Raw genomic sequence first — 57,671 nt, forward strand, 5'->3', positions numbered from 1 at the left:
AAAGTGCTTTACAACCCGAAGGCCTTCTTCACACACGCGGCATGGCTGCATCAGGGTTTCCCCCATTGTGCAATATTCCCCACTGCTGCCTCCCGTAGGAGTCTGGACCGTGTCTCAGTTCCAGTGTGGCTGATCATCCTCTCAGACCAGCTAGGGATCGTCGCCTAGGTGAGCCTTTACCCCACCTACTAGCTAATCCCACCTGGGCCAATCTTGGCGCGAGAGGTCCGAAGATCCCCCTCTTTGGTCCGTAGACGTTATGCGGTATTAGCTATCGTTTCCAATAGTTATCCCCCACACCAAGGCATGTTCCCAGGCATTACTCACCCGTCCGCCGCTCGTCATCTTCAAAAGCAAGCTTTTGAAATGTTACCGCTCGACTTGCATGTGTTAGGCCTGCCGCCAGCGTTCAATCTGAGCCATGATCAAACTCTTCAATTAAAAGTGTTTGCTGCTATAAATAGCGGCTCAATGAAATACTGTTGTCCATTACCAAAGTAATGAACGAATTGACTGTGCCAAAATAACTTACGCTATTTTGTATTGGTCACTCAGTTTCATTGATAATTCTTTTGTTGACTATCATTTCACGAGTGCCCACACAGATTGCATGGTCAAATTGTTAAAGAACAATACTGACTTACGTCACCGGCTAGCGCCGCTGTCCGTGTCAGTGAGGTCGCATTATAGAGAGTTCGATCACATTGGCAAGTGCGATTTCTAAATAAATTCACTTTTCCAGCTCGACTGCGCAATTATCAAACAAAGCCTACTTTTTACGATGTTAATAGCAGCAGCTCCACGCTATTCTCATAAATAAACTCCTTCTTTTATGGTGCTTTTATATGAATTCAATACTACGCCCTTATAAAGGACGATTTCCTACTATATCCCCTGATAGCTATTTAGACCCCTCCGCAGTACTCATCGGAAACATCACCATCGCTGAACATACCAGTATCTGGCCATTGGTCGCTGCGAGAGGTGATGTGAATCATATTGCGATTGGTGCCCGCAGCAATATCCAAGACGGCTCAGTCCTCCATGTCAGCCGTGCTACTCCGGAAAACCCTCACGGCTACCCACTAATTATTGGAGAAGATGTTACCGTCGGTCACAAGGCTATGCTGCATGGCTGTCAGATAGGGAATCGGGTATTGATTGGGATGGGAACGATTATCTTAGATGGTGCAGTTATTAAAGATGATGTCATCATTGGGGCTGGTAGCTTGGTCCCTCCGGGGAAAATAGTAGAAAGTGGTTATCTCTATATGGGTAGTCCAATAAAAAAAGCTCGCCCATTAACAGAAAAAGAACGCGCTTTTCTCATCACATCAGCAGCGAACTATGTCCGCCTCAAAAATGACTACCTAGAAACAAATTAAGACCTAACCAATAACAATATCGCCATCTTGATTAAACGCCTCATCTTCAATCAATGCTTCTGCCAATTCTTCTAAATCAAAACGAAATTGGAAAAAAACACTAAGAATCGTCGCTTCATCTGTCAGGGCTTGATCACATTGCTGCTCAAGCCAGGATACGCTAACCCAACAAGTGATCAGTGCACCCGCTTGTTGCGCCGGAAAGTTAACAGCCTGACGCTGCCGATCCCAACTTTGTAAATCAGCAAAAATAATGTCTTGATTCATCGTTCTCTTCTTTTATTGTTGCAATGCTCGACGCAATTCGCGTTGAACCTGCTTGGCTCCTGGGCGAATACCGCGCCATAACATAAAACTTTCCGCCGCCTGTCCCACTAGCATACCAAGGCCATCCAATACAATCCGTACACCATGCTGCTGTGCCCACTGATTAAAGGTCGTTAACCCAGAACCATAGACCATGTCATAACACACGGTCTTTGCGCTGAGCAGGGACTCAGGGATCCCTGGCAGCTGCTGACTCAAACTGGCAGATGTGGAATTAATAATGATATCAAAAGAAGCATTACCCAACTCTTCTAATGAGACAGCTTCCACTGGACCATGCTCGGAAAATATCTCAGCGAGTTGCTGAGCTTTCACCAAAGTGCGATTTGTTACAACCAATGCGCTAGGTTGCTGATCGAGAAGGGGCAAAATCACACCTCTTGCGGCACCACCGGCACCAACCAGCAAGATCCGCTTACCCGCTAAGCTAATATTATGCTGCAACAAATCCTGTACCAGCCCTTCGCCATCGGTATTATCACCGAGGATCAATCCATCATCGAGCTTCTTCAAGGTATTGACCGCCCCAGCTAACCGGGCCCGGTCCGTGACGCTATCTGCATACTCAAATGCATCTTCTTTAAAAGGTACAGTGACATTACAGCCTCGGCCACCAGCTGAAAAAAAAGCATCTGCAGCAGAAGCAAAACCGCCCAGTTCAACCCATTGCGCTTCATAACTCATCGCTTGTGATGTTTGTCTGGCGAACAAGGTGTGAATGAAAGGCGATTTACTTTGCGTGATGGGGTTACCGAAAACCACATACTTATCCATGCTCATGATCCCTATTTAAGATATTTGAACGCTCGTGATATTTCCCACTCTACCAGTCTCGTGGTGTCAGGTAGTGCTCATACAATTCCGCCTCTGCCGATCCCGGATCTGGCATGTAGGCATATTCCCAGCGGGCAAGAGGAGGCATCGACATCAATATTGATTCTGTTCTCCCACCACTTTGCAAACCGAATAAAGTCCCGCGGTCATACACCAGATTAAACTCCACATAGCGGCCACGGCGATAAAGCTGAAACTGACGTTCACGATCAGCATATGGGGTTAGAGCGCGCTTCTCAACAATCGGTAAATAGGCCTCTAAATAACCGTTACCCACCGCCTGCATATAAGCAAAGCTTTTCTCAAATCCCCATTGATTGAGATCGTCAAAAAATACCCCCCCCACACCTCGGGTTTCATTTCGATGAGGAAGGTAAAAGTATTTGTCGCACCAGGCCTTATGCTGGGCATAAACATCGTCACCAAATGGCTGGCAGATAGCTTTTGCCGTGTCATGCCAATACTGGCAATCTTCTTCAAATGGATAAAATGGCGTCAAATCAAAACCACCACCAAACCACCATACTGGCGATTCGCCTTCTTTCTCCGCAATGAAGAAACGTACATTAGCGTGCGATGTTGGCACATAGGGATTATGAGGATGGATCACCAAAGATACCCCCATCGCCTCAAAGCTACGGCCCGCTAACTCAGGGCGATGAGCGGTTGCCGAAGTCGGCATTTTCGTCCCATGTACATGGGAGAAATTCACCCCAGCCTGTTCAAACACCAAACCATCTCGCATGACCCGGCTACGACCACCGCCACCGAGTTCACGCTGCCATTCATCCTGCTCAAACAGGGCTTGGCTATCTTGTTGCTCAATCGCCTGACAAATCCGATCTTGCAAATCCAATAAGAAGGCTTTGACTGCTGCTTTATCTACGTTCTGCATCATCACGTTTATCCCAGTCGGAAAATATTGCCGGTGAGCGCGTCCCGGATCTCAGACGGGTTATCCCGCCCCCCTGTTTCACCCTGTAAAATCGCGGCCAATTGTCCACCAAGCTGCCGTTCCACATCGGCCACCGTCCGTCCTGGCTCTTGACCCGTCAAATTTGCACTGGTCGAGGTCAACGGTTTGCCGAATGCCAGACACAAAGCCTGCACCTGCGGATGATCAGTCACACGTACCGCAATCGTATCAAACTGACCAGTCAGAAAACGGGGAACCCCCGGTTTAGTTGGCATCACCCATGTAACAGGGCCCGGCCAAGAGGCAAAAATACGCGCTCTCTGCTCCTCACTCAATGCGCTATCATCCACATAACGAGTAAGCTGTGCATAATTTGCCGCTATCAATATCAAGCCTTTTTCCATTGGTCGATGCTTAAGTGCCAGCAGCTTATGAACGGCCATCTCGCTATCAGGATCACAGCCTACGCCAAATACAGCCTCAGTAGGATAAGCAATCACCTCCTCCTTCTGCAGCGCAGCAACCACTTGATTCAGGTTCTCCACGTATTCCTCATTCTTATCACTTGGCTTTCGCCTGATTTAACCTTCTGTTTACCTATCTTACCGACTCCTTACTGACAACTCCACGCCCGTTATCAATTGTTTCAATTTCACCTACGCAAACGTTTTCCTTCACGGATTTTCTCCGTATAATGCGGACAACACGTATCAAAACCTTCACTTTTTAGCTACCCCAAAGGAGATCGGGATGAAAGTTGGGATCATCATGGGCTCAAAGTCAGATTGGCCAACCATGCAGCATGCTGCTGAGATGTTAGATCATTTCAACATTGCTTATGAAACCAAGGTGGTTTCCGCTCACCGCACTCCGCACCTACTCACTGAATATGCTGAAGGGGCTCATGCTCGTGGTATTAAAGTGATCATAGCCGGAGCTGGCGGCGCTGCCCACCTACCCGGTATGACCGCGGCATTTACCAGCCTGCCAGTACTTGGAGTGCCCGTGCAGTCTCGGGCACTCAAAGGGATGGATTCATTACTCTCGATTGTCCAGATGCCCAAAGGGGTGGCTGTTGGCACCTTGGCAATCGGTGAAGCCGGTGCTGCGAATGCCGGACTGCTGGCAGCTCAAATCATCGGCACTCAAGATGCCACAGTCATGGCAGCCATTGATGCTTTTCGCCAAGCACAAACGGACACCGTCCTGAATAACCCCAACCCGGCTGAGGATGCATAATGAAGGTATTGGTGTTGGGGGCTGGACAGCTGGCCCGAATGATGTCACTGGCTGGCGCGCCACTGAATATTGACGTCTTTGCTTATGATGTCGGTACTGGACACGTGGTACATCCTTTATCCCAGCAGATCATGCTCAAAGGACTGAATACTGCCATCACCTATGCCGATGTGATCACGGCTGAATTTGAACACATCCCCCATGATATTCTCGATATCTGTGAAGCTAGCGGTAAATTCTTACCGCACACGGAAGCAATCAAGGCCGGAGGGGATCGTCGGTTGGAAAAAGCCTTGCTCGACCGAGCAGGAGTTCGCAACGCAAAATATCATCTGATCAACAACCGTGAGGATCTTGATCTCGCCATTGCTAACATTGGGCTGCCGATGGTACTAAAAAGTGCCCTTGGCGGCTATGATGGCAAAGGGCAATGGCGCCTTAAGCAACACGATGAAATTGATGCTATCTGGACCGATATCACCCATTTCATGACTAATACCGATAGCCAAGCCATTATCGCTGAAGAATTTGTCCCATTCGACCGCGAAGTCTCTCTGATTGGAGCCCGAGCAAAAGATGGCAGTATCGCGGTCTATCCGCTGACAGAAAATATTCACACGAACGGGGTACTCAGTCTTTCGATCGCACTTTCCGAACAGACCCCCCTGCAAGCTCAGGCTGAAGCGATGTTTCAAGCCATCGCAGAGTCACTCAATTATGTCGGTATCCTCGCGATTGAGTTCTTTGATATCAATGGCACGCTTCTGGTCAATGAAATTGCCCCCCGAGTCCATAACTCAGGCCACTGGACACAGCAAGGCGCTGAAACATGTCAGTTCGAGAATCACCTACGCGCCGTTACCGGATTACCTCTCGGCAGTACTACCTTACTTCGCTCAACCGCGATGATTAACATTTTAGGTGAAAACACCTTGCCAGCTGCCATCATGGCAGAACCGCAATGTCATGTGCATTGGTATGGTAAAGAAAAGCGCCCCGGAAGAAAAATGGGGCATATCAACCTCTGTGCCGATGATCAGACAAACCTGCAAACGTCACTCCGCGCTTTAGCCACACATCTGGATCCAACCGCTTTTCCAGCACTACACAATTAATCCCCTCGCCAATCAGATAACAAAAAGCCAGCAACGATGCTGGCTTCCTTGTTATCTTCATCACAATCTAGTCTTGGTAGGCATGACAACGACGATCGGCACACTGCAGCCGGATACCACTGGCTAATTTTTTTTCCACCAATAAGGTAAAACCACATTGTTGGCACTCACCCACAACTGGCTTGGCATTTACCGCAAAGCGGCAGGACGGGTAGTGGTCACACGCATAGAACATCTTGCCATAACGAGACTTACGCTCAATCAGCCGACCTTTGTGACACTCAGGGCAGACAATCTCGGTCGACTCGGCCTTCTTCTCTGGGGATTCAATATAATGGCACGTCGGGTAACCACTACAACCGATAAACATGCCGTAACGCCCTTGGCGGAGCAATAATTCATCGCCACATTCAGGGCAAGGAATCGCCAGATGCTTAACAATATGACCATCATTCTGCGCAAGAGGCTTGATATAGTCACACGCAGGATAACTTGTGCACCCCAGAAACGGACCATGTTTACCGTTACGGATCACCAATTCTGAACCACATGTAGGGCATTGGTTATCATGATAAAAAGCGTGTTCATGGGCGGTGAACAGCGAATCGTTAATTTTACCAGGCATACTATTCAATTATCTCTTTTGCCGATCCGCTACTTAATGGATATACCCGTCGTCCAAGCCATAAAGCAGCTCTTCCATCTGACTATAGGCACTTTCGTTGCCCGGTGCATTAAACAGTACCATTAAGATGATCCACTGCAGATCATCAAGGCAAAAATCCGATGTTTCCAGTTCCATTACCCGGTCAATCACCATTTCTCGGGTATCGGCCCCCAGCACATGGATCTGCTCTAGATACGTCAGAAACCCTCGGCATGAGGTATCCAGAAACACCATTTCCTGAGGCGTATAAATACGCATAGACGTAATCGCACTGGTATTCATATAAGGCGTGGTTTCAGTTTCCTGTAACGCGGCCAGATTCTCTAACCATGCCAGTGCCTTATAGATATCTTCCTTATGGAATCCAGCACGCAGCAATTCCTCGGAAAGTTCATCCTGATCCACCATAAGATCCACATCGCTGTGAATATAGGTTTCAAACAGGTACATAAGGATATCCATCATAATTAGCCCCTCCTCGTTCTGACATAGCCACCTGGCACAGCAGTGACAACCCCTTGCAATTCCAACTCAAGTAACTGCATCATAACCTCATGAACGGGTTGGCCACTACGTTCAGCAACCACATCAACGGGTGTTGCTTCACTGCCTACGTTAGCCAACAGTGCTGGAAATGGCAATTTTTCATTTTCAGGTTGAGGGAGCAACGCGTCTGAATGGTTATTTTTCACGCAGTCCGTCAATGCCCCTACCTCCTCAAAGATATCGACCGGTGTTTCAACCAGTTTGGCACCATTTTTTATCAGTGCATGGCAGCCCTTACTGCCGGGATAATGGATGGGTCCAGGGAGGGCAAATACTTCACGTCCTTGCTCCAAGGCATAGCGAGCAGTAACCAACGAGCCACTCTTTTGTGTTGCCTCTACCACCAATACCCCCACAGACAGGCCGCTTATAATCCGATTCCGTCGCGGAAAATTCTGCGGCCTAGGTGCCTCATCCGGCCAAAACTCCGAGACCAATGCACCTTGCTCACTAATCGCCACGGCCAAATCGCGGTGCTTGGCAGGATAAATACGATCTAAACCAGAACCCAACACCGCTATTGTTGCTCCACCATTTTTCAACGCACCGTAATGCGCTTGGCCATCAACCCCCAAGGCTAATCCACTGGTCACCACATAATCAGCCGCGACCAATGCTGCGGCAAACTCATAAGCGGCTTCTCGCCCATCAATACTGGCTGCTCGACTGCCAATGATGGCTAATTGTGGCTCCTGTAGCCAGCGAGGCTCACCTCGAACAAAAAGTAAAGGAGGAGGGGAGGCGATTTCCCGTAACAGCGCCGGATAATCGGGTGAATCTAAGGTCAGTATGGTCTGCCCGGCCAGCTCCGCCCAAGCCAAGCTATGCGCAATTTTAGCGAGGGGAGGGTGGCAATAATGATGCACTTGTGCGGCAGTTAACCCCACACGAGACAGCGCCTGAGGACTCATTGATGCTAACTCAGCGGGTGTCGTTCGCTGCAATAACCGAGTAATACGATGCCCACCAAGGGTGGGCACCGACGCTAACGTCAACCAATCTTGCAGATTAGTCATTGGTAGGAGGGAGAGCTTTCGCACCAGGAGCAACCGGCTCCGAGGCTTTCGTCACAACAGCGAGACTAAAATGTTCATACGGGCGTATGATCATGACTTCACCAACGGCAATGTCACTGAGCGTGGATGGCTTCAGGTCCGTTACTGTCTTATAGGCATAATCACCTTTCGAGCCAATCACCTCGACACCTTGGCGATAGACTTGAAAAATATTCCCCGCCGCTACGCCATCCAAATGCCCTCTGTTAACCACCACCGTTTCATTGGTCGCGATATAATTGATCCCGCTAAAATGACCAAGCACCGTCGCCAACACCCCCTCCGGCGGGGATGACGGTGCAAAACTGAGATCGATCTGATCTCTTGGCAGTGGGGCGGGTAACAACACATCATTCTGCCGAATTTCATACAACAACGTTGAAATCGCCAATGCACTATGTTCACCTTTTACCCCTTTAATTGTACCTTTAGCGATTTCTCTCAACGCCCTGACCTGCATTGACTTGCCACCCTCTAGTTCACGCTCAAACTCGCCATCAGGCCGATATATCCACCATTCCTCGCCTTGTGCCAACGCACTATCAACCCATACGGTATCGCCGTTAGACATATACCCTTTACCACTACTTTCACCCATTACTCTTGGTAATCGATCAAGGTGCTCGGCGGTTAACAATTTATCCTGCGCCAGATATGGCAACATCAAGGATGATTGCAGTGTTGTGATCGGTGCACGAACCACTCTAACTTGTGGGGAAAGCTTCACCATTTTCTTTAAACTCAAACGAGGCTGGCCATCCACCCAAATAAGATGAAGCTGATCGCCAGGATAAATCAAATGTGGATTTTCAATGTAATCATTGGCTTGCCAAAGTTGTGGCCATAACCATGGGCTTGATAAAAAATGGGCTGAGATATCCCAGAGGGTATCGCCTTTTTTAACGGTATAAACCGACGGCGCCCCATCAATGAGTTTTAGCGGCGGGGTAACGGCCCAGACACCTGAGCTGATACAGGCCAATACCAGCAAAACGACTCGCAGCCACATGATCGATCCTTCCTTTTTTACTCCGTGTTCGTCCCATCCACCATGGGGGACTATCCCACATAGATAGGCTGTCATTGAGCACAAGCGCTGTCTAGCGCTACACCGAATGAATAGTCGACTTTTAGGCATGCTTCACTATCCTTCGCATTCTGTTACATCGATCTCTACCAAGGGATCAATGGTTACTCTGCCATCATCGCCAGTGTAAATAACGGGGTACTGTTCTTTAGCCAGTAAAATGACTAGAATTAGAGCAACTAAACGACCCCTGTTCTCCGTACTGTCTTTTTAAACGAGTATCTATGCCTGTATTGCAAGTATTAACATTCCCTGACGATAGGCTGCGCACCGTTGCCAAGCCTGTTACCGCTGTCACGCCTGAGATCCAGAAAATTGTCGATGACATGATCGAAACCATGTATGACGAAGAAGGCATTGGTCTTGCCGCCACTCAGGTTGATGTACACCAGCGTATCGTCGTGATTGATATCTCAGAAGAACGTAATGAGCCGATGGTACTGATCAACCCTGAAATTACGGATAAACGCGGGGAAGATGGTATCGAAGAGGGCTGCCTGTCTGTTCCAGGGGCGCGCGCATTAGTCTCCCGAGCAGCGGAAGTTTCAGTAAAAGCCCTTGACCGAAATGGTCATCCATTCGCGTTTGACGCTGATGATCTTCTGGCGATTTGTGTTCAGCACGAACTCGACCACCTTGAAGGCAAACTGTTTGTTGATTACCTGTCGCCACTTAAGCGTAAGCGCATTCAAGATAAGCTAACAAAAATCAAACGCTTCAACGAGAAGCAACAGGCATAAACATTTGCCATGAACTAATAAGAAGGAAGCCTACCTTGAGTCAGTCATTACGTATTGTCTTTGCAGGTACTCCGGATTTCGCCGCCCGCCATCTGGCGGCGTTATTGTCTTCGGAGCATGAAGTAATTGCGGTTTATACCCAGCCAGATCGCCCCGCAGGTCGTGGTAAAAAATTGACCGCAAGCCCTGTCAAAACCATGGCACTTGAGCACAATATTCCGGTTTATCAGCCTGAGAATTTCAGGTCGGATGAAGCCAAACAAGCGCTAGCTGATCTGAATGCCGACCTCATGGTGGTTGTCGCCTACGGTCTGCTGTTACCACAAGCGATACTTGATACCCCGAAACTGGGTTGCATCAATGTCCACGGCTCTATCCTGCCTCGCTGGCGTGGCGCGGCCCCGATACAACGTGCTATTTGGGCGGGCGATAAAGAAACGGGTGTCACCATCATGCAGATGGATATCGGCCTGGATACCGGTGACATGCTAAAAATTGCGGCACTGCCAATTGAAGCGACTGATACCAGCACATCAATGTATGACAAACTGGCAGAACTTGGCCCTGTTGCGCTAGTTGATTGCTTGGCAGATATTGCGACAGGCAAAGCCGTTCCCGAGAAACAAGATGATGCACTCGCGAACTACGCGAAAAAGCTCAGTAAAGAAGAAGCGCAAATCGACTGGACAATGTCAGCCGAAGCGATTGAGCGCTGCATCCGCGCTTTCAACCCATGGCCAATGAGCTACTTCACCGTTGCCGAGCAAAATGTCAAAGTCTGGAAATCCAGCATTGATAGCGATAATCAAGGCAAAGCACCCGGTACGATTCTGGCTGCAGATAAGCAGGGGATCCTCGTGGCCACCGGTGAGGGGGCATTACGTCTGATAGAACTTCAACCACCCGGCAAGAAAGCGATGCAAGTACAAGATTTGCTGAACTCACGCCGCGAATGGTTTGAACCCGGCACCATTTTGTAAGAGCAAAAGCCAGTGCTTGCACTGGCTTTTCTTTTCTACACCCGTTAAGCGCAACACCACCGTGTAATACTGTGCAGTATTAACGTTACGAAAGAATTTCAGGAAAACCCGAATGAATGTAAGAGCTGCCGCAGCCAAAGTGATCTATCAGGTTGTTGATCAGGGCCAATCCCTATCCAATGTTCTGCCTGCTGCACAACAAGAAATCAAAGAACGAGACCATGCTCTGCTGCAAGAGATCTGCTATGGCGTATTACGCTGGTTACCTCGTCTCGAAGCGATCACCAATCAATTAATGGATAAACCGCTGAAAGGTAAACAGCGCGTATTTCATCATCTGATCTTAGTCGGTTTATACCAGCTAGGTTATATGCGTATCCCAGCCCATGCTGCCGTTGCCGAAACGGTGAATGCCACCAAGAATCTAAAAAAACCACAACTGCGTGGTTTGATCAATGCCGTACTGCGTAACTACCAACGCCAGCAAGAGGCCTTGGATCAACAAGTCAACAGTCATGATTCAGGTCACTATTGCCACCCTAGCTGGCTGCTCAAACTGCTCAAAGCCAGTTACCCAGAGCAATTGGAATCAGTCATCAGCGCAAACAATACAAAAGCGCCAATGTGGCTACGCGTCAACCGTCAGCACCATAATCGGGATGCCTACCGGGAGCTTCTCACTGCGGCAGGCATAGAAACCGATCTTCACCCAGAAGCGCTAGATGCCCTTAAGCTACGTAGCCCATGCGACGTCAGCAAGCTACCCGGTTTTGCTGACGGTTGGGTCTCGGTTCAGGATGCCGCCGCTCAGTTGTCGGTTGAATACCTTCAGCCACAAGCTGGCGAATTGATCCTTGACTGCTGTGCCGCCCCTGGCGGGAAAACGGCGCATATCATGGAGCGTCAACCAAGCACCCAAGTAGTAGCGATTGACTGTGATGAACACCGTCTCAAGCGCGTTCACGATAATCTCCAGCGCCTGAACCTCAAGGCACAAGTCTTATGTGCTGATGCACGCTATCCAGAACAGTGGTGGCAGGGCAAACAATTTGACCGTATCTTGCTTGATGCACCGTGTTCAGCAACAGGCGTGATCCGTCGCCATCCTGATATCAAATGGCTTCGCCGTGCCGATGACATCACCGCACTGGCTCAGCTTCAGGCTGAGATTGTCGATGCCATGTGGCAGCAGCTAAAACCTGGCGGTACCTTGGTCTACGCGACCTGCTCTATTACCCCTCAGGAAAACAGCGAACAAGTTAAAGCCTTCTTAGCTCGCACCACCAATGCAGAGCTGATAGGCAGTGAACCAGAAAATCCAGGCCGTCAGATCCTGCCTGGTGAACATGATATGGATGGCTTCTATTACGCGGTTATCAAGAAATCGGCATAATAATTAACGAAATAAAAAGCGGAGCTGGGTAACCAAGTTCCGCTTTTTTCGCCATATAATTCAAATAAAAGCACAATTTCATCGTCAGATGAATATGAATTTTTTATAAAGGGTGGCATTCTGAATGACCACCACCACGAAGCGTAGTAACCTACAACGACTCTATTAATCAGGCTCATGCTATGAAAATTATCATTCTCGGGGCTGGTCAGGTGGGTGGCACATTAGCCGAAAACCTGGTTGGCGAGAACAACGATATCACTATCGTCGATAAGGACCCTGAACGCCTGCGCGAACTGCAGGACAAATATGATCTTCGGGTCGTCCAAGGCTTTGCCAGCCACCCCAAGACTCTGCGCGAAGCCGGGGCTCAGGATGCCGATATGCTGGTGGCGGTAACCAATACCGATGAAACCAACATGACCGCCTGCCAGATCGCCTTTTCGCTATTCAATACCCCGAACCGGGTCGCCCGGATCCGCTCACCGGAATACCTCAAAGAAAAAGAGGCACTCTTCCAGTCGGATGCCGTTCCGGTCGATCACCTCATCGCCCCAGAAGAACTGGTAACAGATTATATCGAGCGTTTGATTGAATACCCTGGCGCACTGCAGGTTGTGAGCTTTGCTGAGGACAAAGTCGGCCTCGTGGCCGTCAAAGCTTACTACGGTGGACCACTCGTCGGAAATGCGCTGTCAGCACTGCGCGAACATATGCCTCATATTGATACCCGCGTTGCCGCCATTTTCCGTCAAGGCCAACCTATTCGCCCTCGCGGGACGACCATTATTGAAGCCGATGACGAAGTCTTCTTTGTCGCCGCCAGCAACCATATCCGTTCCGTCATGAGTGAGCTGCAGCGCCTCGAAAAACCCTATAAACGCCTAATGATTGTCGGTGGGGGGAATATCGGAGCGGGTTTGGCCCGTCGCCTTGAGCAAAGCTACAGCGTCAAGCTGATCGAGCGCAATCCCGAACGGGCAGAGAACCTGTCGGAAATGTTGGTGAACACCATTGTCTTTTGTGGTGATGCCTCGGATCAGGAGCTACTCAGCGAGGAGCATATCGAGCAGATTGATGTCTTCATTGCCGTGACCAATGACGATGAAGCCAATATCATGTCTGCCATGCTGGCCAAGCGTATGGGGGCGAAAAAAGTCATGGTGCTGATCCAGCGCGGCGCCTATGTGGATTTAGTGCAGGGCGGTACCATTGATATCGCGATCTCGCCGCAACAGGCGACAATTTCCGCCTTGCTAACCCATGTTCGACGGGCTGATATCGTCAATGTTTCTTCACTGCGTCGCGGTGCTGCCGAAGCCATCGAAGCCATTGCCCATGGTGATGCCAGCACCTCAAAAGTCGTTGGTCGTGCTGTCGGCGAAATCAAACTGCCACCAGGGACAACCATCGGGGCGGTAGTACGCGGTGACGAAGTACTGATCGCCCATGACCGCACCGTGATTGAACAAAACGATCACGTCGTCATGTTCCTGGTCGACAAGAAATACATTCCAGACGTTGAACGCCTGTTCCAGCCTAGCCCATTCTTCCTGTAATTATTATGGTCAACTATCGTCCTATACTCTTCGTACTTGGGCTGGTCTTATCCAAGATCGCCCTGTTTATGTACGTCCCGACCCTGGTGGCTTTTGTCACCGGGACTGAAGGCTTTATCGATTTTGCTACCTCGGTGATCATCACCCACAGTGTAGCCTTTATCTGCCTCACATTAGGCCGCACCGATGATTTTAAACTCGGGGTGCGAGACATGTTCCTGATCACCACGTTGGTCTGGACCATTGCCAGTGTGTTTGCCGCACTGCCCTTTGTCTTTATCAACCACATCAGTTTCACCGATGCTTATTTCGAAACCATGTCAGGGATCACCACGACGGGTTCAACGGTACTGAGTGGGCTTGATAACATGGCCCCCAGTATTCTGCTCTGGCGTTCCATTTTACAATGGCTTGGCGGAATAGGGTTTATCGTCATGGGGGTAGCTATCTTACCGATGCTCAATGTCGGGGGAATGCGACTGTTCCAGACCGAATCCTCGGACTGGTCAGAAAAAAGTTCACCCCGAACCAAAAGCGTCGCCAAGAATATCGTCAATGTGTACCTGAGCCTGACTGGATTATGTATTCTCGGCTTCTGGCTAGCGGGAATGAGCACCTTCGACGCCATCAACCATGCTTTCACCACCTTGTCGACAGGTGGCTATTCCACCTCAGATAGCTCAATGAACCACTTCTCACACAGTGCTCACTGGGTAGCGACCATCTTTATGTTTGCAGGCGGCCTGCCATTCTTACTTTTTGTTCAGGCCTTACGTAAAAAAGCCCCTCAAGCTCTACTCAAAGATGCTCAGGTTCGCGGCTACACCTTTTTGGTTCTGGTCACCAGTTTTGCTGTCGCGCTGTGGCTAACTTGGACACTGGACTATCACTTCATCGATGCGATACGCGTCTCAATGTTCAATATCGTCTCGGTTGTCACTACCACAGGCTTTGGCCTCGATGATTTCACCGCTTGGGGGCCCTTCCCGACCATCGTCTTTGCCTTCATCATGCTGGTGGGTGGCTGCTCGGGTTCCACTGCGGGCGGGATCAAAATTTTCCGTTTTCAGGTCGCGTTTGCATTATTGCGTAAACAGATGATGCAACTGATCCACCCTTCCGGTGTCTTTATGCAGCGTTATAACGGTCGCCCAGTGACCGATGATATTGTCCGTTCGGTGGTCGCACTGGCTCTGACATTCATCCTCACGATTGTGATTGTGGCGTCCGTTCTCGGGATGATGGGCTTAGATGCTGTCACCAGTATTACCGGAGCAGTTACTGCTGTGGCCAATGTCGGTCCGGGAATGGGGACCATTATTGGCCCAACGGGTAACTTTTCGACCCTACCGGATCTGGCCAAGTGGACCCTGAGTATCGGTATGCTGATGGGGCGTCTGGAGATCCTGACCATTTTGGTGGTGTTCTTCCCTGCGTTCTGGCGCAACTAATCGCCGTCACACTGATACCAATAAAACACAAAGAGAGCCGAAAGGCTCTCTTTGTGCTTGCACGCACAGGCTCGATCACGCGAATGCGCTATACTGGCTTGACGAAATAATAGATGGCAAGAAAATGGCAGACAGTCCCGCCCAACACAAACAGATGCCAAATAGCATGGTTATAGGGGATCCGCTTGTTGATATAAAACACCACACCAATCGAATAAATCACGCCACCCAAGGCGAGCAATATCAACCCGCCAGGGGCCAATGACAATGCCAATTGATAAACGGCGATCAATGACAACCACCCCATGGTCAGATACATGGCAAGCGATAGTCGCTTAAAGCGATAAACAAACACTATTTTCAACACGATGCCGATCAGGGCAATAGTCCATATCACCGCCATCAGGGTAATCGCCAATGGGGTACGTAGCGATATCAACAAAAAGGGGCTATAGGTTCCGGCGATCAAGAGATAGATAGCACAGTGATCAAATGTCTTAAGCGCGCGCTTGGCCCGTTCAAATGGAATAGCATGATATAAGGTGGAGGCGAGATAAAGTACGATCATACTCGCACCGTAAATACTTAAACTGACTAAGCTCAGCATATCAGCATGCGCTTCAACGGCTTGCATTAGCAGCAGTACCAAACCCACAATCCCAAATATCATTCCCAGACCATGACTGACACTGTTTGCTACTTCTTCTGCAACCGAATAATCTGATCCTGTCGCTGATCGTTTCACCATTTCTGTCCCTACTATCTCAGCTGTTCATGTAATAGACGGGCAGTATGGCACAGTTTAGCTTACGACTGTAAGCTGAAATTAGCGGAATTTGGTAACCAGTGATCATCGCCACACAAAACACGAAACGGTACCGGTCAAGAGGGTTCCGCCCTCGCACTCCGGCCTGCCAAAGGTGTCAACACGCCTGCAAACACCTGACATTATATTCCGTGATTCCAACACAAAACGAAGCTTACACTTCGTTATTATCTTTATTTAAGCAGTTCAATCGTTGCCTGCCGAGCCGCTTCAGGGTCGCGGGCCATAATACCGTCAACCACCTGCTGATGCAGCTCAAGCTTCAACAGCTTATCGCGGGTAATGACCCGAAAGTAATTTTCGAATACCGCCTTGAATAAGTTACCAAATGGGCTAATAAAATGATTACCCGAGGCAAAATAAATCAACTGGTGATAACGGGTATCGACCTCTATCCAACGATCCTGATCAAAATGACTGCCCAGCGTATGCATCTCTGCCATCAGCTGGCATAACTCCTCACGATCAGCATCATTAGCGTTAATGGCCGTTAAGGCTGCAGCCTCAGGCTCAAGTGAGAGTCGCACCTGTTGGAATTCTGTCACCAACTCACTGTGCTGATCAAAATTCAACCAGGCCAGTAAATCCTGATCCAAATAATTCCAGTTTCGCTTCGGTAATACCCGAGTGCCAATGCGAGGACGCGGCAGCACCATACCTTTTGCGGCGAGCATTTTAATTGCTTCACGGATGGCCGTGCGACTCACACCGTACATTTCACCCAGTTCGATTTCTCCAGGCAAAATATCACCCGGCGCGGTCTCACCACGAAGAATTTGCTGTCCAATTGATTCGGCCAACTTATACGACAAATTACGACTGGTAACCAGACGCTGATGATTGTGATCCATTAATTCCCTCCAAAGGCTATTGTTATTGACCTGCTCGTGATTTATCCGGCAGGCTTTTATTGCCAAGCAGACCGCATTAGACCATAAAGCGCTATAGGATAAACTGCTTATCTTCATAGATGCCGAGATGGCTAACAGAACCAAGATCAGTGCTACCCAAAAGTGGATGAAATTATCACTAATTTTTGGTCAAAAAACACTCGACTTAATAATAGCTTGTTGCTATTCTCGCGGCGAAAAAATAACCACTGCCTATTTCTGCCGAGGATCGGCCCTGCCAACAACATGTATGCGGAAATAGTCTTCATCACTTTGGCCACGGAAGCGCCTGACAGATAGGTAAACCATGCGCCCAGCCTCGTTCGTCAGGTACAGTACACCACGCAGCCCATCACGCTTGCGCAGTACCTCACATGCACCCACTATGAAAGCTACCCCAAAAAAACCATTCGTGAATTCCCAACCGGAATCCATCGATCCCACACCCGCTCTCACAGTGAATGAGCACGCAGCCTAAGCTCGATTCAGGCAGCCTGTTGGCTGCCTTTTATTTGTATCATTTCCTCGTTTGTTATACCGTTAGCCCCACAATAACTATCACTATAATTCTATCCAGCCTTTCTCTTGTGGAGTCATTTATGAAAACCCATCGCGTCAATGAACTGATTGAGTTGCTACATCCTGAGTGGCAAAAAGATCCCGATCTCAACCTTATTGAATTCCTGCTAAAATTGGCTGAAGAAGCCAAATATAATGGCAAATTAGAGTTACTGACCGACGATGTCCTGATTTATCACCTTAAAATGCGTAACAGCAATAAAAATGACATGATCCCAGGACTTGCCAAAGATTGCGAAGATGACTTCAAAACCGCCATTCTACGTGCTCGCGGTATCATCAAGTAAATTCTACCCCGTTGGTTAATGGCCAGCGGGTGCTCTCCCGCCACGACATTTAAGCAAAAGTGACCCCCCTATTCGCGACCCTTACCCCAAAATATGACGTTGCTAAAATACACCCTTTCCATCCTAAGTTACAATCCAATGGTAACATTTAGCTAGCATTTACAACGTATTGATTACATATTAATACTATACAGCAGCCGACAATGTATCGGCTGAACACACGCTGGCCCGTCACCGGCAAGGAAAGTAATGTCATGAGCCAAGAAAAAATTGAGATCAAGGATGTCACCCCGCCAACGTTCAACCCAGCAACCCACAAAGGGAAGGCCGATCGTTTTAACCCCAGCGATAGAATTTACGTTCGAGCGACAAAGGGGATATACCAACAACTGAGACAGCGAATGGGCTGGATTTTGATGGGGGTCTTTATGGGGCTACCATGGATCCCTTATGGCGATCGCCAAGCGATTCTGATCGATATTAACCGGCAACAATTTCACTTTTTCGGCACCACTCTCTGGCCACAGGATCTCACTCTATTGGCCACCTTGTTTATGATTGCTGCCTTCGCCCTGTTCTTCATTACCACGTTTCTGGGGCGTGTCTGGTGTGGTTATTTATGCCCTCAGACCGTCTGGACCTTCATCTATATCTGGTGTGAAGAAAAAATTGAAGGTGCCGCCAATAAACGACGCAGGCAAGACAGCATGCCGCTCACCGCATCGTTATTTGGCCGAAAGCTGGTTAAACATATCGCTTGGTTAACTGTCGCCCTCGCAACGGGGCTGACCTTTGTCGGCTATTTCTTGCCGATATCCTCACTGATCACTGATTTTTTTAGCTTTAATGTCAGTTTCTGGGCCGGCTTCTGGGTGTTGGTTTTCACAGGCTGTACCTATGCCAATGCTGGCTGGATGCGCGCTATAGTCTGTATCCACATGTGTCCGTACGCCCGATTCCAGTCTGCCATGTTTGATCAAGATACCTATATCGTCGGTTATGATCCGACACGGGGGGAATCTCGCGGACCACGATCTCGCAAGCAATCTCCGGTTGAACTGGGCCTGGGTGACTGTATCGACTGTAATTTGTGTGTTCAGGTTTGCCCCACAGGCATTGATATCCGCGACGGCTTGCAATATGAGTGCATTAACTGCGGCGCCTGCATCGACGCCTGTGACGAAACCATGCAACGCATGGGTTATCAACAACGGTTGATTAGTTATACCACCGAGCAGAAACTCAGTGGCCACAAAACCCGGATTATCCGCCCCAAGCTGATTGGCTATGGCGGTGTCATGGCAATCATGGTCGGGCTGTTTTTCTATCTTCTGGCCACCATTGAGCCGATGGAATTGGATGTGATCCGTGACCGTAGCCAACTCTTTAGGACAACCAATGACGGCTTGATCGAAAATACCTACACCCTGAAAATCATCAATAAGACTCAGCAGCCAGCGATGTATACCTTGTATGTCAGCGGGCTAGATGCCTTGCAATGGCATGGCCGACAGACCGTTAACCTCAATGCCGGTGAAATTTACACCTTACCTGTCAGCCTGAGTATTGATCCTCAACAGCTCAATGCGCCAATTGTCGATATCACCTTCAGCCTGACCCGCCAAAGTGATGCCAGCACGATTAGCACCGAAAATCGATTTATCGGCCAGTTGCATTAACCCATACGCGAATCGAATGCAAAATAGTGTAAAGACGGGGCTGGTCACAGCCCTTTTTTATTATGATATCCCTCCGTCGCATGGACGGTCAGGGGAAAGCAAGCCACCTGCCGATTTAACTGTATTTAGGGTTATACTCGACAGCACCTGACGACTTCTTAATTTGCGGAATCTGTCTCATGTCACAACCCCATGGTTTTAGTTTTGCCGATCTTGGCCCAGATCTACTGCTTGACGCACTGGATAGCACGGGGATCCGTGCCGAATCAGGCTTACTGCCTCTTAACAGCTATGAAAACCGGGTGTACCAATTCACCGCTGAAGACGGCGCTCGCTATGTCACTAAGTTCTATCGCCCACAACGTTGGAGCGACGAACAGATCATCGAAGAGCATCGCTTTACCCTAGAGCTCGCCGAACATGACATTCCGGTTGCCGCACCGATCGCCATTAATGGCAACACCCTGCACCAGTTTAATGGTCACCGTTTCGCGTTGTTTCCAAGCCTCGGCGGCCGTCAATTTGAAGTTGATAATTTTGATCAGCTGGAGTGGGTAGGCCGCTTTCTGGGGCGTATCCATCGTGTCGGCCAACAGCAACCCTTTACCCACCGTCCAACACTCGGGCTCGACGAATACCTTTACCTGCCTCGCCAAGAGCTGGAACAGTCCCGGATGATCCCGGATCATCTCAAGCATGCTTTCTTTGCTGATCTCGACCGCCTGATTTGTGAGCTGGAGCAGCACTGGCATACCAATTGGCAACCGATCCGCTTACACGGAGACTGCCATCCTGGCAATATTCTGTGGCGAGATGGACCACTATTTGTTGATTTAGATGATGCACGAAACGGTCCTGCCGTCCAAGATCTCTGGATGCTGCTCAATGGCGATCGTCATGACAAGCTGGCCCAGCTCGATACCATTTTAGAGGCTTACAGTGAATTTTCTGATTTTGATCACCAACAATTGCAACTGATTGAGCCGTTGCGCGGTCTTAGAATGGTACATTACATGGCATGGCTCACACGGCGCTGGGAAGATCCTGCCTTTCCGCTCGCATTTCCGTGGTTTGCAGATGCCAAGTATTGGGAGGGCCAAGTGCTGGCATTCAAGGAGCAACTGGCTGCCCTCCAAGAACCCCCATTGCAACTTATGCCGCAATGGTAAACACACTGATAACTAAAATGGAAAAATAACATCTGTTATTTCAATCCTTTGACGGGAGAAAACTGCAACATGTTTAAAAAATTTCTAGCGCTGATCAGCGTCGCACTACTGTCACTGTCCGTTCAGGCAGCCCAGTTCAAGGAAGGCGATCATTACAAAGTCCTCGATCTACCCAAATCCAGCAGTCCACTGGTCACAGAGTTCTTCTCTTTCTACTGCCCGGCTTGTCACCGCTTTGAGCCAATGATCCAACAGCTGAAAAAGAGCCTGCCAGACAATGCCAAGCTGCAGAAGAATCATGTTTCCTTCATGGGTGGCCCAATGGGTAAATCCATGAGTAAAGCCTATGCCACGGCCGTGGTGTTAGGGGTTGAAGCAAAAATGACACCCGTGCTGTTTAGCCGCATCCACGATATGCAAAAACCACCACGTAACGATCAGGAGCTGCGTCAAATCTTCATTGATGAAGGGGTAAAAGCGGAAGACTTTGACGGCGCCTTCAACAGCTTTGCTGTCAATTCCATGGTTAACCGCTTCAATAAAGCCTTCCAGGATAGCGGTCTAACTGGCGTACCGGCTGTGATAGTAAACAATAAGTACCTCGTACAAACCGGCAAACTTCGCTCTGCCGACGAATACTTTGAACTGGTCAACTACTTACTGACCAAATAAGCCACAATAAGCAAGATGAAAAAAGGGCCGGCAGGCCCTTTTTTTCATCCCAAGATCACCCTAACCCTACACGACCTGTGCCGAGATCTGACGTAACAGCCGATCCATTGCCCGATACCCCAACGCCTCAGCCAGATGACCACGAGTGATCTGCTCACACCCGGCCAAATCAGCAATGGTTCGAGCAACTTTGATGATCCGGTGATAGGCCCGAATCGATAACCCCAGCTGATGCAAGGCGGTTTCCAAAAACTCGGCATCACTTTTTTCTAATCGGCAGAAGCTATCCAGCTCCCGAGTCGACAACAGCGCATTAACCTTATTAGCTCGCGAAAGCATGGACTCCCGAGCATCAAAAACCCGCTGACGAATCACAGCACTCGACTCACCGCGATCACCGCCATCAGCCAACGTACCTCGGGGTAGCGCCGGGATCTCTATCGACATATCAAATCTATCAAGTAACGGACCAGATAGGCGGCTTAAATAACGTAAAATGGCCTGTGGATTGGTCCGGGATTGGTTACCTTCATAATACCCGGTTGGACTCGGGTTCAGGGCGCCAATCAACTGAAAGCGGGCAGGGAACGTCGTTTTGGTCGTCGCTCGAGAAATCACGATTTCACCAGACTCTAGCGGTTCACGCAGTGAATCTAGCACTTTACGCTCAAATTCTGGCATTTCATCCAAAAACAAAATGCCATTATGCGACAGCGAAATCTCCCCTGGCCGCGGTACCGAGCCCCCTCCAACCAGCGCCGCCATCGAACTGGAGTGGTGCGGGGTACGAAATGGCCGCTGACGCCAGTTACCTTCATGAATACTCTGCGGCGTCAGCGATGCGACTGCCGCCGTTTCCAGTGCCTCTTCAATGCTCATTTCTGGCAATAAATCACGCAGCCTAGAAGCAAGCATGGTCTTTCCCGTGCCGGGAGGCCCCAGAAATAACAGGTTGTGCCCCCCAGCAGCCGCAATTTCCAACGCCCGCTTTCCTTGCTGCTGACCAATAATATCTTGCATATCACGATCTGAAGCACAAGGCTCTGCGACAAAAGGGCCATGTTGTACGAGATCAAGCTGAGTCTGGCCATGTAAATGCGCGCACACTTTCAACAATGACGGAGCCGATTTATGCCGATCCTTACCGACCAATGCGACCTGATCACCATTGCTGTCCGGAACCACGAGACAACGATTGGCAAGCTTTGCCGCCAGTGCTGCTGGAAGCGCCCCCTTAACCGGCCGCAGTTCACCAGATAACGCTAATTCACCTAAAAATTCAAAATCTTGTAGCTTATTGAGGGGGATTTGCTCCGATGCGGCAAGGATCCCAAGGGCGATAGGCAAATCAAACCGCCCCCCTTCTTTCGGTAAATCGGCAGGGGCCAGATTAACGGTGATCCGCCGCGAGGGAAATTCAAACCCGGCATTCACGATGGCACTGCGCACCCGATCTTTAGCTTCTTTAACACTGGTTTCGGGCAACCCGACCAGTGCCAAAGCTGGCATCCCGTTACTGATATGTACCTCCACCGTCACGGCTGGGGCTTCAACCCCGACACAAGCGCGGCTATGAACAATTGCAAGGTTCATGAATAATCATCCTGCTGACACTTTAATCAGATAAGTTAATGAATTACATAAAATAAGTTTCAGTAATAGACTATTTATGCAGTGAAGATGAAAAATAATTTGTAGTTTTTTCTTGTCATGCGAGCGATGTCTGTGTTACCACTTAGTAAACACAATATAAAAACACAAAAACCGGACAGACAGTCAATGCAATTAAGCGCCCAGCCCCTCCTTCTCATTATCAACGTCATCGTGGTGATTATTTCACTGCGAGAGGGGCGAGCAGGCGTAAATTAGCAACACACACAACATACGCAGAATAGCCCCCGAAACCAGCAGGTCCGGGGGCTTTTTTTTAAACATAAACCAACAGGATGCTGGTTTTACAATCAATCACCAGCAGGTCGCAAGCATGGATACACAGGGAGAGCAGCGATGACGGGAGCAGAGTTAGTCGTAAAAGCGCTGCAACAGCAGGGAATCACAACCATTTTTGGCTATCCGGGCGGAGCCATCATGCCGATATATGACGCCCTCTACGACGGCGAGGTCGAACATATCCTCTGTCGCCATGAGCAAGGTGCAGCCATGGCAGCAATCGGCATGGCACGCTCAACCCAAGAGGTTGCTGTCTGCATGGCGACTTCAGGACCGGGGGCCACCAACCTGGTCACGGGTCTGGCTGATGCCTTTCTGGATTCGGTACCGCTGGTTGCTATCACCGGCCAGGTCGCCAGCTCCCACATTGGTACCGATGCATTTCAGGAAATGGACGTGATCGGCATGTCACTCGCCTGTACCAAGCACAGCTATCTGGTAACCGATATTCACGATCTGGCCCCAACGCTCGCTGAAGCCTTCGAGGTAGCCAAAACAGGCCGGCCCGGTCCAGTCATTGTTGATATAGCCAAAGACGTCCAACTTGCCGAAGCCCCCGTTGAACTACTATCACCCATTACGCCACCCACGATACCGACGGTCACATCCGCTGAAATAACCGCCGCTCAACAACTGCTAACTACCAGTGAACGGCCGGTTTTGTATGTCGGCGGCGGGGTGCAATTAGCCAAAGCCACTGACACTGTTCGGGATTTTCTCACGCATAATCCTATGCCATCGGTCAGTACCCTTAAAGGACTGGGCACGGTAGAGCGGCATGACCCACATTTCCTGGGAATGCTGGGGATGCATGGCACCAAAGCCGCCAACCTAATTGTTCAGGAGTGCGACTTACTTATCGTGGTTGGCGCCCGTTTTGATGATCGAGTAACAGGCAAGCTGGAGACCTTTGCCCCTGATGCCAAGGTTATCCATATCGATATCGATGCTGCAGAATTCAATAAATTACGCCATGCCCATGCACCGTTACGAGGCGATATCAATGCCATCCTGCCGCAGCTTGAGCTGGCGCAGGATATTCACGACTGGGTCACGCACAGCGAACAGCTCCGCCGTCAGTTTAAATGGCGTTATGACCACCCTGGCGATTTGATCTACGCACCATTACTGATGAAACAACTGTCAGACATGATGCCGGATACCGCGATGGTCTCAACCGACGTCGGCCAACATCAGATGTGGGCCGCCCAACATATCCAGCCCCGACAGCCACAAAACTACATCACCTCAGCCGGTCTGGGCACCATGGGCTTTGGCCTGCCCGCCGCAATGGGGGCAAAGGTTGCCCGCCCAGACGATGAATCGATCCTGATCTCCGGTGATGGCTCATTCATGATGAATATTCAGGAACTCGGCACGCTTAAGCGCCGCCAGATCCCGGTCAAAATGGTACTGATCAACAATCAACGGCTCGGCATGGTCCGTCAATGGCAATCACTGTTCTTTGACGGCCGCCACAGTGAAACCATCCTCGACGATAACCCAGATTTCGTCACCCTCGCCAGTGCCTTTGATATTCCGGGCAAAACCATTACTCGTAAAGAAGAGGTTATGCCAGCACTGCAGGAGATGCTGGCCAGTAAAACCGCCTACCTGCTGCACGTATTGATCTCGGAAGAAGACAATGTCTGGCCACTCGTACCACCTGGTGCGGCAAACCAAGATATGCTGGAGAACACCTAATGGACCGATATTTACTCAACATCAAAGCGGATGATAAGCCAGTATTACTAGAGCGGATCCTTCGTGTGATCCGTCATCGAGGCTTCGTGATTAAACAAGTCACTGCCACACAGAATCATGCAAGCAAAATAGCCAGTATTGAAATACAGGTCGACAGTGACCGTCCCATCAGCACGCTGATCAATCAAGTCGAAAAGCTTTGGGATATTCGTACCGTCGAAACCACACTCATTGAGACCCAAGATTAGATTTATTTAAGGAAGGAATAAAATGGCCAATACAGCGGATTATATTTGGTTTAACGGCGACATGGTGCCTTGGGCAGAAGCCAATGTCCACGTCCTGACGCACGCGATGCATTATGGTACTTCGGTCTTTGAAGGTATTCGCTGCTACAACACCCCGAACGGTCCGGCCGTTTTCCGTCATAAGGAACACATCGATCGGCTGCAAAATTCAGCCAAAATCTATCGTTTTCCAATCCCATACAGCTCAGAAGAGCTAATGGAAGTCTGCCGCGAAACCCTACGCGTGAACAAACTCGATTCTGCTTATCTCCGCCCGCTGGCATATGTCGGCAATGTCGGTTTGGGGGTTTGTCCACCCACTGGCACTCAGATGGATGTCATTGTTGCCGCCTTCCCTTGGGGCGCTTACCTGGGTGAAGAGGCATTAGAAAATGGCGTCGATGCGATGATATCAAGCTGGCACCGTGCCGCACCCAATACCATTCCAACCGCAGCCAAAGCGGGCGGGAACTACCTGTCATCCTTACTGGTCGGTGGTGAAGCGCGCCGTCACGGTTATGCTGAAGGTATCGCCCTGAGTGTTGACGGCTATCTGTCTGAAGGGGCAGGGGAGAACCTGTTTGTGGTCAGCAACGGTGTGCTATTTACCCCGCCGACCACCAGCGCCATCCTGCCGGGGATCACCCGTGATTCCATCATGACTCTGGCTAAAGATCGGGGCTATGAAGTACGCGAAGAAAATATTGCACGTGAAGCACTCTATCTGGCTGATGAAGTGTTCATGACGGGTACTGCCGCTGAGATCGTCCCGGTCCGCAGTGTTGATCAAATCACGGTTGGTGAAGGCAAACGCGGCCCTATTACCAAAGTACTACAAGACGCTTATTTCGGCCTGTTCAACGGTACTACCGAAGACAAGTGGGGCTGGTTGGATTACGTCTACCCATCTGATAAGTAAGTCATACTCAACTGCCAGTGGCGCTTATTGATACCACTGGCAGGCATTACAGCAAAAGGATTTTTAGTTATGCCAAAGTACCGTTCCGCTACCACCACTCATGGCCGTAATATGGCTGGAGCCCGCGCCCTCTGGCGTGCGACTGGCGTCAAAGATGACGATTTCGGCAAGCCAATCATCGCCGTGGTGAACTCCTTTACTCAATTTGTCCCGGGCCATGTCCACCTCAAAGATCTCGGTCAGCTGGTTGCCCGTGAAATTGAAGCGGCGGGCGGTATCGCCAAAGAATTTAATACCATCGCTGTCGATGATGGCATCGCCATGGGACACGGTGGCATGTTGTATTCCCTGCCGTCACGCGAATTGATCGCTGATTCGGTCGAGTATATGGTTAATGCCCACTGTGCCGATGCCATGGTCTGCATATCCAATTGTGACAAAATCACCCCGGGGATGTTAATGGCCTCACTACGGCTGAATATCCCCGTGATTTTCGTCTCTGGTGGCCCTATGGAAGCAGGAAAAACCAAACTGTCGGATCAGATCCTCAAGCTGGATCTGGTCGACGCGATGATCCAAGGTGCAGATCCAACAGTATCAGATGAACAAAGTGAGCAGATCGAACGATCAGCCTGCCCAACTTGCGGATCGTGTTCCGGTATGTTTACCGCCAACTCAATGAACTGCCTAACTGAAGCGCTTGGCCTAAGCCAACCGGGTAATGGTTCGATGCTGGCCACTCATGCCGACCGTAAGCAACTGTTCATCAACGCCGGAAAGCGAATTGTCACCCTGACCAAGCGCTACTATGAGCAAGACGATACCAGTGCCTTGCCGCGTAATATCGCCACCAAACAGGCCTTCGAAAATGCCATGGCTCTGGATATAGCCATGGGGGGCTCCACCAATACCGTGCTCCATTTGCTAGCAGCAGCACAAGAGGGAGAAATTGATTTCACCATGGCAGACATCGACCGGATGTCACGTCAGGTTCCGCATCTATGCAAAGTCGCCCCCTCAACCCAGAAATACCACATGGAAGATGTACACCGTGCGGGTGGTGTATACAGTATCTTGGCTGAACTGGATCGGGCAGGGTTATTCCATCATGACTGCTACAACATTCTTGGTGAACAGTTTGCAGACAGCTTCAAACACTACGACATTGTCCAAACCAACTCTGAAGCAGTGAAAACCTTTTTCCGAGCAGGCCCAGCAGGGATCCGTACCACTCAGGCATTCTCCCAAGATTGCCGCTGGGATACCCTCGATGATGATCGCGAAAATGGCTGTATCCGCCGCAAAGAACACGCTTTCAGCCAAGATGGTGGCCTCGCGGTACTGTCCGGCAACATGGCGCTTGATGGTTGTATTGTTAAAACCGCGGGTGTCGATGACAGCTGCCTCGTATTTACTGGCCCAGCCGTGGTATTCGAAAGTCAGGAAACAGCTGTCGATGGGATCTTATCAGGGCAAGTCCAAGCCGGTGATGTGGTGGTGATCCGCTACGAAGGCCCGAAAGGCGGGCCAGGGATGCAGGAAATGCTTTATCCCACCACTTACCTCAAGTCGATGGGACTGGGTAAAGCGTGTGCATTAATCACTGATGGTCGTTTCTCTGGCGGCACCAGCGGGTTGTCGATTGGCCATGTTTCTCCCGAGGCAGCAAACGGTGGCACCATTGGCCTGATAGAAAATGGCGACACCATTACGATTGATATCCCCAACCGCAGTATTGCATTGAACGTTGACGAGACCACGCTGGCTAACCGCCGTGACGCAGCAAACCAACGTGGCTGGAAGCCGCTCGATCGTCAGCGCGACGTCTCTTTTGCCCTGCGCGCCTATGCCAATCTCGCCACTAGTGCCGACAAAGGGGCGGTACGCGATAAATCCAAGCTGGGAGGATAGTCATGATGAGTGAAGCCATATCAACCAGTGACGTCAGTTTGCCTTCCGGGGCAGATTACCTGCGTGAAATCCTCCGAGCGCCAATCTATGAGGTCGCACAAGTCACTCCGTTACAACCAATGAGCCGCCTGTCCGCACGCATTGGTAACCAGGTACAACTAAAACGGGAAGACCGCCAACCGGTGCATTCTTTTAAATTGCGCGGGGCCTATAACATGATGGCTCAGCTCACTGATACCCAGCGTCAAGCAGGGGTGATCGCCGCCTCGGCAGGAAACCATGCTCAAGGGCTGGCCTTATCCGGCAAGCGCCTCGGGGTCAAGGCCACTATTGTCATGCCACGCACCACACCGGATATCAAAGTTGATGCCGTCAGGAGCTTTGGCGGAAAAGTCGTCCTCCATGGCAGCAATTTTGACGAAGCCAAAGGGCATGCTGAAATGCTGGCGACTCAGCACGGGTTCACCTTCATCCCACCATTTGATCACCCTGCAGTGATTGCCGGACAAGGCACCATCGGGGTCGAGTTAGTACAACAAAATGGCCACTTAGATTATATTTTTGTACCAGTCGGGGGCGGGGGGTTGGCTGCTGGCATCGCAGTACTGATCAAGCAACTGATGCCACAAATTAAGGTGATAGGAGTCGAAGCTGAAGACTCTGCCTGCCTACAGGCTGCTCTGGATGCAGGCGAGCCAGTCACCCTGGATCAAGTTGGCATGTTTGCCGACGGCGTCGCGGTCAAACGCATTGGTGAAGAAACCTTCCGCCTGTGCCAACAGTTCCTTGATGATACGATCACCGTCAGCAGCGATGAAATCTGCTCGGCAGTGAAAGATATCTTCGAAGATACCCGGGCCATTGCCGAGCCAGCAGGTGCTTTATCTTTGGCTGGCTTGAAAAAATATACTGAGCGCCACCAGCTTAAAGACAAGCAGATTTCAGCGATTTTATCCGGCGCAAATCTGAATTTCCATGGCTTACGCTATGTATCAGAACGCTGTGAATTGGGGGAAAAACGTGAAGGGTTATTGGCCGTAACCATTCCCGAGCGTGCCGGCGCCTTCCTCGATTTCTGTCACTTACTGGGTGGACGGGCGGTTACCGAGTTCAACTACCGCTATAACGATGACCGCTTAGCAAATATCTTTGTCGGGATCCGATTAATGCAAGGCCAGGAAGAACTTGATGGCATCATTCAAGATCTCCGCAAAGGCGGCTACCCGGTGGTTGATTTATCTGATGACGAAATGGCCAAGGTACATGTTCGTTATATGATCGGTGGCCGACCATCGAAATCGTTACGTGAGCGTTTATACAGTTTTGAGTTCCCTGAATATCCAGGCGCGCTACTGAAATTCCTCAATACCTTAGGGACACATTGGAATATCAGCCTGTTCAACTACCGCAACCATGGCGCTGACTATGGCCGGGTATTATGTGGCTTTGAGCTGGAAGATAAGGACTTACTGTCATTTACCAGCCATCTTCGCGAGCTAGGCTACCACTGGAAAGATGAGACCGACAATCCAGCCTACCGGTTTTTTCTGGCCCAATAGCAAAGCCAGCAATATAAACAAAAGCAGCCATCTGGCTGCTTTTTTGTTTCAGGCTTTCGGTGTATTCAAATACTTCACACACGTCTTTAGTTGGCTGATATGGTTGGCCAAAAACTCACTGCGAAATGGCTCTGACAATTGTCCATAGAATACCGATAACTGCAATAAATCAGCCTGTAGCTGAATGGGATTATTGGTCGACTTCAACATATCAAACACAAACCAACCCAGCGGACGATCTGTTATCACCGCAATCCGGATCAATGTGGTGATCCGAGGTTCTGTTTTCCCCGACTCAAGATCCAAGTATGTCTGACGCGCAATCTCCAGTTGTTTGGCCATTGCCACTTGAGATATACCCTTCCACTCCCGAGCCTCTTTGATTCGCTGCGCTATCTGCAGTTTCGCATTCTCCATCAATAGCCCCCCTTTGTACCAAATATTGCGGGTTAATCAGCTCAGCAAACCGTTAACCCATTGAGCTGAAAAATGAAAACAGGTGATTATCCCTTACAGCAATAGGGGCGTACGACGGAGAAAACATTGAAACGTGATATCAAACAGCGAGTGTCCGCTAAGCAGTACACAAATCACCGCAATATGTAAGGAAATGCATACAAAGAAAAGTAGGATACTGTGCAAAATAAATGCAATCCTACTTATCTCGCTGTGTCAAAGCACGGGTATACTCAGCCATAAAGCCGGCCAGATTAATGCTTTGCTGCAAAATAACGTTTCGAGCAGAATGGGGCAGGCGGCTAAAATACTGTAACAACCGATCAATCTCTTCCTTGTATTCACTCTCCAGAATTTCAATCCCTTCATCACCATAAATAAACCAAGTTAACGGACGCTCCGTGATCTCTGAGATCTCCGATAACACCCGCACCTTGGGTTCGGTTTTTCCCGTTTCTAGATCCAAGTAAGTCTGACGTGCCACTTTCAGCTGCTGCGCCATATGTACCTGAGTCAAACCTTTCCATTCCCGCGCTTCTTTAATGCGGGCTGCAATCTTGGCTTTCGGATCTGTCATGTCACCTCTCCAATACCATCCAATGAATCTTGTCTAGCTTTCATTACTGGATTGCACAAGATAAGCCAACTTGTTACCAAAAAGTAAAAATCAGCAAAAACAACAAAATACAAAATAATCGGATTTTTAACGTTGTATTATGGTTCGCATTTCGTAACTTGACTGTCTAGGTTTTCTAATTCGCAAATAACGCTATCCGGTTAAATACTAGTCGTTCACCAATACTCTTCATAAAAAAACGATAAAAAAAAGCCCTCGAAAGGGCTTATTATCATGGTTAATACAGCGTCAGATCGAACTACTCGACGGTGACAGCCTTAGCCAGATTACGAGGCTGATCCACATCCGTTCCTTTGATCAAGGCCACATGGTAAGACAACAGCTGCATTGGGATGGTGTAGAAGATAGGCGCGATCACATCATCAACACATGGCATGGTAATAATCTTCATCCCTTCCGCTTCTTCAAAGCCAGCTTCGCTATCTGCAAAAACATACAGTAAACCACCGCGAGCTCGAACTTCCTCGATATTCGATTTTAATTTCTCTAACAAATCATTCGTCGGTGCCACCACAATCACTGGCATATCGGCATCAATCAGCGCTAGCGGACCATGCTTCAATTCACCCGCTGCATAAGCTTCAGCATGAATGTAAGAGATTTCTTTCAACTTGAGTGAAGCTTCCACCGCAATCGGGTAGAACTCCCCCCGACCCAGGAACAAAGCATGGTGTTTATCCGCAAAATCTTCCGCTAACTGCTCAATGGGCTTATCAAAGGCCAGCGCCTTTTCGATTTGGGTCGGTAGTGCATGCAGCGAGTCCACAATCTGCTGCTCTTTCACGCTATCAATCATCCCTTTCTCTTTACCTAAGGCTGTCACAAACATCAGTAACGTCACCAACTGAGTGGTAAAGGCTTTGGTTGATGCAACGCCAATTTCCGTCCCTGCACGGGTCATAAAGGCCAAATCAGATTCACGGACTAACGAGGAACCCGCCACGTTACAGATGGTCATCGCTGCCATATAGCCTTTTTCTTTGGCCAAACGTAATGCCGCAAGGGTATCGGCTGTTTCACCTGACTGCGATAGGGTGATCAACAAGCTATTTGGCCGGGTAACAAATTTACGATAGCGAAACTCGGAAGCGATCTCAACATCGCAGCTGACACCCGCCATCGACTCAAACCAATAGCGTGCCACCATGCCGGCATTGTATGATGTACCACAGGCCACAATCTGAACATGCTCAACATTCTCGAGAATATCCTTGGCACCACTACCGATACTCTCAACCACGACGGCGTTGCTCGTAATACGGCCTTCCATGGTGTTGATCAACGCACTCGGCTGTTCATAAATTTCTTTTTGCATGTAGTGACGATACTGACCTTTATCGGCCGCATCCTGCTGAAGGTTCGACTCATGCACATCGCGGGTGACAGGCTGACCATCAGCAGCAAAAACATTCACTTCACGACGGGTAATTTCGGCCACATCCCCTTCTTCCAAGAACATGAAACGACGGGTCACATTCAGCAGCGCCAGTTGATCGGAAGCCAAGAAGTTCTCACCAACGCCAAGCCCGATCACTAATGGGCTACCGGAACGAGCCACGACGACACGATCCGGGTCACGACGATCCATCACCACCGTGCCATAGGCTCCTTCCAATTGTGCAACCGTCTTCTGCACGGCCTGCAGCAAGGAATCTGCACTGCGAAATTCCCATTCAACTAAGTGAGCAATCACTTCGGTATCAGTCTGCGAATGGAATACATAGCCACGCGCCATCAACATATCGCGCAGCACATCATGATTTTCAATGATCCCATTATGTACCAGTGCGATATTTTCGCCCGACATGTGTGGGTGAGCATTGGCCTCAGACGGCTCTCCATGCGTCGCCCAACGCGTATGTGCAATGCCTGTACCACCAACTAACGTAGAGTGTTCAACCGCATCAGCCAACGCCTGAACCTTGCCTAAGCGACGTACTCGCTGCAAGTTTGCCTCAGAGTCAACAACCGCAATACCAGCAGAGTCATAACCGCGATACTCAAGACGGCGCAAACCTTCAATCAAAATTTCTGCCACATCACGCTGGGCTACCGCCCCGACAATCCCACACATTACAGTTACTCCTAAATTTATTCTGCTATCGCGCAGATCACCTGCACGCCATGTTGCTCAATCTGTTGCTTTGCGACCGGATCCAGACCATCATCGGTGATCAGAGTATTGATATTGACCCATGGCAATTCTAGGTTCGGTATTTTTCGACCTACCTTGGCCGACTCCACCATTACGACGACTTCACGTGCGACTTCAGCCATTACCCGGCTCAATCCAACTAACTCATTAAACGTTGTCGTCCCTCGATCGGTATCTATGCCATCAGCACCAATAAAAAGTTGATCAAAGTCATACGAACGCAATACTGATTCGGCCACCTGACCTTGGAAGGCTTCCGAATGAGGGTCCCAAGTCCCCCCCGTCATCAGCAGGGTGGGTTCGTTCTCCAACTCATTGAGGGCATTAGCCACATTCAATGAGTTAGTCATCACCACTAAACCGTGCTTTTCCCCCAGCAAACCCAACAAACTCGCGGTAGTACTGCCACTATCGATAATGATCCGGTTATGGTCACGGATCCGCTCCGCGGCAGCTTTGGCAATCGATAACTTACAAACCGAAACATACTCTTCTACCTCACTGGACATTTCCGTCGGGATCGCAATCGCCCCGCCATAACGGCGAAGTAATAATCCATTTTTTTCCAATGCAGCCAGATCCTTACGAACGGTAACCTCCGAGGTTGAAAAGTATTTCGCTAGAGAATCAACGCTGACTTCATTCTGCTCATTCACCATCGCAAGGATGGCATGGCGACGTTGTTGGGTATTTCGCTTGGACATATGATTACGAACTGATAGCTATAAGTTTCGATTTGAAAGAAATGGTAGCAGATCAAAACTTTTTTGATCAAGGGGGGCTGATTAATTTTTCTAACGAAAGAAGAATAAGAGTGAATAGTGAGGGGAAAAAGGCGATGAATCAGAAACAACAAAGGCAAGGAAATATCCTTGCCTTTGCGTAATGACAGTCGTTCAATTATTTTTGCTTTACCGGTCGCTTCCAACCTTTAATGGTACGGGCTGGAGCGCGAGTGATCACTAACTCACCTTCACCAATATTGCGGTTGATCGTAGCGCCTGCACCAATGGTAGCGCCATTGGCAATCTTAACCGGGGCGATCAACTGGGAATCAGAACCGACAAAGACATCATCACCAATTTCTGTTTTGAACTTATTAGCACCATCATAGTTACAGGTAATAGTGCCCGCACCAATGTTCACTCGATCACCAATCTCAGCATCACCAAGATAGGTCAAGTGGTTAGCTTTCGACCCTTTACCTAAACGCGCTTGTTTCATCTCTACGAAGTTTCCTACGTGAGAATCACCCACCAACTCAGCGCCTGGACGTAAGCGGCTAAACGGCCCAACAGTACAATTTTCACCAACCGTCGCCCCTTCAATCACGCTATAAGGGCGAACAACGGTATTATCATCAATTTCACAGTCTGTCAGCACACAACCCGCACCAATGACAACGTTATTGCCTAGCGATACGCTACCTTCGATGATCACATTAACATCAATCTCAACATCGGTTCCGCACTGTAGCTGTCCGCGCAGGTCAAAACGCGTCGGATCACGCAGCATCACGCCCTGCTCAAGCAAACGTTCAGCTTGCATCGCTTGGAATGCACGCTCTAGTTTTGCTAATTGAATGCGGTTGTTGACGCCTTCCACTTCAATCGCACGTACTGGGTGTACCGCTTCCACTGCACGACCTTCATTATGGGCAATTTCAATGATGTCAGTCAGGTAGTACTCGCCTTGAGCATTATCATTCTTTAATGCCGAGAGCCAACGCTTCAGATCCCCACCGTTGGCGACCATTACCCCGGTATTGATTTCCTTGATCAGCTTCTGCTCTTCACTGGCATCTTTTTGCTCAACAATCGCGACGACAGGACCATTACGACGTACGATGCGGCCGTAACCGGTTGGATCATCAAGGACAACGGTTAGTAGCGCAATACCACCACCCGGCTGAGCATCAAGCAAATTTTCCAGTGTTTCAGCACTGATCAATGGCACATCACCGTACAGGATCAGGACTTTTTCATCATCCGCCAGCGCAGGGCACGCCTGGTTCACCGCATGACCTGTACCCAGCTGCTCCGCCTGAAGCACCCAGTTAACAGGCTCATCAGCCAATACAGCCTGCATTTGATCACCACCATGACCGTAGACCAGGTGCAAATTATTTGCCCCAATCCCGATGCATGTATCAATCACATGCTTGGCCATTGGTTTACCCGCCAAAGTATGAAGAACCTTTGGCTGGTTGGAGTACATGCGGGTTCCTTTACCCGCAGCTAGGATCACTGCACTGAAACTCATAATCACCTATTCCTCTTGGTGCATATTTAAATCATTACTCTTCGCATTGTAGCGACTTGCATTCAATGGCGTAAGAAAAATAGTTCTTTTTCTACGGGTATTAACCGACTATATACCCAAATAGCATCACCCATTACCATCACAGTGATAAAAAAAGCGACCCGAAGGTCGCTTTTTTTTATCATGAGCCAATTTAGCGGGCTTTCTTGGTCAACTCGATGACGCGGAGCTGAGCAATCGCCTTCGCCAAATCACTGGCTGCTTGAGCAAAGTCGATATCACCATGCTGATTGTGGATACGCTCCTCAGCCTGACGTTTCGCTTCTTCCGCTTTCGCTGTGTCCAGATCCTGACCACGAATCGCAGTATCAGCCAGCACGGTCACCGTACTTGGCTGCACTTCCAGCATGCCGCCGGAGAGGTAGATCACCTCTTCGTCGCCATTCTGCTTCGTGATACGAACCATTCCTGGCGTGATAGCGGTCAGCAGCGGTGTGTGTCCTGCGTGAATACCCAGTTCACCTTCGCTACCGGTCACCTGAATGTTTGCCGCACGGCCAGAGAACAGACGTTGCTCTGCGCTGACTACATCCAAATGGAAGGTTATCGCTGCCATGTCGCCTCCTACTTAGCTTAAAGCTTCTTCGCTTTTTCCAATACGTCTTCAATCGCGCCGCAGTACATAAATGCCTGCTCTGGGATTTCATCGTATTCGCCAGCTAGAATGCCTTTGAAACTACGTAATGTCTCTTTCAGAGATACGTAGATACCTGGGTCACCAGTAAAGACTTCTGCAACGTGGTAAGGCTGAGTCAAGAAACGTTCAATCTTACGCGCACGCGATACCGCTTGCTTATCCGCTTCTGATAGCTCATCCATACCAAGAATTGCGATGATGTCTTTTAGTTCTTTATAACGCTGAAGCAGGCTCTGAACGCCACGAGCGATATCGTAGTGTTCCTGACCAACCACCAATGGGTCTAGCATACGTGATGTAGAATCCAATGGGTCGATCGCTGGGTATAGACCCAGAGAGGCGATCTGGCGAGACAGTACAACCGTCGCATCCAAGTGAGCAAACGTCGTTGCTGGTGATGGATCCGTCAAGTCATCGGCAGGTACGTATACCGCCTGAACCGATGTGATAGAACCTGACTTGGTTGAGGTAATACGTTCCTGAAGTACACCCATCTCTTCTGCAAGCGTTGGCTGGTAACCTACCGCAGATGGCATACGACCCAATAGTGCCGATACTTCTGTTCCCGCTAGGGTATAACGGTAGATGTTATCGATGAACAATAATACGTCACGACCTTCGTCACGGAAACGCTCAGCCATTGTCAGGCCAGTCAGTGCAACACGTAGACGGTTACCTGGTGGCTCGTTCATCTGACCATAAACCATTGCTACTTTAGATAGCTCAGGATTCTCAACGTTAACAACGCCAGCTTCCTGCATTTCATAGTAGAAATCGTTACCTTCACGAGTACGTTCACCAACACCAGCAAATACCGACAGACCAGAGTGCTGAAGGGCGATGTTGTTGATCAGCTCCATCATGTTAACGGTTTTACCAACGCCGGCACCACCGAACAGACCGATTTTACCACCCTTTGCAAATGGGCAAATCAAGTCAATAACTTTCACGCCAGTTTCCAGCAATTCAGTTACATTTGACTGGTCTTCGTAGCTTGGTGCTTCACGGTGAATAGCATAACGCTCTTGCTCACCGATATCACCACGCTCATCAATTGGCTGACCCAGAACGTTCATGATACGTCCTAGTGTCGCTGTACCAACTGGAACTTCAATTGGGCGGCCTGTATTTTCAACAGACAAACCACGACGCAAGCCATCAGAAGTACCCATTGCGATACCACGTACAACACCACCACCTAGCTGCTGCTGTACTTCAAGAACAAGTGTGCCGTTCTCTTTTGCATCAACATGTAGGGCGTCATATACCTGTGGTACAGAGTCCTGTGGAAACTCTACGTCGACTACCGCACCGATGATCTGTACGATCTTACCTGTAGCCATCGTTTAATCCTCTAATATTAATTCTTTGCCTTAAACAGCAGCAGCACCAGAAACGATTTCTGACAACTCTTGTGTAATCGCCGCCTGACGGGCTTTGTTATACACCAGTTGTAGATCGTTGATTAAATCTCCGGCGTTATCTGTTGCAGCTTTCATCGCAACCATTCGAGCCGCTTGCTCACTAGCAAGGTTCTCAACCACACCCTGATAAACCTGAGATTCGGCATAGCGAACCAATAGGGTATCTAGTAGGGCTTTAGGCTCGGGCTCATAAATGTAATCCCAAGAGTGGTTACGCTGCATTTCTTCGTCTTCCGACTTAGGCAAAGGCAGCAATTGATCAATCACGGGTTCCTGAACCATGGTATTCACAAACTTGTTGTATACCAGATACAGGCGATCCAATTGGCCTTCATCATATTTCTTCAGCATGACGCCCACAGTACCGATCAGTTCATCCACTGAAGGCTTGTCACCCAGGCCAGAAACCTGCGCAACAACATTACCGCCGTAGCTGTTAAAGAATGCCGTCGCCTTTGAGCCAACAAGGGCTAAGTCAACGTCTGCACCTTGATCTGACCAGCCTTGGATATCGTGGATAGCTTGTTTGAACAAGTTAATGTTCAAGCCACCACATAGGCCACGGTCAGTAGAAACAATGATGTAACCCACGCGCTTGGCTTCACGCTCCTCAAGATAAGGATGCTTATACTCGAGGCTACCAAGGGCGATATGACCGATCACTTTGCGCATAGTTTGTGCGTATGGACGAGATGATTCCATGGCATCTTGCGTTTTACGCATTTTAGATGCTGCAACCATTTCCATCGCTTTTGTGATCTTCTGTGTGTTTTTGACACTACCGATCTTGTTACGTATCTCTTTTGCGCTGGCCATCGTTACTCTCCGTTAGTGGGTGATCGCAAGCGATCACCAACCAATTACCAAGTCTGGGTCGCTTTGAAATCTTCAACCAGTTTTACAAACTGAGCTTCAATTTCATCGTTCCACGCACCCGTTTCATCAATCTGAGATACTAGCTCAGCAAATTGACCTTTGGCATATGAAAGCAACGCAGCTTCGAAGTCAGCCAGCTTAGTCAGCTCAACATCGTTCAAATAGCCTTTTTCAGCAGCAAAGATAACCACAGCCTGTTCGAAAACAGACATTGGTGCATACTGCTTCTGCTTCATCAACTCAGTCACTTTCTGACCGTGATCAAGCTGCTTCTTAGTTGCTTCATCAAGGTCAGACGAGAACTGAGCAAATGCCGCTAGTTCACGATACTGTGCAAGTGCGGTACGAATACCACCAGACAGCTTCTTGATGATCTTGGTTTGAGCCGAACCACCTACACGAGAAACAGAGATACCTGGATCAACCGCAGGGCGAATACCAGCATTGAAAAGCTCTGTCTGTAGGAAAATCTGGCCATCAGTGATGGAGATAACGTTAGTCGGTACGAACGCTGATACGTCACCCGCTTGCGTTTCGATAATCGGCAACGCAGTCAATGAGCCGCTACGCCCTTTCACTTCACCGTTAGTGTATTTTTCTACGTAGTGTTCATTAACACGTGCAGCACGCTCGAGAAGGCGAGAGTGGAGGTAGAAAACATCACCAGGGAATGCTTCACGACCCGGTGGACGCTTCAGCAATAGTGAAATTTGACGGTAAGCAACAGCTTGCTTAGACAAGTCATCGTATACAATCAGTGCATCTTCGCCACGATCACGGAAGTACTCACCCATCGCACAACCAGCATAAGGTGCAAGGTACTGCAGCGCCGCTGCTTCAGAAGCAGATGCCACCACAACAATGGTATTTTCCAATGCGCCATGCTCTTCCAGCTTACGTACCACGTTAGCAATGGTTGAGGCTTTCTGGCCGATAGCAACATAAACAGAGTAAATACCAGAGTTTTTCTGGTTGATGATGGCATCGATAGCCATCGCTGTTTTACCGGTCTGACGGTCACCGATGATCAGCTCACGCTGGCCACGACCGATTGGAATCATCGAGTCAACCGCTTTATAGCCAGTCTGTACTGGCTGATCGACTGATTTACGATCGATAACACCCGGTGCAATCACTTCAACAGGAGAGAATGTCTCTGTCTCAATTGGACCTTTACCGTCAATTGGCTCACCCAGTGTATTCACGACACGGCCAAGTAGGGCTTTACCCACTGGCACTTCAAGAATACGACCAGTACCAGTCACTTTCATGCCTTCCTGAAGGTTGACATAAGGGCCCATTACAACCGCACCGACCGAGTCACGCTCAAGGTTCAGTGCCAGTGCATAACGACCACCTGGTAGTTCAATCATTTCACCTTGCATTACGTCTGCAAGGCCATGGATACGAAGAATACCATCACTCACTGAGATGATAGTACCTTCGTTACGCGCTTCACTTACAACGTTGAAATTTTCAATACGCTGTTTGATCAGTGCGCTAATTTCCGTGGAATTAAGTTGCATGCTCCAATTCCCCAAATCAAGACTGCAAAGCATCGCTCAGGCGGTCTAACTTGCCGCGTACTGAGTTATCGATGACTAAGTCTCCGGCTCTAATTACAACCCCAGCAATCAGGGTCTCGTCTACACTGCAATTCAGCTTCACTTTACGATCAAGACGCTGCTCTAGCTTCTGGCTAATTGCTTCAAGTTGGCTATCGTCTAATGCAATCGCAGAGATCACGTCAGCATCGATAGTCTTTTCTCGCTCGCTTTTCAGCAGCAAGTACTCTTCACAAACAGCAGGAAGCGCTTTAAGGCGTCCATTTTCAGCCATTACCTTAATCAGGTTCTGACCAAATTCGTTGAGTTGCTCACCGCAAACTGACACGAAGATTTCAGTCAGTTTATCCGCCGCATAACCGCTATCAAGGATGTCCTTAATAGTCTCGTTATTGGCGACTTCGGCAGCAAAGGTGAGCATTTCGGCCCACTGGGCCAGCTCACCTTTCTCAACCGCAAAATCAAAGGCTGCTTTAGCGTAGGGGCGTGCGATGGTAGTCATATCCGACATGTGCTTGCCCCTTTAATTACAGTTCTGCAGTGACTTTGTTAAGAAGATCAGCGTGCGCATCTTTATCGATAGTACGCTCAATGATTTTCTCAGCACCAATCACAGCCAGAGTTGCAACTTGTTTTCTCAGCTCATCACGAGCGCGGTTGCGTTCAGCTTCGATCTCAGCAAGACCTTGCGCCAGAATTTTATCGCGCTCAGCAAGGGCTTCCGCCTTTGCTTCATCAATGATCTGAGACTTGCGCTTATTAGCTTGCTCGACGATCTCAGTTGCAGTACGTTTTGCTTCTTTCAATTGATCAGAAGCATTCGACTGCGCTAGGTTCAGGTCTTTGGCAGCACGATCAGCGGCTGCCAAGCCGTCAGCAATTTTTTTCTGACGTTCTTCAATCGCTTCCATAATAGGTGGCCATACATATTTCATGCAGAACACCACAAATAGGAAAAAGGCGATTGCCTGACCCAGCAAGGTTGCATTCATATTCACAACGCATCTCCTTAAAAAGGGTTGCTATGGGTCCGTTCGTTCTTGTTATTAACCAGCTAGCTGACCAACGAATGGGTTTGCGAATGTGAATAGCAGAGCGATTACGATACCGATCATTGGAACCGCATCAAGCAGACCCGCAATGATGAACATCTTAACTTGAAGCATTGGTGCCATTTCAGGCTGACGCGCAGCGCCTTCAAGGAACTTACCGCCTAAAAGCGCGAAGCCGATCGCTGTACCAAGGGAAGCAAGACCTACAATGATGCCCACGGCAATTGCAGAAAAGCTTAGTAAAGTTTCCATCACTATCTCCAGTTTATAGTTGTCGGCTAAAGTGCCAGTAAAAATTGAAAAATTGACAAATAATCGTTAATGATTGTCTTCATGTGCCTGAGACAGGTACACAATAGTCAACATCATAAACACGAATGCTTGAATTGTAATGACCAGAATGTGGAAAATAGCCCACGGTACCGATCCCAGCCATTGTGCCCACCACGGCATTAATGCCGCGATTAGGATAAACACCACCTCACCAGCAAACATGTTACCAAACAAACGCATACCCAATGAAATTGGTTTCGCCAGCAGCGATACCACTTCAAGAAGCAGGTTGAACGGAATCATGATCGGGTGATTGAACGGGTGAAGAGCCAGTTCTTTAACAAAGCCGCCAAGGCCTTTCACTTTGATGCTGTAATAGATCATCAAGGCGAAAACACCCAACGCCATTGCCATGGTGATGTTGACATCTGCAGATGGTACAACCTTAAGATAAGGGATACCTAACCAGTGCTCTGCCGGGTACGGAAGAAAATCAATTGGCACTAAGTCCATGATGTTCATCAGCATAATCCAACAGAAAATGGTCAGAGCCAGAGGGGCTATCAGCGGATTACGGCCATGGAAAGTATCTTTGACGTTAGTGTCAACGAACTCAACCATGATCTCCACAAAACACTGAAGTTTCCCTGGAACTCCTGATGTCGCCTTTTTCGCTACCGAACGGAATAGGGCTAAAAAGACCAATCCCGTAAGAACAGAGAAAAATAAGCTATCTATATGCACCGTCCAGAAGCCACCATCACCCACTGCCAAATTGGTCAGGTGGTGAGTAATGTAGCCTGACGGCGTTAGCGCTTCACCTGGCGCAGCCATAACTCATCCTATTTGTTGTTGTTAATGAATAAAACCGGCCCAAAGATGTTAATTCCGAGAGCCAGCAAATAGGCCAGTTTGAGGGGAACAAGTTCCACCTCGACATACAGGTAAACAACGGCAAACAAGATGACAGTAATGAGGATTTTAAGCACTTCACCGCCAAAAAAGGACGCCATGATCAGTCGGGCTTGACGAGCCCCACTGAACAAAAACGCACAGGCAGCAAATGCAGTGTTGGCAATAACAAAAATGCCCCCACCGATTAATGCAGAGAGTCCCCAGTCAACGCTGACAGCAAATGCCGCCATGATTGCCGTTACTAAAACGGCGCCAGATTGTAGCAACAGTAACCGTTTCGCCAATTGGCGGCCCGGTCTAACTAGCGCCGATACCATGTATTCGTTCCTCGAGTCCATTCCACTGCACATATGCGTGCTGGGAAAACTGCGAAAATTATACGGCGGATTAGATTGAATGCAATCTAACCGCAGCAAAAAAAGGTGTTATGATTTACAATATTGCAACCTGATCACGCCGTTGCAACCTATGCAACAAAACAGACACACACAATATCACATATAATGTCACATATTATCACCAAAAATTGCAAGAAGTTGCTTTAACTTGTCTGCTTCATCAAAGCTAATGACAATTTTGCCTTTTCCGCTCTTTTGCTGATTGATAGAAACCTGAGTACCAAAGCGCTCACTCAGGCGATTTTCTACCGCTTCAAGCTGCGTGTTGACGGTGGGTACTTTAGTGGGCTCAGGAGCCTGCATCTTCTTAACTAATCGTTCAGTATCACGCACTGTCAGCATTTTGCTCACAACAACCTGTGCGGCCTCAAACTGCTGCTCGGCCGATAGGGCAAGCAGAGCACGGGCATGACCCATTTCCAATTGTTTCTGCTCAACCATGCGCTTTACCGGTGCTTCCAACTGGTTCAGACGCAAAAGGTTAGATACAGCAGCCCGTGATTTGCCAACCGCCTCAGCCACTTGTTGGTGGGTCAACGAAAATTCATTTTGCAGCCTTTCTAAGGCTTGGGCTTCCTCTATCGCATTGAGATCTTCACGCTGGATATTTTCAATCAGCGCTATCGCAACGGTTGCCCGATCATCGACCTGTTTTATAATACAAGGGACTTTCTGAAGCCCAGCTTGACGTGATGCGCGCCAGCGGCGTTCACCCGCGATAATCTCATACTGTTGTGGTTCAATTTCCCGCACCACGATCGGCTGGATCACACCTTGAGCGCGGATGGATTCTGCCAATTCAGCCAAAGCCTCCTCAGACATATCTTTACGCGGCTGATAGCGACCAGCGACTAACTGATTCATCGCCAACTCACGCAAAGTACCATCGGCCGACAGTGATTGTGCTAAATCGGCCTTCTGCTGACGATTATGCGCCACTGAGCTGGTTGCGAGCAGCGCATCAAGGCCTTTACCCAGACCTCGTTTGTTCATATTCATGATTAACCCTTATGCCTCGGCCATACCCGCGTTGCGTACCAGCTCATCACGGCGAATAATTTCACCAGCCAAGGCCAAATAGGCTTTAGCCCCACTGGAATACTTGTCATAGTACATCGCAGGGCGGCCATGACTTGGTGCCTCGGCAAGGCGGACATTGCGTGGGATAACGGTACGATAGACCTTATCGCCAAAATGCTTTTTCAGCTGCTGCGACACTTCGCTCGCCAGCCGATTACGCGGATCATACATGGTACGCAGTAGGCCTTCGATTTTGAGGTCACTGTTCACCACTGCGGTTAGCTTACTGATGGTGTCCATCAAAGCCGTCAATCCCTCAAGCGCAAAGTACTCACATTGCATCGGCACTAAAACCGAATCAGCAGCCGTCATAGCATTGATTGTAAGGAGGTTTAAGGCTGGTGGACAATCAATAAAGATGAAATCATAGTTATCACGAACTCCCTCTAAAGTGGTACGTAATCGGACCTCTCGAGCGAATACTTCCATCAACTTGATTTCTGCAGCAGTGACGTCACCATTGGCGGCAATCAGATGATAACCGCCCGTCGTTTCTTTGATCACAACATCATTGAACGGGATTTCTTCGACAAGAAGCTCATAGGCCGTGGCATCGACCTGGTATTTGTCTACACCGCTGGCCATAGTAGCATTCCCTTGAGGATCTAAATCGACCACCAAAACCTTCCGCTGTGTAGCAGCCAGCGAGGCTGCCAAGTTAACACACGTTGTGGTTTTACCCACGCCACCCTTCTGGTTGGCTACCGCTATGACTCTTCCCACGAAAAAACCTCATCCATTATCCCTTTGCGGTCAAGATTACTAGATGGCGCTCGCCTTCTAACTCAGGAACATGCAAAGATTTGACCTCTGTCACAGAACACCAGTCAGGTAGCTCTGCGACTTCCTGTTGATCGAACTGGCCTTTTAATGCCATAAAACAGCCGCTATCTGCCGGTAAGTGGTGACACCAAGACACCATATCGTTCATTGAAGCAAACGCGCGGCTGAGTACACAATCAAAGCCAACCTCAGGCTGGAACTCTTCCACTCGGCTTTGTACTGGTGTGACGTTGGTAATTTTTAGTTCAAAAATGGCCTGACGAATAAAGCGAATACGCTTACCTAAGCTATCAAGCAAGGTAAACTGCTTGTCTGGATTCATTATTGCCAACGGGATCCCTGGCAACCCAGGGCCCGTTCCAACATCAATAAAACGCTCACCCTCTAGGTGTGGGCTTACCACCAAACTGTCCATGATATGTTTTACTAACATTTCGTTAGGATCACGGACCGAGGTCAAATTATAAGCTTTATTCCATTTATGCAGCATGGCAACAAAGCCCACAAGCTGGTCAATCTGCTGTTCTGTGACCGTTAGGTCAGTTTGCGCGATCAGCTGCGCCAAACGTTGTTTCACGGATAACTCCTATTCGCCTTTCTTGAGCACGCCCTGCTTCTTCAAGTACACAAGCAGTAGTGAAATAGCCGCGGGAGTGATCCCAGGGATCCGCGATGCCATGCCTATGGTCTCAGGTTTTGCGTCATTCAATTTGCTGACCACTTCATTCGACAGACCTTTTACTGCGCTGTATTCAATGTTCAACGGGAGTTTTGTGGTCTCATGGCGCAATGATTTTTCCACTTCATCTTTCTGGCGATCAATATAGCCCTGGTATTTCACCTGAGTTTCCACTTGCTCGCAGGCTTGAGTATCCTCATGGCGAGGACCAAAATGCTCAATATTGGTCAATTGCTCGTAGGTCACTTCAGGACGGCGCAACAGATCTTCACCATTCACCTCACGAGTGATCGGCGTTTTTAAGATCGCATTAACAGCGGTAACCTGATCCGACAGCGGATTGACCCAAATATCTTTTAAGCGCTGGCGCTCTAACTCAATATTTTCGATCTTTTGGCTAAACCGAGCCCAGCGTTCATCATCCACTAAACCATACTGGCGGCCAGTTTCGGTTAAACGTAAATCGGCATTGTCTTCACGGAGTAACAAACGGTATTCCGCACGTGACGTAAACATACGGTACGGTTCTTTGGTACCCATGGTTGATAGATCATCAATCAATACCCCCATGTAAGCCTGATCACGACGAGGACTCCAGCCTTCTTTGTCTTGCGCTGACAGTGCCGCGTTCATACCGGCAAGTAAACCTTGAGCTGCCGCTTCTTCATAGCCAGTGGTACCGTTGATCTGCCCCGCAAAGAACAGACCATCGATAAACTTAGTTTCAAAGGTCTGCTTCAAATCTCGTGGATCAAAGAAATCATATTCAATGGCATAGCCAGGACGCATAATTGCTGCGTTCTCAAAGCCTTTCATTGAACGAACGATTTGCATTTGTACATCAAACGGCAAGCTGGTTGAAATACCATTCGGGTACAGTTCATGCGTCGTTAAGCCCTCAGGCTCAATAAAGATCTGATGGCTATCTTTATCAGCAAAGCGCATCACTTTATCTTCGATCGACGGACAATAACGCGGGCCGATCCCTTCGATCACCCCGGAATACATCGGGCTACGATCCAAGTTATTACGGATCACATCGTGGGTTTTTTCATTGGTATGGGTAATAAAACATGGGATCTGGCGTGGGTGATCCGAGGCTTTACCCATAAATGAGAATACTGGTGTCGGGTTATCACCATGCTGTGCTTCCAGCTGGCTGAAATCAACTGTACGGGCATCAATCCGCGGTGGTGTGCCTGTTTTCAGGCGATTAACCCGAAATGGTAATTCACGCAAACGATCTGCCAGTGCAATTGACGGTGGATCGCCAGCACGACCGCCGCTGTAATTTTCCAGGCCAATATGGATCTTACCACCAAGGAAAGTACCGACAGTTAAGACAACGGCTTTCGCACGGAACTTGAGACCCATTTTAGTCACAGCACCGACGACTCGGTTGTTCTCGATGATCAAATCATCAACAGATTGCTGGAATAAGGTTAAGTTTGGCTGATTTTCCAGTGCTTCACGCACTGCGGCCTTGTACAGCGCTCGGTCTGCTTGGGCACGAGTCGCTCGTACCGCAGGGCCTTTAGAGGAATTTAGGGTACGAAACTGGATCCCACCCTTGTCGATCGCTTGGGCCATCAAACCACCCAGAGCGTCAACTTCTTTAACCAGGTGTCCTTTCCCGATCCCGCCGATCGCCGGGTTGCATGACATCTGTCCCAACGTATCAATGTTGTGTGTCAGCAGTAAGGTTTTTTGTCCCATGCGGGCAGCTGCCAGTGCGGCTTCCGTCCCTGCATGACCGCCACCAACAACGATGACATCAAAATTATCCTGGTAAAACATGAAACTACCTCAGGTATTTAAAATTGGCAGTGAGCTGTTATTGAGCAAAGGTTGATCATTCTATCCTGTTTCCGGAAAAGAGAGAATCTTTCCTGAAGATCATTTGATCAACCGAGAGGGGGTTTTAAATATATATAAGATCTTTTTAAAGAGATCTTTTATTAGATCTATTATATAGATCCAACGATCGTGTGGATAAGCGATAAATGATCCTAATGATCATGGGATTAGGGAGGATCAATTGCTGTGGAGCAGCTTGGATCATCATAAGGATTAGCTGGGATCAAAATAGCATGTTATCAACAGGGGGGGATCGGTGGATAAGTTATTAAATGGATAACTAGTGGTTGATCACTGTTTAGATCCATAGTTATCCACAGAAAAAAGTTTAAAAAAAGCCCGAAATTGGTGTTTTAGGTGGCGGTATTTTATTCATCAAGGTGGTTTTTCCAGTTTTCCAGCCACTCTTCTGCTGGATCTTCTGGCACAGGATCGTGTGAAACATCGATTTCTAAGCGCTCTCCGATCCGTTTTGCACCTAACGATGCCATCAGGCTGTCGATATTCTTAGCTGCAGCACAGAAAGTATCGTAACTGCTATCACCAAGGCCGATAACACCGTATTTAACCTTGCTCAGATCGGGATGGTTCAGGGTTAGCTGTTTGACAAAGGGCTGGAAATTGTCGGGATAGTCTCCTGCACCATGAGTAGAGCAGACAATAAGCCATATCGCGGCAATATCGAGCTCTGTGAGCGTGGCTTGGTTCTCGATATTGGTATGATGTCCGGCTTGTTCAAGCAGTTCAGACAGGTGGTCAGCGACGTATTCAGCCCCGCCGAGGGTGCTACCGGTAATAAGGGTAATATGACTCATGGACTCTCTCTTTAGACGTGATGTTCATAATGAACTATACACAGGCATTGTACTGCCTAGAGAATAGGAATAAAGCCTGATCATCAGAAGGGAAAGACGTTTTGTTTGAAGGTTATGCACAGCCTGTCCCGAGGATCCGGAACAGGTTGTGATAAAGGATCGGGGAGGGGATCTATTATTTTCCGATACAGAACGAGGTAAAGATCCGACCAAGAAGATCATCCGAGGTGAACTCGCCGGTGATCTCACTGAGGTGTTGCTGAGCTAGACGCAGTTCTTCTGCGAGAATTTCGCCCGCCATATACCCTTCCAGTTGTTCTTTCCCTGTTTCCAGATGGCTAGCGGCACGCTCTAGGGCGTCAAGGTGACGACGACGGGCCATAAAGCCCCCCTCAGTGGTCCCTGCAAAGCCCATGCATTCTTTGAGGTGCTCACGTAGGCTGTCGATGCCGTCCCCTGTACGAGCTGATAGGCGGATCAGGGTTGGGTTGTTGACGTGACAGATCCCGGCCTGCTCACCTGTCAGTTCCACTTTATTACGGATAACGGTAAGCCCGAGTTTAGCTGGTAGGCGTTCGATAAACTCAGGCCAGATGTCAGCAGGATCGGTGGCATCTGTGGTGGTGCCATCGACCATGAACAGGACGCGATCTGCCTGTTGAATTTCTTCCCACGCACGTTCAATACCGATGCGCTCAACTTCGTCAGAGGCTTCACGTAGGCCGGCTGTGTCGATGATGTGCAGTGGCATGCCATCGATGTGGATATGCTCTCGCAGGACATCACGGGTGGTGCCGGCAATGTCAGTGACGATAGCACTGTCTTTGCCTGACAGGGCGTTGAGTAGGCTTGATTTACCAGCATTCGGGCGACCGGCAATCACGACCTTCATCCCTTCACGCATGATGGCGCCTTGATTGGCTTCTTGGCGTACCGCATTCAGACGGTCGATGATACCGTAGAGATCGCCTGCGACCTTGCCGTCAGACAGGAAGTCTATTTCTTCTTCTGGGAAATCAATCGCGGCTTCAACGTAGATACGGAGGTGGATCAGCGCTTCGACCAATTCATTGACTCGGGCTGAGAAGGCGCCTTGCAGTGACTTGAAGGCACTTTTTGCCGCTTCCTCTGAACTGGCATCAATGAGATCGGCAATCGCTTCTGCTTGCGCAAGATCGAGCTTGTCGTTCATGAAAGCACGCTCGGAGAATTCACCTGGGCGGGCAGGACGGATCCCATCAAGTTGCAGGATACGGCGGATCATCATGTCCATTAAAACCGGGCCACCATGACCTTGGAGTTCTAGGACATCCTCACCGGTAAAGGAATGTGGTCCTTTAAAGAACAAGGCGATGCCTTGGTCCAACGCGTTACCATCCTGATCCTTAAATGGCAGGTATTCGGCATAACGCGGCTTGAGTTCTCGGCCAGCAATGGCCAGAGCGACGTCGGTGGCTTTCGGGCCTGAGATGCGGATAATCCCCACGCCACCACGTCCGGGCGGTGTGGCTTGGGCTACAATGGTATCAGTCTGTGCGATCATAATTTTGGCTTAGCTTGGTAAATACGCGGTAATTGTAAACAGCGTAGCGGGGAATGCCTAGCTGTGGCAACAGGGTGAAGCGACAAGAGACAAAAAAGGCGACCCAAAGGTCGCCTTTTTTCAGCGCTGCATGAAGTTACTTAGACTTCGTATGCAGGCCTTTCTTTTCCAGCGAGCGGTAAATCAACGTTTGCTGGATCAGGGTAACAATGTTCGATACTAACCAGTACAGAACCAGACCGGCCGGGAAGAACAGGAAGAAGAAGGTAAACATTACTGGCATGAATGTCATGATCTTCTGCTGCATCGGATCTGTCACGGTGCTCGGGCTCATCTTCTGGATCATGAACATGGTTACACCCATCAGGATTGGCAGTACGTAGTACGGGTCCTGGGCTGATAAGTCATGAATCCAACCGAAGAATGGCGCATGGCGCAGTTCTACCGATTCCATCAGTGCCCAGTATAAGGCAATGAAGATAGGCATCTGTAGCAGAATTGGAAGACAGCCACCCAATGGGTTCACTTTCTCTTTCTTATACAGTTCCATCATTTCCTGACTCATGCGCTGGCGATCGTCGCCCAGACGTTCACGCATTGCTTGCAGCTTAGGCTGTAGCATGCGCATTTTGGCCATGGAAGTGTACTGTGCCTTGGTAAGTGGGTACATCGCACCACGGACGATAAAGGTCAGCATGATGATCGCGACACCCCAGTTGCCAACAAGGCTATGGATGAACGATAACAGGCTGTGCAGCGGGCTCGCAATGAACCATAACCAGCCGTAGTCGACAGTCAGGTTCAAGTTTGGCGCAGTGGCTTCCATCTGCTGTTGCAGTTTAGGACCAACCCACAAGGTTGCTTTTAGCGTCTGCTCTGTGCCTGGTGCTACCGTTGTAACAGGCATACGCACACCGATATAACCCTGGCCATTGCTGGTACGGGTATACAGATTGCTATCATGCTCGGTACGAGGGATCCATGCAGTCACAAAGTAATGCTGCATCATTGCAGCCCAGCCTTGATGATCGATAGTGATATTGAGGTTTTTCTCCTCCATATCTTCAAAGCTGTACTTTTTGTACTTCACGTCATCGGCAGAATACGCACCACCACGGTATGTTGGCATAGTCAGACTACCGCCGTCATCCATTAGGTTCTGCTTAAGCTGCGCGTACATCTGAACGCTTGCTGCATCTGCTGATTGGTTATCGACTGTGTATTCGACATCTACCGCGTAGCTGCCGCGTTTTAGAATAAAGGTTTTGGTGTAGTTGATGCCGTCTTTTTGGAACGTCATCGGTACACGGATTTCATCTTGACCATCTGCCAAGGTGAAGGTGTCCGCGCTAACCTTTAGCTGAGCACGACCGGCTGTGGTATCGATACCTTGGGCACCGATCAAGCCTGATTGTGCCGTGTAGCTATGGCCAGGTTGATTTTTTAGCAGTACGAACGGGTCTTTTGAGTCCAGCTCGTTGTTATAAGCTAAAAGTTTGGATTCGATGATATCGCCACCAAGCGTATCGACAGTAAGCGCCAGTACATCTGTATTGATGGTGGTAAGGTTGTTTGAAGTAACTTGGTCAGTAATAGGCTGGCCGTCATCAGAAGAATGAGAAGGAACATCACCACTGTTGTTGGCTTGTTGCTCTACACCCTGGCCTTGCGGTTGAGGGTTGCTGTCTAGGTTCCACTGTTGGAAAAGTAGAAAAGAGACAAACAGTAGGGCAATTAACAGAATATTGCGTTGGGAATCCATCGTTAATGATCTCTGTCGTTATGCTTGGTTGGCGGAACGGGGTCGTAGCCACCGTTGGTTAAAGGATGACATCTTAATAGACGTTTCGCTGCGAACCAACCACCTTTTATCGCTCCATGCGCTTTTATTGCTTCAATGGCATATTGAGAACATGTGGGGGTATAGCGACAACGGGGCCCAATAAGCGGACTTATTGCCAGTTGGTAAAAGCGGACTAGTCCTACGACTAGCCACGCGAAGGGCGAGACAGGCGATGCCATAATTTGTCTAGCAATTTGAAAAGTTCTTCATTGCTCAACTCTTGCGCACTCTTTTTCGCAATAACAACAAAATCCTTGGCTGGCAAATCGGCTTGCTTAAGACGGAAGCTCTCACGTGTGATACGTTTGAAGCGATTTCTACCTACAGCAGTTTTGATCTGTTTTTTGGGAACAGCAAGGCCAAGACGTGGATTGTCGAGGTTGTTAGGACGGGCAAGAATAGTTAAATGAGGAGAGCCAGCACGATGAGCTTGCTGGAAGACTGTTTTATAATGTTCGGGAGTTAACAAACGTAACTCCCGAGAAAAAGCGAGCTTATTCAAAATAATCAAAGATTACTTAGAAAGACGCTTACGGCCTTTAGCGCGACGTGCGTTGATAACAGCGCGACCGTTCTTAGTAGCCATGCGTGCACGGAAGCCGTGGGTACGCTTGCGCTTTAGAACTGTTGGTTGAAAAGTGCGTTTCATGGTATTACCTTAAATTAACTGATCAGTTTTTAAGTATTGTCTAGGTTTCCGACTGCGAACAATCGGCTGCCTCTAAACAAAGAGGCGGAATTGTAATCACTGGCTTTTAAATAGTCAATCATTACAACCGTAGAAACTACGGGCGCTGAATTATACTTCGTCTATCGAGGAGTGCAAGGATCCTTCGTGGATCCCGACCTGATTTAGGAATTTTTTTAACCGAGGATCGTTTGCATGGCCGAAGATCTGCTCGGGAGTGCCTTGTTCCACGAATTCTCCGTCAGCCATGAAGATCACTCTATCTGCTACTTCGCGTGCAAATTGCATCTCGTGAGTGACCACTAACATGGTTTGGTGGCAACGCGCCAGTCGTTTCATCAGGCTTAGTACCTCTCCGACCCATTCTGGATCCAAGGCTGATGTCGGTTCGTCAAACAGTAATAACTCCGCGTCTAGAGCCATCGCCCGACCGATTCCAACGCGTTGCTGCTGCCCGCCAGACAGAGCGGCGGGGTAATGATCGCCTTTATCTCCCAGACCGATGTCATCGAGGATCTGTTGAGCCCGTTGATTGGCATCATGTTTTGACCACCCTTGGACGGTGATCAGCCCTTCTGCAATGTTTTGTCGAGCGGTAAGATGGGTGAATAAGGCGTAGTTCTGAAAGACAAATCCGGTCTTCCGCCGTAGTGCGACAATCTCTTTTTTACTTGCCATCTGGCTATCGATAGTGACGTTATCAATGGTGATCTGGCCATTATCTGCGGGTTCCAACGCATTGATGCAGCGTAGTAGGGTCGATTTTCCCGTGCCTGATGGGCCGATCACCACCACAATTTCACCTTTATTAATGGTCAGGTCCAGGTTGTGAAAAATAATACTGTCGGCAAAGCGTTTGGTCAGGTGTGCTATTTTTATCATCGTGTAAAAGCCTTATTGAGTTTAGCTTCCGCCCAGATCTGTACCCGCGTCAGGAGCAGGACGACCGCCCAGTAAATCAGAGCCACAGCAAGGAAGGCTTCAAAGAACTTGAAACTGGATGCCGCTTCCATTTGTGCCTTGGCCATGATTTCTGAGACACCCAGAGTAAAGGCCAGAGAGGTAGATTTGATCATATCAATGAAATAGTTCATCAATGAGGGTAAGGCGATTCGTGTGGCTTGAGGCAGGATGATCCGCCGCATACTCTGAAGCTCTGTCATCCCGATGGCGAGGCTGGCTTCGTGCTGGCTGCGATCGATGCCGATTATCGCGGCACGGATACTTTCTGCCATATAAGCACCAAAGTGCAAGCTCAGACCAATCACCGCGGCACTGAATGCATCTAGGCCGACAAATACCGGGAATACTTGTGGTAGTCCGTAATAGAGAAGGAATAGCTGAACCAGTAGCGGTGTTCCCCGGAAAAAGCTGATATACAGCTGGCTGAGCAGATCCAGCACGGGAACGCGATAAAATCTGATCATAGCGAGTCCTACGGCGATGATCAGGGCAAACAGGGCACCCCACAATGCCATCCCCATCGTCGTACCTAAGTACTTCAACAAGATAGGTAGCAGCGATAGCATATAGTGAAAATCAAAACCCATAATCGGTGTCTTCTTTAATCAGCGGAATACGGACAAGGCTCCCGCTCGGGGGAGCCTTTAGCATATGAAGGATAGCGATAATAGGGGATTACTGCGTGATGTCGGTCGCAAACCACTTGATGGATATATCGCTAAGCGTCCCGTCTTGGCGCATAGCATCTAGCGCTTGGTTTACCTCGTTACGCAGCTTCTCGCCTTTTTTATCGTTGATGAATGGCCAACCATTCTCGATTTTTTCAAATGGTTTACCGGCCAATTGAAGTGGGAGCTTGGCTTTGTTGATCAGTGCAATAGATGAGAGCCGATCCATGACGAAGGCATCGGTTCGTCCTAGCGCAACATCTTGCTCAATACCGCTGTCGTAGGTTTTGATTGTAATGTTGCCATCGGTATCAAGTTGGTGCAGCAACTGTTCATAGTTGGATCCCAGATTTACGCCAACGGTTTTCCCTGCCAGATCGTCTATGCTGGTGATAGTACTGTTGCCTTTACGGACGACCAGTTGTGCACCGTCGATAACATACGGTTTAGAGAATAAGTACTTCGCCTGACGAGCGTCGGTCATAGTGATTTGGTTGGAGATGGTATCAATACGCCTGGTTTCTAATAATCCGAACAGGCCAGAGAAACTCGCGGTGACAAATTCGACGTTATAATCGTTACGCTTGCCGATTTCGTTCCATAAGTCGACTTCAAATCCCTGCAATTTATCTTGTTTGACGAACGTAAACGGAAAATAACGTCCTGACATACCGACTTTCACATCCGTTGCGGCGATAGCGGCTTGGCTTGTGAGCAGTGTCAGGGTAATAGCGGTCAATGACGTTCTGAGCCAAGTTTTCATCCTGTATCCCCTTTGAATTCATGCTTGATATTCTGTTTTGTGCATCCTATATGGAGATATGGTCGTTTTTTAAATAATTTAGAGTTATGTCACATAACACTTTGTTAGGCTAAGGATCCACGAATTGTTTATTCTTTTGTGGGTAAGCCGGGGTAAAAGTGTGAGGATCTAAGGTTATATTGTGCGATCCATGTGCATAAGTCTGATCTTATTCACTTGATCTGCGATCTCTTTGCTGGCGATCCTGAGCCAGCAGGTATAAAATTGCATCCCTTTTTATCTTTAGTTATTCAGTGTGGGGTCGAACTTGTCATCTTCGCTTTGGTTGCAGTGCCTTCAACGCCTTCAAGAAGAACTCCCTGCAACAGAATTCAGTATGTGGCTGCGACCGCTTCAGGCAGAGTTGAACGCCAATACGTTGACCTTGTTCGCACCGAACCGTTTTGTGCTTGACTGGGTTCGCGATAAGTATCTCAACAACATTAACCGCTTGCTGAATGAGTTTTGCGGTAATGATGTGCCGATCCTGCGTTTTGAGGTGGGCAGTCGGCCTGTCATTGCTCCACCACCGCAGCCTGTTGCAGCGGCACCCATTGTGGCACCCGTTGCCACGCCAATGATTGAAGATGATGCGCCGTCACGGCGTTGGGAGCCTGCACCCTCACCGGTCCAGCCAGAATCCCAAGCGGGATATCGCTCAAACGTGAACCCGAAGCATAACTTCAATAACTTTGTTGAAGGTAAATCAAATCAGCTTGGTTTGGCGGCTTGTCGACAAGTAGCCGATAATCCGGGTGCCGCATATAACCCCTTGTTTTTATATGGAGGGACCGGTTTAGGTAAGACGCACTTATTGCATGCGGTGGGTAATGCGATTGCCGATCGTAAGCCGAATGCCAAAGTGGTGTACATGCATTCAGAACGCTTTGTTCAGGATATGGTTAAAGCACTGCAGAATAATGCGATTGAAGAATTTAAGCGTTATTACCGTAGTGTGGATGCGTTGTTGATCGATGATATTCAGTTTTTTGCTAATAAAGAGCGTTCACAAGAAGAGTTCTTCCATACCTTTAATGCGTTGCTTGAAGGTAATCAGCAAATTATTTTGACGTCTGATCGCTATCCTCGCGAAATCAACGGGGTCGAAGATCGCCTCAAATCTCGTTTTGGTTGGGGACTGACCGTCGCCATTGAGCCGCCAGAATTGGAAACTCGTGTAGCGATTCTGATGAAGAAAGCAGAAGATCACCATATCCGTCTGGCTGATGAAGTGGCATTTTTCATTGCTAAGCGTTTACGATCCAATGTCCGTGAGCTGGAAGGCGCACTTAACCGTGTTATCGCTAATTCTAACTTTACGGGCCGAGCGATTACGATTGATTTTGTTCGTGAAGCGTTACGAGATTTGCTGGCGCTCCAAGAAAAGCTTGTCACTATCGACAATATCCAGAAGACAGTGGCAGAGTACTATAAGATAAAGATGGCGGATATGCTGTCCAAGCGCCGTTCGCGCTCGGTTGCCCGTCCTCGTCAGATGGCCATGGCGCTCTCAAAAGAACTCACTAATCACAGTTTGCCGGAGATCGGTGATGCGTTTGGTGGTCGAGACCATACCACGGTGCTGCATGCTTGTCGTAAGATCGAGCAGCTTCGTGAAGAAAGCCATGACATCAAAGAAGATTATTCCAACCTCATTAGAACACTGTCGTCATAATATGAAATTTACCATAGCACGCGAACATTTATTGAAACCCCTACAGCAGGTCTGTGGTGCACTGGGCAGTCGTCCATCATTACCGATCTTGGGTAACATATTGCTGGTTGTTGAGAATGGATGCCTGTCGATGACGGCGACTGATCTCGAAGTGGAAATGATTGCCCGGCTTGCACTTGAAGGGGATGCAGAACCTGGGGCGGTGACGGTACCGTCACGTAAATTCCTTGATATTTGCCGTGGTTTGCCTGATAGCGCCAATATTGTGGTATCGCTGGAGGGGGATCGAGTGATCATTCGCTCTGGTCGCAGCCGCTATACGTTATCGGTATTACCTGCGGTGGATTTCCCTAACATTGAAGATTGGCAGAGCGAGGTTGAGCTGACGTTAGCGCAAGGTCAAATGCGTCAGTTGATCGACAGTACCCAATTTTCGATGGCTCATCAGGATGTCCGTTATTATTTGAATGGGATGCTGTTTGAAACTGACGGTAAATTGTTGCGGTCGGTTGCGACTGATGGCCACCGTATGGCGGTGTGTGCGATTGCGCTGGAGCAGGAGATGCCTGCGAAGCAGATCATTGTTCCGCGTAAAGGGGTGATGGAGCTGATGCGCCTGCTGGATTCACCAGATGCGAGCGTCTGTATTCAGATTGGTCACTCAAATATTCGAGCTGAAGTGAACAATTTTATCTTCACGTCGAAGCTGGTTGACGGCCGTTTCCCTGACTACCGTCGAGTATTGCCGCAAAACAGCAATAAGATCGTTGAAGCGAGCTGTGATGAATTGCGTAAGGCGTTCTCACGTGCTGCTATTTTATCTAATGAGAAATTTCGCGGCGTGCGTGTGAATTTGTCATTGGGTGAAATGCGCATTACCGCTAACAACCCTGAGCAAGAAGAAGCGGAAGAGTTTCTGGATGTGGACTATCAAGGCGATGCACTCGAGATCGGCTTTAATGTCAGTTACGTGTTGGATGTGCTCAATACCCTTAAGTGTGAGCAAATCCGCTGGTCGTTGACGGATGCCAATGCCAGTGCCTTGCTGGAAGATAGCGCCAATGGTGATGCCATGTATGTGGTGATGCCAATCAGGCTATAAGGCATGGCTCTTACTCGTCTTATTGTTAAAGATTTTCGAAATATTGAAGCCTGTGATTTGACATTGTCGGCAGGCTTTAATTTTCTGGTCGGTGCTAATGGCAGCGGCAAAACTAGCGTGCTTGAAGCGATTCATTTTCTGGGTCACGGGCGTTCGTTCCGTAGCCATCTGACTGGCCGGGTTATCCGCCATGATCAATCTGAACTGTTTGTACACGGTCGACTGCAGTTGCCTTCGTCTTCTGAGTTGCCTGTTGGGATTAACAAGAAGCGTGATGGTAGCACCGAGCTGAAAATTGCCGGAGAGGGGAGCCAAAAGCTAGCGCAGTTGGCTCAGGTATTGCCTTTGCAATTGATCACCCCAGAAGGGTTCGATCTGCTTATTGGTGGCCCTAAGTACCGTCGGTCATTTATTGACTGGGGCGTTTTTCATGTTGAACCGCAGTTTTTTCATGCTTGGAGCCGGGTCAAACGGTTAACGAAGCAGCGCAATGCGTTGTTGAAAACGGCTCGTAGTTATCGAGAATTAAGTTATTGGGATCAGGAGCTAGCGACACTGGCGGAAGCGATCAGTGGTTGGCGGAGTGATTACCTTGAGGCGGTAAAACGCAAAGCGGCTGAAATATGCCGTGGTTTTCTGCCTGAATATGAGATCCAACTTGGGTATTACCGAGGTTGGGAAAAAGAGACGCCCTATGCTGAACTATTGAGCCGTAATTTTGAGCGTGATAGTCAGCT

General features: G+C 49.0%; 60 protein-coding genes and 1 rRNA gene (1 of these 61 running past the window's edge). 21 read left to right on the forward strand and 40 right to left on the reverse strand.

The window, feature by feature from the left end; genetic code table 11:
• Positions 1-441, reverse strand: a 16S ribosomal RNA gene (locus L4D12_RS17390); the annotation flags it as partial.
• A 404-nt stretch (positions 442-845) separates the two neighbouring features.
• On the opposite strand from L4D12_RS17390, the gene L4D12_RS17395 reads away from it, so the two are divergent.
• Entirely contained in the window at positions 846-1,385 is a 540-nt protein-coding gene (locus L4D12_RS17395; protein WP_428449101.1) for a gamma carbonic anhydrase family protein, read from the forward strand.
• 3 nt (positions 1,386-1,388) lie between these two features.
• Here L4D12_RS17395 and L4D12_RS17400 read toward each other — a convergent pair whose 3' ends face one another.
• Genes L4D12_RS17400 through tsaC form a run of 4 tightly spaced genes read right to left on the reverse strand, consistent with a single transcriptional unit; the run spans position 1,389 to position 4,007 of the window.
• Positions 1,389-1,652: a DUF1488 family protein gene (locus L4D12_RS17400; RefSeq protein ID WP_428449102.1), complete on the reverse strand. Its 264-nt coding sequence runs from the start codon at positions 1,650-1,652 to the stop codon at positions 1,389-1,391.
• A 12-nt stretch (positions 1,653-1,664) separates the two neighbouring features.
• On the reverse strand, positions 1,665-2,486 hold the full coding sequence (gene aroE / locus L4D12_RS17405) for a shikimate dehydrogenase (RefSeq protein WP_428449103.1): 822 nt from the start codon (positions 2,484-2,486) through the stop codon (positions 1,665-1,667).
• 49 nt (positions 2,487-2,535) lie between these two features.
• A complete protein-coding gene (gene hemF, locus L4D12_RS17410) occupies positions 2,536-3,441 on the reverse strand; it encodes an oxygen-dependent coproporphyrinogen oxidase (protein WP_428449172.1) in 906 nt (301 codons plus the stop codon).
• Between the two features lie 8 nt (positions 3,442-3,449).
• Positions 3,450-4,007 (reverse strand): L-threonylcarbamoyladenylate synthase type 1 TsaC, encoded by a 558-nt coding sequence (tsaC, locus tag L4D12_RS17415; protein ID WP_428449104.1) that lies wholly within the window; start codon positions 4,005-4,007, stop codon positions 3,450-3,452.
• A 205-nt stretch (positions 4,008-4,212) separates the two neighbouring features.
• On the opposite strand from tsaC, the gene purE reads away from it, so the two are divergent.
• The gene (gene purE, locus L4D12_RS17420; protein WP_428449105.1) at positions 4,213-4,701 is read left to right on the forward strand and encodes a 5-(carboxyamino)imidazole ribonucleotide mutase; all 489 of its coding nucleotides are present in this window, start codon (positions 4,213-4,215) and stop codon (positions 4,699-4,701) included.
• Positions 4,701-5,816, forward strand: coding sequence for a 5-(carboxyamino)imidazole ribonucleotide synthase (locus L4D12_RS17425; RefSeq protein ID WP_428449106.1), 1,116 nt, complete (start codon positions 4,701-4,703; stop codon positions 5,814-5,816). Before purE ends, L4D12_RS17425 begins: the two co-directional genes overlap by 1 nt.
• Before the next feature lie 67 nt (positions 5,817-5,883).
• On the opposite strand, the gene L4D12_RS17430 is transcribed toward L4D12_RS17425, so the two are convergent.
• The 4 genes from L4D12_RS17430 to L4D12_RS17445 are packed head-to-tail and all read right to left on the reverse strand — an operon-like array spanning position 5,884 to position 9,093.
• Positions 5,884-6,441, reverse strand: a complete 558-nt coding sequence (locus tag L4D12_RS17430) for a DNA topoisomerase family protein (RefSeq protein WP_428449173.1) — start codon at positions 6,439-6,441, stop codon at positions 5,884-5,886.
• 33 nt (positions 6,442-6,474) lie between these two features.
• The gene (locus tag L4D12_RS17435; RefSeq protein ID WP_428449107.1) at positions 6,475-6,948 is read right to left on the reverse strand and encodes a DUF494 family protein; all 474 of its coding nucleotides are present in this window, start codon (positions 6,946-6,948) and stop codon (positions 6,475-6,477) included.
• 2 nt (positions 6,949-6,950) lie between these two features.
• A complete protein-coding gene (dprA, locus tag L4D12_RS17440; RefSeq protein WP_428449108.1) occupies positions 6,951-8,045 on the reverse strand; it encodes a DNA-processing protein DprA in 1,095 nt (364 codons plus the stop codon).
• Positions 8,038-9,093 (reverse strand): LysM peptidoglycan-binding domain-containing protein, encoded by a 1,056-nt coding sequence (locus tag L4D12_RS17445; RefSeq protein WP_428449109.1) that lies wholly within the window; start codon positions 9,091-9,093, stop codon positions 8,038-8,040. The genes dprA and L4D12_RS17445 overlap by 8 nt, the downstream gene beginning before the upstream one ends.
• Positions 9,094-9,395: 302 nt before the next feature.
• Between L4D12_RS17445 and def the strand changes: the two genes are divergently transcribed.
• The 5 genes from def to L4D12_RS17470 all read left to right on the forward strand — a co-directional run bounded on the left by def (position 9,396) and on the right by L4D12_RS17470 (position 15,294).
• Positions 9,396-9,911 carry a peptide deformylase gene (gene def / locus L4D12_RS17450; protein ID WP_428449110.1) on the forward strand — a complete coding sequence of 172 codons (516 nt, stop codon included), beginning with the start codon at positions 9,396-9,398 and terminating at the stop codon, positions 9,909-9,911.
• A 35-nt stretch (positions 9,912-9,946) separates the two neighbouring features.
• Positions 9,947-10,891 (forward strand): methionyl-tRNA formyltransferase, encoded by a 945-nt coding sequence (gene fmt, locus L4D12_RS17455; protein WP_428449111.1) that lies wholly within the window; start codon positions 9,947-9,949, stop codon positions 10,889-10,891.
• 112 nt (positions 10,892-11,003) lie between these two features.
• Positions 11,004-12,284: a 16S rRNA (cytosine(967)-C(5))-methyltransferase RsmB gene (gene rsmB, locus L4D12_RS17460; RefSeq protein WP_428449112.1), complete on the forward strand. Its 1,281-nt coding sequence runs from the start codon at positions 11,004-11,006 to the stop codon at positions 12,282-12,284.
• A 164-nt stretch (positions 12,285-12,448) separates the two neighbouring features.
• Positions 12,449-13,843 carry a Trk system potassium transporter TrkA gene (gene trkA, locus L4D12_RS17465; RefSeq protein ID WP_428449174.1) on the forward strand — a complete coding sequence of 465 codons (1,395 nt, stop codon included), beginning with the start codon at positions 12,449-12,451 and terminating at the stop codon, positions 13,841-13,843.
• Between the two features lie 5 nt (positions 13,844-13,848).
• On the forward strand, positions 13,849-15,294 hold the full coding sequence (locus L4D12_RS17470) for a TrkH family potassium uptake protein (protein ID WP_428449113.1): 1,446 nt from the start codon (positions 13,849-13,851) through the stop codon (positions 15,292-15,294).
• 88 nt (positions 15,295-15,382) lie between these two features.
• Here L4D12_RS17470 and trhA read toward each other — a convergent pair whose 3' ends face one another.
• From trhA to L4D12_RS17485, 3 genes are all read right to left on the reverse strand, one after another.
• Positions 15,383-16,042 (reverse strand): PAQR family membrane homeostasis protein TrhA, encoded by a 660-nt coding sequence (gene trhA, locus L4D12_RS17475; protein WP_428449114.1) that lies wholly within the window; start codon positions 16,040-16,042, stop codon positions 15,383-15,385.
• A 251-nt stretch (positions 16,043-16,293) separates the two neighbouring features.
• Entirely contained in the window at positions 16,294-16,971 is a 678-nt protein-coding gene (locus tag L4D12_RS17480) for a FadR/GntR family transcriptional regulator (protein ID WP_428449115.1), read from the reverse strand.
• 252 nt (positions 16,972-17,223) lie between these two features.
• Entirely contained in the window at positions 17,224-17,445 is a 222-nt protein-coding gene (locus tag L4D12_RS17485; protein ID WP_428449116.1) for a hypothetical protein, read from the reverse strand.
• Between the two features lie 164 nt (positions 17,446-17,609).
• On the opposite strand from L4D12_RS17485, the gene L4D12_RS17490 reads away from it, so the two are divergent.
• From L4D12_RS17490 to L4D12_RS17505, 4 genes are all read left to right on the forward strand, one after another.
• Complete coding sequence (locus tag L4D12_RS17490) at positions 17,610-17,876, forward strand: YihD family protein (RefSeq protein ID WP_428449117.1); 267 nt, start codon at positions 17,610-17,612, stop codon at positions 17,874-17,876.
• 254 nt (positions 17,877-18,130) lie between these two features.
• Complete coding sequence (gene ccoG, locus L4D12_RS17495) at positions 18,131-19,555, forward strand: cytochrome c oxidase accessory protein CcoG (protein WP_428449118.1); 1,425 nt, start codon at positions 18,131-18,133, stop codon at positions 19,553-19,555.
• Positions 19,556-19,734: 179 nt separating this feature from the next.
• On the forward strand, positions 19,735-20,724 hold the full coding sequence (locus tag L4D12_RS17500) for a serine/threonine protein kinase (RefSeq protein ID WP_428449119.1): 990 nt from the start codon (positions 19,735-19,737) through the stop codon (positions 20,722-20,724).
• 69 nt (positions 20,725-20,793) lie between these two features.
• On the forward strand, positions 20,794-21,396 hold the full coding sequence (locus L4D12_RS17505) for a thiol:disulfide interchange protein DsbA/DsbL (protein WP_428449120.1): 603 nt from the start codon (positions 20,794-20,796) through the stop codon (positions 21,394-21,396).
• Between the two features lie 66 nt (positions 21,397-21,462).
• Here the strand turns inward: L4D12_RS17505 and L4D12_RS17510 are convergent, their stop codons facing one another.
• Positions 21,463-22,989 carry a YifB family Mg chelatase-like AAA ATPase gene (locus L4D12_RS17510; RefSeq protein WP_428449121.1) on the reverse strand — a complete coding sequence of 509 codons (1,527 nt, stop codon included), beginning with the start codon at positions 22,987-22,989 and terminating at the stop codon, positions 21,463-21,465.
• Between the two features lie 414 nt (positions 22,990-23,403).
• On the opposite strand from L4D12_RS17510, the gene ilvG reads away from it, so the two are divergent.
• The 5 genes from ilvG (at position 23,404) to ilvA (ending at position 29,726) form a co-directional block, all read left to right on the forward strand.
• Positions 23,404-25,050 (forward strand): acetolactate synthase 2 catalytic subunit, encoded by a 1,647-nt coding sequence (gene ilvG / locus L4D12_RS17515; RefSeq protein WP_428449122.1) that lies wholly within the window; start codon positions 23,404-23,406, stop codon positions 25,048-25,050.
• On the forward strand, positions 25,050-25,298 hold the full coding sequence (gene ilvM, locus L4D12_RS17520; RefSeq protein ID WP_428449123.1) for an acetolactate synthase 2 small subunit: 249 nt from the start codon (positions 25,050-25,052) through the stop codon (positions 25,296-25,298). The genes ilvG and ilvM overlap by 1 nt, the downstream gene beginning before the upstream one ends.
• A gap of 22 nt (positions 25,299-25,320) precedes the next feature.
• Positions 25,321-26,256 (forward strand): branched-chain-amino-acid transaminase, encoded by a 936-nt coding sequence (gene ilvE, locus L4D12_RS17525; protein ID WP_428449124.1) that lies wholly within the window; start codon positions 25,321-25,323, stop codon positions 26,254-26,256.
• Positions 26,257-26,325: 69 nt separating this feature from the next.
• Positions 26,326-28,167 (forward strand): dihydroxy-acid dehydratase, encoded by a 1,842-nt coding sequence (gene ilvD, locus L4D12_RS17530; protein ID WP_428449125.1) that lies wholly within the window; start codon positions 26,326-26,328, stop codon positions 28,165-28,167.
• Positions 28,168-28,172: 5 nt separating this feature from the next.
• On the forward strand, positions 28,173-29,726 hold the full coding sequence (gene ilvA / locus L4D12_RS17535) for a threonine ammonia-lyase, biosynthetic (RefSeq protein ID WP_428449175.1): 1,554 nt from the start codon (positions 28,173-28,175) through the stop codon (positions 29,724-29,726).
• A gap of 48 nt (positions 29,727-29,774) precedes the next feature.
• Here ilvA and L4D12_RS17540 read toward each other — a convergent pair whose 3' ends face one another.
• The 4 genes from L4D12_RS17540 to L4D12_RS17555 form a co-directional block, all read right to left on the reverse strand.
• On the reverse strand, positions 29,775-30,143 hold the full coding sequence (locus L4D12_RS17540; protein ID WP_428449126.1) for a helix-turn-helix domain-containing protein: 369 nt from the start codon (positions 30,141-30,143) through the stop codon (positions 29,775-29,777).
• 238 nt (positions 30,144-30,381) lie between these two features.
• Positions 30,382-30,759 (reverse strand): helix-turn-helix transcriptional regulator, encoded by a 378-nt coding sequence (locus tag L4D12_RS17545; protein WP_428449127.1) that lies wholly within the window; start codon positions 30,757-30,759, stop codon positions 30,382-30,384.
• Positions 30,760-31,057: 298 nt separating this feature from the next.
• Complete coding sequence (gene glmS, locus L4D12_RS17550; RefSeq protein ID WP_428449128.1) at positions 31,058-32,893, reverse strand: glutamine--fructose-6-phosphate transaminase (isomerizing); 1,836 nt, start codon at positions 32,891-32,893, stop codon at positions 31,058-31,060.
• A 17-nt stretch (positions 32,894-32,910) separates the two neighbouring features.
• Positions 32,911-33,678: a DeoR/GlpR family DNA-binding transcription regulator gene (locus L4D12_RS17555; protein WP_428449129.1), complete on the reverse strand. Its 768-nt coding sequence runs from the start codon at positions 33,676-33,678 to the stop codon at positions 32,911-32,913.
• A 32-nt stretch (positions 33,679-33,710) separates the two neighbouring features.
• Between L4D12_RS17555 and L4D12_RS17560 the strand changes: the two genes are divergently transcribed.
• On the forward strand, positions 33,711-33,860 hold the full coding sequence (locus L4D12_RS17560) for a hypothetical protein (protein ID WP_428449130.1): 150 nt from the start codon (positions 33,711-33,713) through the stop codon (positions 33,858-33,860).
• Positions 33,861-33,874: 14 nt separating this feature from the next.
• Here L4D12_RS17560 and glmU read toward each other — a convergent pair whose 3' ends face one another.
• The 23 genes from glmU to L4D12_RS17675 form a co-directional block, all read right to left on the reverse strand.
• Positions 33,875-35,236: a bifunctional UDP-N-acetylglucosamine diphosphorylase/glucosamine-1-phosphate N-acetyltransferase GlmU gene (gene glmU / locus L4D12_RS17565; protein ID WP_428449131.1), complete on the reverse strand. Its 1,362-nt coding sequence runs from the start codon at positions 35,234-35,236 to the stop codon at positions 33,875-33,877.
• Between the two features lie 193 nt (positions 35,237-35,429).
• The gene (locus L4D12_RS17570; RefSeq protein WP_428449132.1) at positions 35,430-35,852 is read right to left on the reverse strand and encodes a F0F1 ATP synthase subunit epsilon; all 423 of its coding nucleotides are present in this window, start codon (positions 35,850-35,852) and stop codon (positions 35,430-35,432) included.
• Positions 35,853-35,869: 17 nt separating this feature from the next.
• Complete coding sequence (gene atpD, locus L4D12_RS17575) at positions 35,870-37,276, reverse strand: F0F1 ATP synthase subunit beta (RefSeq protein WP_428449133.1); 1,407 nt, start codon at positions 37,274-37,276, stop codon at positions 35,870-35,872.
• 30 nt (positions 37,277-37,306) lie between these two features.
• Entirely contained in the window at positions 37,307-38,173 is an 867-nt protein-coding gene (gene atpG, locus L4D12_RS17580) for a F0F1 ATP synthase subunit gamma (protein WP_428449134.1), read from the reverse strand.
• Between the two features lie 44 nt (positions 38,174-38,217).
• Positions 38,218-39,759, reverse strand: coding sequence for a F0F1 ATP synthase subunit alpha (gene atpA / locus L4D12_RS17585; RefSeq protein ID WP_428449135.1), 1,542 nt, complete (start codon positions 39,757-39,759; stop codon positions 38,218-38,220).
• Between the two features lie 16 nt (positions 39,760-39,775).
• Positions 39,776-40,309, reverse strand: a complete 534-nt coding sequence (gene atpH, locus L4D12_RS17590; protein ID WP_428449136.1) for a F0F1 ATP synthase subunit delta — start codon at positions 40,307-40,309, stop codon at positions 39,776-39,778.
• A 16-nt stretch (positions 40,310-40,325) separates the two neighbouring features.
• Entirely contained in the window at positions 40,326-40,796 is a 471-nt protein-coding gene (gene atpF / locus L4D12_RS17595) for a F0F1 ATP synthase subunit B (RefSeq protein WP_428449137.1), read from the reverse strand.
• Between the two features lie 48 nt (positions 40,797-40,844).
• Entirely contained in the window at positions 40,845-41,102 is a 258-nt protein-coding gene (atpE, locus tag L4D12_RS17600; protein ID WP_005372317.1) for a F0F1 ATP synthase subunit C, read from the reverse strand.
• A 66-nt stretch (positions 41,103-41,168) separates the two neighbouring features.
• Positions 41,169-41,957, reverse strand: a complete 789-nt coding sequence (atpB, locus tag L4D12_RS17605) for a F0F1 ATP synthase subunit A (protein WP_428449138.1) — start codon at positions 41,955-41,957, stop codon at positions 41,169-41,171.
• Positions 41,958-41,965: 8 nt separating this feature from the next.
• On the reverse strand, positions 41,966-42,355 hold the full coding sequence (locus L4D12_RS17610; RefSeq protein ID WP_428449139.1) for a F0F1 ATP synthase subunit I: 390 nt from the start codon (positions 42,353-42,355) through the stop codon (positions 41,966-41,968).
• Positions 42,356-42,544: 189 nt separating this feature from the next.
• Complete coding sequence (locus tag L4D12_RS17615) at positions 42,545-43,435, reverse strand: ParB/RepB/Spo0J family partition protein (RefSeq protein ID WP_428449140.1); 891 nt, start codon at positions 43,433-43,435, stop codon at positions 42,545-42,547.
• Positions 43,436-43,444: 9 nt separating this feature from the next.
• Positions 43,445-44,239 carry a ParA family protein gene (locus L4D12_RS17620; RefSeq protein WP_428449141.1) on the reverse strand — a complete coding sequence of 265 codons (795 nt, stop codon included), beginning with the start codon at positions 44,237-44,239 and terminating at the stop codon, positions 43,445-43,447.
• Between the two features lie 16 nt (positions 44,240-44,255).
• Complete coding sequence (gene rsmG / locus L4D12_RS17625; protein ID WP_428449142.1) at positions 44,256-44,876, reverse strand: 16S rRNA (guanine(527)-N(7))-methyltransferase RsmG; 621 nt, start codon at positions 44,874-44,876, stop codon at positions 44,256-44,258.
• A gap of 9 nt (positions 44,877-44,885) precedes the next feature.
• Positions 44,886-46,775: a tRNA uridine-5-carboxymethylaminomethyl(34) synthesis enzyme MnmG gene (mnmG, locus tag L4D12_RS17630; protein ID WP_428449143.1), complete on the reverse strand. Its 1,890-nt coding sequence runs from the start codon at positions 46,773-46,775 to the stop codon at positions 44,886-44,888.
• A 428-nt stretch (positions 46,776-47,203) separates the two neighbouring features.
• Positions 47,204-47,650 (reverse strand): FMN-binding protein MioC, encoded by a 447-nt coding sequence (gene mioC, locus L4D12_RS17635; RefSeq protein WP_428449144.1) that lies wholly within the window; start codon positions 47,648-47,650, stop codon positions 47,204-47,206.
• A 175-nt stretch (positions 47,651-47,825) separates the two neighbouring features.
• Positions 47,826-49,193: a tRNA uridine-5-carboxymethylaminomethyl(34) synthesis GTPase MnmE gene (mnmE, locus tag L4D12_RS17640; protein ID WP_428449145.1), complete on the reverse strand. Its 1,368-nt coding sequence runs from the start codon at positions 49,191-49,193 to the stop codon at positions 47,826-47,828.
• Between the two features lie 136 nt (positions 49,194-49,329).
• Positions 49,330-50,955 (reverse strand): membrane protein insertase YidC, encoded by a 1,626-nt coding sequence (yidC, locus tag L4D12_RS17645; RefSeq protein ID WP_428449146.1) that lies wholly within the window; start codon positions 50,953-50,955, stop codon positions 49,330-49,332.
• 2 nt (positions 50,956-50,957) lie between these two features.
• Positions 50,958-51,215 carry a membrane protein insertion efficiency factor YidD gene (yidD, locus tag L4D12_RS17650; protein ID WP_428449147.1) on the reverse strand — a complete coding sequence of 86 codons (258 nt, stop codon included), beginning with the start codon at positions 51,213-51,215 and terminating at the stop codon, positions 50,958-50,960.
• Positions 51,182-51,538 carry a ribonuclease P protein component gene (gene rnpA, locus L4D12_RS17655; protein WP_428449148.1) on the reverse strand — a complete coding sequence of 119 codons (357 nt, stop codon included), beginning with the start codon at positions 51,536-51,538 and terminating at the stop codon, positions 51,182-51,184. The genes yidD and rnpA overlap by 34 nt, the downstream gene beginning before the upstream one ends.
• Before the next feature lie 12 nt (positions 51,539-51,550).
• Positions 51,551-51,685, reverse strand: a complete 135-nt coding sequence (gene rpmH / locus L4D12_RS17660; protein WP_082210903.1) for a 50S ribosomal protein L34 — start codon at positions 51,683-51,685, stop codon at positions 51,551-51,553.
• A gap of 150 nt (positions 51,686-51,835) precedes the next feature.
• Positions 51,836-52,606 (reverse strand): amino acid ABC transporter ATP-binding protein, encoded by a 771-nt coding sequence (locus tag L4D12_RS17665; protein ID WP_428449149.1) that lies wholly within the window; start codon positions 52,604-52,606, stop codon positions 51,836-51,838.
• Positions 52,603-53,274: an amino acid ABC transporter permease gene (locus L4D12_RS17670; protein ID WP_428449150.1), complete on the reverse strand. Its 672-nt coding sequence runs from the start codon at positions 53,272-53,274 to the stop codon at positions 52,603-52,605. Before L4D12_RS17670 ends, L4D12_RS17665 begins: the two co-directional genes overlap by 4 nt.
• Positions 53,275-53,362: 88 nt before the next feature.
• Positions 53,363-54,118, reverse strand: coding sequence for an amino acid ABC transporter substrate-binding protein (locus L4D12_RS17675; protein WP_428449151.1), 756 nt, complete (start codon positions 54,116-54,118; stop codon positions 53,363-53,365).
• A 307-nt stretch (positions 54,119-54,425) separates the two neighbouring features.
• Between L4D12_RS17675 and dnaA the strand changes: the two genes are divergently transcribed.
• The 3 genes in view from dnaA to recF are tightly spaced (at most 3 nt apart) and all read left to right on the forward strand, a layout consistent with a single transcriptional unit that may run on beyond the window.
• Positions 54,426-55,832, forward strand: a complete 1,407-nt coding sequence (gene dnaA, locus L4D12_RS17680) for a chromosomal replication initiator protein DnaA (RefSeq protein WP_428449152.1) — start codon at positions 54,426-54,428, stop codon at positions 55,830-55,832.
• A 1-nt stretch (position 55,833) separates the two neighbouring features.
• Positions 55,834-56,934, forward strand: a complete 1,101-nt coding sequence (gene dnaN / locus L4D12_RS17685) for a DNA polymerase III subunit beta (protein WP_428449153.1) — start codon at positions 55,834-55,836, stop codon at positions 56,932-56,934.
• A 3-nt stretch (positions 56,935-56,937) separates the two neighbouring features.
• Positions 56,938-57,671, forward strand: partial view of a DNA replication/repair protein RecF gene (gene recF, locus L4D12_RS17690; protein ID WP_428449154.1) — the 5' portion only. It continues 346 nt past the right edge of the window; 734 of the gene's 1,080 nt are visible here — the first part of the coding sequence; the start codon lies at positions 56,938-56,940; the stop codon falls past the right edge of the window.

This window comes from Photobacterium nomapromontoriensis (assembly GCF_050336815.1).
Lineage (GTDB): Bacteria > Pseudomonadota > Gammaproteobacteria > Enterobacterales > Vibrionaceae > Photobacterium > Photobacterium nomapromontoriensis.

Excerpts from the sequence above, each read along its gene's own strand:
- L4D12_RS17395 (WP_428449101.1), top strand. The coding sequence starts at position 846 with ATGAATTCAATACTACGCCCTTATAAAGGACGATTTCCTACTATATCC.
- L4D12_RS17400 (WP_428449102.1), bottom strand. The coding sequence starts at position 1,652 with ATGAATCAAGACATTATTTTTGCTGATTTACAAAGTTGGGATCGGCAG.
- aroE (WP_428449103.1), bottom strand. The coding sequence starts at position 2,486 with ATGGATAAGTATGTGGTTTTCGGTAACCCCATCACGCAAAGTAAATCG.
- hemF (WP_428449172.1), bottom strand. The coding sequence starts at position 3,441 with ATGCAGAACGTAGATAAAGCAGCAGTCAAAGCCTTCTTATTGGATTTG.
- purE (WP_428449105.1), top strand. The coding sequence starts at position 4,213 with ATGAAAGTTGGGATCATCATGGGCTCAAAGTCAGATTGGCCAACCATG.
- L4D12_RS17425 (WP_428449106.1), top strand. The coding sequence starts at position 4,701 with ATGAAGGTATTGGTGTTGGGGGCTGGACAGCTGGCCCGAATGATGTCA.
- L4D12_RS17430 (WP_428449173.1), bottom strand. The coding sequence starts at position 6,441 with ATGCCTGGTAAAATTAACGATTCGCTGTTCACCGCCCATGAACACGCT.
- L4D12_RS17435 (WP_428449107.1), bottom strand. The coding sequence starts at position 6,948 with ATGATGGATATCCTTATGTACCTGTTTGAAACCTATATTCACAGCGAT.
- dprA (WP_428449108.1), bottom strand. The coding sequence starts at position 8,045 with ATGACTAATCTGCAAGATTGGTTGACGTTAGCGTCGGTGCCCACCCTT.
- L4D12_RS17445 (WP_428449109.1), bottom strand. The coding sequence starts at position 9,093 with ATGTGGCTGCGAGTCGTTTTGCTGGTATTGGCCTGTATCAGCTCAGGT.
- def (WP_428449110.1), top strand. The coding sequence starts at position 9,396 with ATGCCTGTATTGCAAGTATTAACATTCCCTGACGATAGGCTGCGCACC.
- rsmB (WP_428449112.1), top strand. The coding sequence starts at position 11,004 with ATGAATGTAAGAGCTGCCGCAGCCAAAGTGATCTATCAGGTTGTTGAT.
- L4D12_RS17470 (WP_428449113.1), top strand. The coding sequence starts at position 13,849 with ATGGTCAACTATCGTCCTATACTCTTCGTACTTGGGCTGGTCTTATCC.
- trhA (WP_428449114.1), bottom strand. The coding sequence starts at position 16,042 with ATGGTGAAACGATCAGCGACAGGATCAGATTATTCGGTTGCAGAAGAA.
- L4D12_RS17480 (WP_428449115.1), bottom strand. The coding sequence starts at position 16,971 with ATGGATCACAATCATCAGCGTCTGGTTACCAGTCGTAATTTGTCGTAT.
- L4D12_RS17485 (WP_428449116.1), bottom strand. The coding sequence starts at position 17,445 with ATGGATTCCGGTTGGGAATTCACGAATGGTTTTTTTGGGGTAGCTTTC.
- L4D12_RS17490 (WP_428449117.1), top strand. The coding sequence starts at position 17,610 with ATGAAAACCCATCGCGTCAATGAACTGATTGAGTTGCTACATCCTGAG.
- ccoG (WP_428449118.1), top strand. The coding sequence starts at position 18,131 with ATGAGCCAAGAAAAAATTGAGATCAAGGATGTCACCCCGCCAACGTTC.
- L4D12_RS17500 (WP_428449119.1), top strand. The coding sequence starts at position 19,735 with ATGTCACAACCCCATGGTTTTAGTTTTGCCGATCTTGGCCCAGATCTA.
- L4D12_RS17505 (WP_428449120.1), top strand. The coding sequence starts at position 20,794 with ATGTTTAAAAAATTTCTAGCGCTGATCAGCGTCGCACTACTGTCACTG.
- L4D12_RS17510 (WP_428449121.1), bottom strand. The coding sequence starts at position 22,989 with ATGAACCTTGCAATTGTTCATAGCCGCGCTTGTGTCGGGGTTGAAGCC.
- ilvG (WP_428449122.1), top strand. The coding sequence starts at position 23,404 with ATGACGGGAGCAGAGTTAGTCGTAAAAGCGCTGCAACAGCAGGGAATC.
- ilvM (WP_428449123.1), top strand. The coding sequence starts at position 25,050 with ATGGACCGATATTTACTCAACATCAAAGCGGATGATAAGCCAGTATTA.
- ilvE (WP_428449124.1), top strand. The coding sequence starts at position 25,321 with ATGGCCAATACAGCGGATTATATTTGGTTTAACGGCGACATGGTGCCT.
- ilvD (WP_428449125.1), top strand. The coding sequence starts at position 26,326 with ATGCCAAAGTACCGTTCCGCTACCACCACTCATGGCCGTAATATGGCT.
- ilvA (WP_428449175.1), top strand. The coding sequence starts at position 28,173 with ATGAGTGAAGCCATATCAACCAGTGACGTCAGTTTGCCTTCCGGGGCA.
- L4D12_RS17540 (WP_428449126.1), bottom strand. The coding sequence starts at position 30,143 with ATGGAGAATGCGAAACTGCAGATAGCGCAGCGAATCAAAGAGGCTCGG.
- L4D12_RS17545 (WP_428449127.1), bottom strand. The coding sequence starts at position 30,759 with ATGACAGATCCGAAAGCCAAGATTGCAGCCCGCATTAAAGAAGCGCGG.
- glmS (WP_428449128.1), bottom strand. The coding sequence starts at position 32,893 with ATGTGTGGGATTGTCGGGGCGGTAGCCCAGCGTGATGTGGCAGAAATT.
- L4D12_RS17555 (WP_428449129.1), bottom strand. The coding sequence starts at position 33,678 with ATGTCCAAGCGAAATACCCAACAACGTCGCCATGCCATCCTTGCGATG.
- glmU (WP_428449131.1), bottom strand. The coding sequence starts at position 35,236 with ATGAGTTTCAGTGCAGTGATCCTAGCTGCGGGTAAAGGAACCCGCATG.
- L4D12_RS17570 (WP_428449132.1), bottom strand. The coding sequence starts at position 35,852 with ATGGCAGCGATAACCTTCCATTTGGATGTAGTCAGCGCAGAGCAACGT.
- atpD (WP_428449133.1), bottom strand. The coding sequence starts at position 37,276 with ATGGCTACAGGTAAGATCGTACAGATCATCGGTGCGGTAGTCGACGTA.
- atpG (WP_428449134.1), bottom strand. The coding sequence starts at position 38,173 with ATGGCCAGCGCAAAAGAGATACGTAACAAGATCGGTAGTGTCAAAAAC.
- atpA (WP_428449135.1), bottom strand. The coding sequence starts at position 39,759 with ATGCAACTTAATTCCACGGAAATTAGCGCACTGATCAAACAGCGTATT.
- atpH (WP_428449136.1), bottom strand. The coding sequence starts at position 40,309 with ATGTCGGATATGACTACCATCGCACGCCCCTACGCTAAAGCAGCCTTT.
- atpE (WP_005372317.1), bottom strand. The coding sequence starts at position 41,102 with ATGGAAACTTTACTAAGCTTTTCTGCAATTGCCGTGGGCATCATTGTA.
- atpB (WP_428449138.1), bottom strand. The coding sequence starts at position 41,957 with ATGGCTGCGCCAGGTGAAGCGCTAACGCCGTCAGGCTACATTACTCAC.
- L4D12_RS17610 (WP_428449139.1), bottom strand. The coding sequence starts at position 42,355 with ATGGTATCGGCGCTAGTTAGACCGGGCCGCCAATTGGCGAAACGGTTA.
- L4D12_RS17615 (WP_428449140.1), bottom strand. The coding sequence starts at position 43,435 with ATGAATATGAACAAACGAGGTCTGGGTAAAGGCCTTGATGCGCTGCTC.
- mnmG (WP_428449143.1), bottom strand. The coding sequence starts at position 46,775 with ATGTTTTACCAGGATAATTTTGATGTCATCGTTGTTGGTGGCGGTCAT.
- mioC (WP_428449144.1), bottom strand. The coding sequence starts at position 47,650 with ATGAGTCATATTACCCTTATTACCGGTAGCACCCTCGGCGGGGCTGAA.
- mnmE (WP_428449145.1), bottom strand. The coding sequence starts at position 49,193 with ATGATCGCACAGACTGATACCATTGTAGCCCAAGCCACACCGCCCGGA.
- yidC (WP_428449146.1), bottom strand. The coding sequence starts at position 50,955 with ATGGATTCCCAACGCAATATTCTGTTAATTGCCCTACTGTTTGTCTCT.
- yidD (WP_428449147.1), bottom strand. The coding sequence starts at position 51,215 with ATGGCATCGCCTGTCTCGCCCTTCGCGTGGCTAGTCGTAGGACTAGTC.
- rpmH (WP_082210903.1), bottom strand. The coding sequence starts at position 51,685 with ATGAAACGCACTTTTCAACCAACAGTTCTAAAGCGCAAGCGTACCCAC.
- L4D12_RS17665 (WP_428449149.1), bottom strand. The coding sequence starts at position 52,606 with ATGATAAAAATAGCACACCTGACCAAACGCTTTGCCGACAGTATTATT.
- L4D12_RS17670 (WP_428449150.1), bottom strand. The coding sequence starts at position 53,274 with ATGGGTTTTGATTTTCACTATATGCTATCGCTGCTACCTATCTTGTTG.
- L4D12_RS17675 (WP_428449151.1), bottom strand. The coding sequence starts at position 54,118 with ATGAAAACTTGGCTCAGAACGTCATTGACCGCTATTACCCTGACACTG.
- dnaN (WP_428449153.1), top strand. The coding sequence starts at position 55,834 with ATGAAATTTACCATAGCACGCGAACATTTATTGAAACCCCTACAGCAG.